The following is a 57,671-nucleotide window of genomic DNA, read 5'->3' on the forward strand; positions in this document are numbered from 1 at the left end:
TACTATAACAATCAGAGAATCACTGAAAAATTAAAAGGATTAACTCCTGTAGAATACAGAAATCAATCCTTAATTACCGTTTAGATAGTATACTTATTTTAATGTCCAAGAAATTGGGTTCACTTCATCTTACATATAATATTTTAAATAAAAAAGTCATTTTTTTCTCAGTTATTATTTACGTACAAATATAGTAAATGAACACTTACTTGTGAATTCGTTTCACAAGTATTATGAGTTATACTATTTCTATGAAAAAATATATATGTATCTTATTATTACTACTCTGTTCCTGTTCTAAAAATACTTCTTTTATTGGTAAACACTATATAAGATATACAGATTATGGAATTGAAAACATCTGTTTTTTAGAAAATGGACAATTCTCTTATTATGATGATGCAGGAGAACCTGTTGATGATTCTGATTTAATTAATTCTTATACCTATGATTCAGATACACAATGTATTACTTTATCAGATAAAACTGTTATTAAAGTAATTAAATCGAATCGAAATGAATTAATATTAGATTTTAATGGAGAAAAAAGATTATTTAAATTAAAATAAAACTATGATTACAGAAATAAAAAATGCATGGATTATTCCAAATGAAAAAGAAAAATTTTACGGTTCCCTATTTATTAAAGATGAAAAAATATTAGGATATCAATATTCTGGTAAAGTGGATAAAACAATTGACGGGAAAGGAAATATAGTTATACCTGGACTTATTGATATTCATTTTCATGGAAGTCATGGATATGATTTTATATCTAATCCAAAAGAATCAGTCTGTGAAATTTCAAAACAATTGGTTTATGAAGGAACCACTTCCTTTATGGCTTCTTTAACAGTTATTTCTCATGAAGATATGATTTCTTTATTAGATGAATATAAAGATGTAAAAGATCCTGGTTCTCATTTTCTTGGTATACATAGTGAAGGACCTTATTTATCAAAAGACTATAAAGCTGTAATGGACGATCGTTTTTTAAGAAATCCATCTATAGATGAATTAAATGAAATGATGGAACATTCCAATCAGATTAAAGTTATGACAGTCGCCTGTGAATTAGAAGGAATGGATACATTTATTCCCTATGCTTCTAAATTTATTACTTGTATGATTGGACATACCAATTCTACAGCTCAACAAGCTTTACATGGATTAAAATTAGGAGCCAAAGGATTTACTCATTTGTACAATGCGATGTCTCAACATTCTCATAGAAACCCAGGATGTGTTACCGCTGCTTTTTTAAGTGATGCTTACAGTGAATTGATCTGTGATGGATTCCATGTTCATCCGGACATTATAAAAGCCACCTATAAAATATTAGGACCTCAACACATTGTATTAATTACCGATGCTTCTTTATGTAAAGGATTACCAGATGGAGAATATATATTTTCCAATCTTCCATGTATTAAAAAAGGAAATACAGTAAGAGTTAAAGAAACAGGTCGTATTGCCGGCAGTGCCATTTCTATGTTAGATGCGATCCAGAATATGAAAAAGTTTTGTAATTGTTCCATCAATGAACTGGTACAGATGGCCTGTATCAATCCAGCAGATTGCTGTAATATTAAAAATAAAGGAAAACTGGAAAAAGGATACGATGCAGATCTTATATTTTTAGATGAGGCTTTAAATTGGAAAGGAACAATGATTTCTGGTAAACTTCTAGCGGAGGAACTATGAAATTTTTAAAACTGTTTTTAAGTTTATGTTTAACTTTCACTTGTTCTGGATGTATAAAGAAAGAAAGTGATGCGATGAAATTTAAAAAAGAATATGAAAGTTTAAATGGAACGATAAGAGAAAAAGACAAACAGACTATACGTACTTTATCAATTGATGAAGACAATCCAATGGTCTATTCTTCCTGTCAGGATATTATAGATCGAATTGAAAATAAAGAAACTTTTATTATTTATTTTGGATTTTCTGATTGTCCATGGTGCCGATCTTCTATTGAAACCTTTATAGAAAGTACAAAAGAAAACAATATATCTACTGTATATTATGTAGATATTAAAGAAGATCGAGATGAAATTGAAATCATTGATTCTCAAATATCTAAATCAAAAGAAGGATCTACAGCGTATTATAAATTATTAGATTTATTAGAACCTGTACTTGATGAATACATTGTAGATGAAATTAATACCAATGAAAAAAGAATATATGCACCAAATTATATTTCTATCTTAAATGGAAAACCTCAATTAAAAGTTGATGGTATCAGTTCTTTACAAACCAATGGATACCAGGAAATCAATGAAGATATAAAACAGGATATGAAAGATCAGTTTCAGTCTTTATTTGATTCTATTCAAACAAAAGCTTGTTCAACGGTAGAGAAAAAATGTTAAATCCGGACTTAAAGTCTGGATTTCTTTTTTTATGTGGTATATTAGATATATAGATATAACATATACAGAAAGGAGATCTATGACTAACTTATTTACGGAACTTAAAATTGGTTCCATGACATTAAAAAATCGTACTTTTATGGCCCCTATGTCTTTGGGATATGGAAACCCAAGTGGAATTCCAGATGCTTCTCAACAAGAATACTGGCTGGCTCGTGCTAAAGGTGGTGTAGGATGTATCATAACCGATGCGACAAGTGTCGATCCAAATACCCCTTATTTAGGTAACACTTTATGTTTTAGAAGCGATGAAAGCATTGTTGCCTATAAACAATTTACAGATAGAATTCATGAATATGGATGTAAGATCATTCCTCAAATCACTCATCCAGGACCTGAATCTATTTCTTCTTTCTTTGGAGTGACTCCAATATCCAGCAGTGGATATTTAAACTCTATGTGGCAACCTACCCGTGCTCTTACTTTAGAAGAAATACCAGGTATTATACAGATGTATGCGAAAGCATCCTATCAGGCAAAACAAGCTGGATTTGATGGAATTGAGCTTCATTGTGCACATGGGTATATGTTATTAGGATCTTTCTTAAGTCCATTAAAGAATAAACGTACCGATGAATATGGTGGCTCATTAGAAAATAGAGCTCGTCTATTAATAGAAGTCATCGATGCAATCAAAGAAAAATGTGGTAAAGAATTCCCTATTATTTTAAGAATGTCCGGTTCTGAAAAAATTGAAGGAGGAAATACCATTGAAGATACCAAACAATTAATTCCTATTCTTATTGAACACGGTATCGATGCCTTTGAAGTATCCGGTGGTTCTCAATACGATGCTCCAAATAAAATCATCCCATCTCATGGAGAACCATGTGCTGTTAATTTAAATGAAGCCTTAGAAATACGTAAAATCAGTAGCGTTCCTGTCATTTTAGTTGGAAAAATCAATTCCAGTGAACTGGCAAAATCTTTAATCGATGAAAATAAAGTCGATGGTGTTGTATTAGGAAGAGCATTACTGGCAGAACCAGAATTTGTGAATAAAATCAAACAGAATAAAGAAAACGAAATTGCTCCATGTGCAAGCTGTTTAGTTGGTTGTGTACTGGAGCAAAATAAAAAACACAAAGGAGCTTGTGTCATTAATCCATTTGCAGGAAAAGAAGCCATTTTAAAATTAACACCAGCCACTACAAAGAAAAAAATTATGATTGTAGGTGGAGGAATGGGTGGCTTAAACGCCAGCCGTTACGCTGCTTTAAGAGGATTTGAAGTCTCTTTATTTGAAAAAACAGATACATTAGGCGGACAGATCAATTTAGCAAATAAAATTGAAGGAAAAGAAGAAATGGGTAAATGGGTACCATTCTTAATCAGTGAATGTAAACGATTAAATGTAGACATTCATTTAAATCATGAAGTAACCAAAGAAGAAATTGAAAACAGTGATTACGATACAATTTTAATTTCAACAGGTGCCTATCCAGTGACTCAAAACAATTATCCAAATGCCCATGATATTTTATCTGGTAAAACCATTATTGATAAAGGAAACGTATGTATCATTGGTGGAGGAATGGTTGCGGTAGAATGTGCAGAATACATTGATGCGCATAAGCAGGGGGATCTATCCATGACAATGATCGAAATGAAAAAACAGATCGATCAGGGAGAAGCTCCAGCAAACTATGCCAACACAATGCGACACATTGCCACAATTCCATTAAAACCATTAACGGAAACAAAATTAATTTCAATTGATAACGGAAATGTCATTGTTGAAAAAGAAGGTCAGCAACAAACATTATCTGGATTTGATCATATTGTATTTGCGGTAGGTTCTAGACCAGAAAATAAACTTTATGAACAAGTCAAAGACTGTGGTAAAGAAGTCTATATCTTTGGAGATGCAAAACAGGTCGGTACAGCCTTGGACGCTACTAGAGATGGAACCGCAATTGTCTTAGGTCTATAAGGTGCAAAAAAGCACCTTTTTTATTTATTCATTTACCTATAAGGTAAACTTTTTAATTTTGTTCTTATATAAAACATATTATAATAAATTTACCTTATAGGTAAATGAGGCGGTTCTTTGTTCGTTTGTTATAAATCAAAAAAGCTGGAAAGATTATGTACTATTTCATATGAAACACAAAAAAAATACGGTAAAGAAATGGCAGATAAGATTCATCAGAGAATCGACGAAATCAAAGCATCTGAAAATGTTGAAATATTAGTACAATATCGTATTGGGCATTGTCATCCATTATATAACGAAAACAACAATCAAAGAAAAAAAACCAATCAGTATGCTATGGATTTAGTACATCCTTATAGACTTGTATTTGAAAAAATTGATAACCAGATACAAATCGCAAAGATTGTATCCATCGAAGACTATCATTAATACTATAAAGGAGGAATGGGTATGGTTAGAAGTAAAACGTACATCGCAATTCCACCCGGAGCTACAATAAAAGAACAGTTAGTAGAACGTGGAATGACCCAAAAAGAATTTTCTATAAGATTAAATATGAGCGAAAAACATATAAGTCAGTTAATAAACGGAGAAGTCCTTTTAACACCAGAAATGGCTTTTAAGCTGGAAATGGTTTTAGGAATCCCCGCAAATTTTTGGAATCAGCTGGAAGCTATTTACAGAGAAAAACAAATCCAAGCACAACAAGAAAATGAAATGGAACAAGATAAATCAATTGCCAGGAAATTCCCTTATTCTGAAATGGTTCATTTAGGCTGGATTGTCAAAACAGATAAAATAGAGGAACGTGTTATAAATCTAAGAAAATATTTTGAAGTCGTAAATTTAACTTTATTAAACAACTATCAAATTAATAAAATTGCCTGTAGAAGATTAAATTCCACTGAAAAAGCCGATTATGCTTTATTGGCATGGGCACAAAAAGCAAAATTAGAAGCCCGAAATAAAAATGTCAAAAAAATCAATATTAACTTATTAAAAAAGAAATTATCTAAAATACGGCCTATGACATTACAAAACCCTAATGAATTTTATGAACCCCTCAATCAACTTTTATCTGATTGCGGAATAGCCCTCATACTCATACCTCATTTAAATGGTTCTTATCTTCATGGAGTGACCTTTTTAGATAGAAATAAAATTGTCATTGGATTAACATCAAGAGGAAAAGACGCTGATAAATTCTGGTTCAGCTTATATCATGAACTGGCACATATTATTAAAGGACACATTAATCAAATAGAAGGTACAACTGAACAAGATGAATTGGAAGCCGATCAATTTGCTCGTGAAAGCTTAATATCTAAATTCGATTTTGACCAATTCATTTCAAATTATAAAATCAATTCAAAAAATATTACTACTTATTCCAGCCTGATAGGAATTGATCCTGGAATCCTGGTTGGACGACTCCAGAAAGAAAACTATATTCCTTATAATTCTTATAATCATCTAAAAAAGAAATATGAATTTTAAATTAGAGAAAATGTCTAATAAAACATTTTCTCTATTTCTCTTTTTCAAATTCTAATTCTTTTTAATATTTTGTTCTAGTGAAAAAATTAATAGTAACAAAACAGAAAATAATTTGATAAAATGAGATGAAATGTATGGCAAAATATATAAAAATTAAAGGAAAAACGCCGAACGGTGGAGATTATTCAGAAATATATTTCTTTGATGATAAAGGGAATCCGATAGATCAAAAAAATGCTTCTCGTTGCGTTATTAGAGAATGCAAAGAAAACGGAGAATTATTAAAAGAAACATTCGCAACTTGCGAATAGAAAGCACCGATTACGCACAATATGCATATTGTTTTGTTCTAGCGAAAAAATTAATGGTAACAAAACCGTATCCGTTATCGAACTTGAAAATGTAATGTTTTGTTCTAGCGAAAAAATTAATGGTAACAAAACTTATTAAGCCTTTTATAATCGTAAGTATAAGTTTTGTTCTAGCGAAAAAATTAATGGTAACAAAACCACTTGGTGTAGTTCTTAGTTCTGGTTCTTGTTTTGTTCTAGCGAAAAAATTAATGGTAACAAAACATGTATTGTCAATCAATTCAGTTGGGAATAGTTTTGTTCTAGCGAAAAAATTAATGGTAACAAAACTGAATAAAGTTGTATATGGAACAACAGTTTGTTTTGTTCTAGCGAAAAAATTAATGGTAACAAAACGGACAACAATTGTACTTGTCACACCAATAAGTTTTGTTCTAGCGAAAAAATTAATGGTAACAAAACCTATTCTAAGTGGTGTCATGGCTATTCTGCGTTTTGTTCTAGCGAAAAAATTAATGGTAACAAAACTCTTTCTGGATCTTCGTTATCAGGAACGAAGTTTTGTTCTAGCGAAAAAATTAATGGTAACAAAACTAGCAAATAATGATTTACCATTCTTCCTGGGTTTTGTTCTAGCGAAAAAATTAATGGTAACAAAACAGGGAATAGAAACTTCTGCGTGATTATTGAGTTTTGTTCTAGCGAAAAAATTAATGGTAACAAAACACGATTCTTCATCATAACTATAGTTATTACGTTTTGTTCTAGCGAAAAAATTAATGGTAACAAAACCTGTTTCATCGTCAAATGAGAATCCGTTTTGTTTTGTTCTAGCGAAAAAATTAATGGTAACAAAACCGTATCCGTTATCGAACTTGAAAATGTAATGTTTTGTTCTAGCGAAAAAATTAATGGTAACAAAACAGATATTTAGACAGAACATTCATTGCATGAGTTTTGTTCTAGCGAAAAAATTAATGGTAACAAAACCATGGGAAGATATTCTATATACAACTTATTGTTTTGTTCTAGCGAAAAAATTAATGGTAACAAAACGAGTGATGGTTGTATTTGTCCCTGGAAACCAGTTTTGTTCTAGCGAAAAAATTAATGGTAACAAAACAAGCGTTTGCAGATGTATACTGTAATGGTAGTTTTGTTCTAGCGAAAAAATTAATGGTAACAAAACCATTCACATCCTGATAATATACTTGTTTGTGTTTTGTTCTAGCGAAAAAATTAATGGTAACAAAACTGACGAGTCTTGGAAGATTAAGACGAAACAGTTTTGTTCTAGCGAAAAAATTAATGGTAACAAAACGCTCAATGTTTTCATGGCCTGTTGTGGATTGTTTCGTTCTAGCGAAAAAATTAATGGTAACAAAACAGAATCGGTTATAACTTCCGTCACATACACGTTTTGTTCTAGCGAAAAAATTAATGGTAACAAAACGGCTGCCTTTTTTACAAGTCCTGATGAGAAGTTTTGTTCTAGCGAAAAAATTAATGGTAACAAAACATACAAAAGCAGACTATTATCAAGATTCAAGTTTTGTTCTAGCGAAAAAATTAATGGTAACAAAACGATATATCACAGTCGGATACCAATTAATCGGTTTTGTTCTAGCGAAAAAATTAATGGTAACAAAACACTGTCTGAAAGATTCGATTTGAAATGTATATGAACCGCTCCCGGTTGCATACCATACGATATAACGTCATTTGTCAATGCTTGGATTGACTGTATAAAATTCTGTACAAGAATCGAAACGCTGGAACATACAATGTCGTAACCTATCGGCGCATATCCTGCATGACCATTGATTTCGATTTCTCGTTCTGTGATTGTGACTTGAATCATGTATATCACTCCATAAAAAAAAGCACCTAGCTAATTTGCGAAGTGCTTTCTAATACCACATAAGTACCTTTTCTTTTGGAAAATCATTATTTTCTACACATTCTTTTAAAGCTTTTATAGATTTTTTAAAGTATGACTTTAAATATGATTTCTCATCTAGTTCACAATATTTTTTTTCTATAACTTCTTTTTTTTCGATATTGTATACGATTTTTCCTATGTCTTTTTCATTTCCTTCCGGGAAATATTCGGCATATACTATATTATCTTTTTTTGTTACGTTTGTTAAGGTTACCATAGTACTCATCTGCCTCCTTTTGATAATTGTGCTTATGCGATCACAGTCGGATACCAATTAATCGGTTTTGTTCTAGCGAAAAAATTAATGGTAACAAAACTGACAGCTTCATCTGCTGCTGACGCCATTTGTTTTGTTCTAGCGAAAAAATTAATGGTAACAAAACATTTAATCATGTAAGTGTCTGTTGCGAACAGTTTTGTTCTAGCGAAAAAATTAATGGTAACAAAACTGGAAGAATGCAGTGAATTACAAAAGGCAAGTTTTGTTCTAGCGAAAAAATTAATGGTAACAAAACTAATATCAATGTGATAATTCTTAACACCATGTTTTGTTCTAGCGAAAAAATTAATGGTAACAAAACTTGATGTTTCTATTACGTCAACATAAGTCGGTTTTGTTCTAGCGAAAAAATTAATGGTAACAAAACTCAGTTTAGACACGCTTGATGTATTCTTATGTTTTGTTCTAGCGAAAAAATTAATGGTAACAAAACAATCATGGCAAAGGCTTATGCTTGGAAAAGGTTTTGTTCTAGCGAAAAAATTAATGGTAACAAAACGGACAACAATTATATTTGTCACACCAATAAGTTTTGTTCTAGCGAAAAAATTAATGGTAACAAAACGTAATGCTTATGGCAATTGTTACATTATTTGTTTTGTTCTAGCGAAAAAATTAATGGTAACAAAACACGCTTTAATCATGGTAATGTCCTCCTTTCGTTTTGTTCTAGCGAAAAAATTAATGGTAACAAAACAGACTTCGATATCGACCTTCTATTGCACATGTTTTGTTCTAGCGAAAAAATTAATGGTAACAAAACCGTTATTTGGCAGCATTGCGATGTCCACTTGTTTTGTTCTAGCGAAAAAATTAATGGTAACAAAACTCATAATCGGATGCAGTGAACACACTGTAAGTTTTGTTCTAGCGAAAAAATTAATGGTAACAAAACAGCAGTTAAAAAATAAATATAAAACATCAGGTTTTGTTCTAGCGAAAAAATTAATGGTAACAAAACCTCAAATTCATATTACCATAAATTTAAGATTTTATAAAATGTAGTTATTTATAGAGAATGTTTATTTATGTCATTGATCAAATCTATTTTGTTTCCTTTATAAAAATGCTTTATGTATTTCATAATCTTATTATTTACCTCCTTTAAAGTAAGCAATTCACCATTGTTTTCACCAAAATATCCATACATCAAATCAAAATCAGCACAATCCAGAATTGTATCTTCCATCAGAACAATATCTTTCAATTCATATTGTTCTTTCCAAATGGTATCGTTTATTAAAATAATAGAATTTTTTAAAGAATTTAATTCATTTATTATTTGTTTTGAAATTATTTTTGAATCTACATATATAAAATATTTTTCAATTGAATGATCTTTTTCTTGAATGTATTCAATTATTTTTATTTGTTGAATAATTAATTCTTCTAATGATAGATCGTATTCATCCATCTGTTCTTCTAATGCAAAGTATGGCTTTAATATTTTTAATAATATTTTTGATGAAAGAGAATCAAATTCCAATTTAAAAGAATCTTCTTCGTTCAATTCTTCAATTAAAGATTGAAATAAAATATCAATTGTATTAATTGTGTCAAAATAAGAATAATCTTCTAATTTTCTTTCAAAATATTTAAGTAAAATAGATTTTGAACCTAATTTACATTCTTCATTTAAAGAAAACTTATCTGAAATTTCTATATAGAACGTAGACTTATTATTTAGTTCTTTTCCATCTATTAATATTTTCGGTTTTAAATTATTTTCTATTCTATATTCACTTTTCACTGGATTAAAATACAATTTTATTAACTGTTTAATTTTGTGTTTTTCAATACTATTATTTCCTAACAAGCATTTCCATTTATCAATCAAAAAATTATACATGACATTTCCATCCGTTATTGTAACCTTATTCATATTTTAATAAATGACTCACTGCTCACAATTTCTTCCTGTTTTGATTTACCACCAAGAATTATTTCAATTTTTGAATATTGTTTTTCAGTAACAACCATTATACGAATTTGTCCTTTTGACGGAATATTCTTATGTAATATATTAATGTGCTTAATTGCAGCATCTCGATTCGCAAATATTTTACAATACACAGAATACTGCATCATTAAATATCCATTTTGAATCAGATATTTTCTGAATCTAGCATAATTTCTTCTATCTTCTTTTGTTTTAACGGGTAAATCAAAAAATAAAACTAAACGCATAAAATCATATGTCATTTGGAAATAATACAGGATCTGGAAATATCACAAATTCTTCCTCTTCATTTAAATATTTAAATATTGAATCTAAATAAATATTTATCGCATTCGCTATTGTCTGTTTTCGACCATCAATTTTAACTTTATAATTTGTAAGATTGATTAAATCTTCTCTATGTTGTTGTTTAAATAATATTTCATCCATTAGATGATTATAAACATAATTATCTACAATCGGTCTGAATACTTCAATTATGTCATCACTTAAATTAAACATATTCGTCTTTCCTTTATGAAAAATTCCTAAATTAGCAAGATATCCTTTTGCCACTATAATGGAAGTAATTAAAGATCGAAATATACTATATCCATAATTTAATCCTGCATTTATTACGTCTTCTTCAAAACGAATAAAATCATTGCCAAACAGTGCTCTAAAATACATCTTTGCAGCCAATCCTTCCCGATTGGTACAATCACCTAATTGAACTTCATCCACAAACTGATATAATTTCTGACATACTTCAAAACTTCTATTATTTTCTTTTAATATTTCAATTTGGTTTAATATTTTATGCTTAACAATCAGTGCATGTAATTCTTCTTTTTTGTATGGATTCCACTCTATTTGTTTTTCAATATTACCACTGGAAGAAAAATGTCCATTCATAGGTAATACATAACTTTTAGGAAGATGATCCACACCACATAAAATTGTACAAACATTATTTTCGGTTAGTTTATTAATTAAAGGAACACTTAAATGAGATTTATAATTATCAATGACTAAAATTTGAATATCTGCAATTGGAAATAATATTTCATTCTCTTTTATTTCAACTTTTAGATTATCTAAATACAATCGCAAATATTCACATCTCTCTACATAAATAACTCTATGACCCATAAATGATAAAAAGAAAAGACCCTTTCGGGCCGAGTTCGGGATAAACCCTTGTTTTGTTAGGTCATATAATTTTTTCGCTAGAATATAACCACTATTATTATAGCCTATTCAAATTCTAATTTCAATTTATTTTCTTTAACCTCATATACATTTCCAAGTACATCTGTGGAATATTTTTTAAATCCTAATTCCGTTCGAACAGCTATAGTACGACGTTTTTTATTTTTTTTATAGGTAGGACTAACTTCTATTGTAAATGACTTATCGTTATACATGCCAACAAACCTTAAAATTTCAAAATTAATTCCATCATGATACAAAACTACTCCATTATCGTCTGTAGAAGAATCATAGAAATATGGTTGTCCTTTCTTTCTCTTGACTCCAATAAGTTCGTCACTATGTAATGAAAACAAAAATTTCGAATCTGTTGATATTAGTCTCTTTTTTTTTCTGATTATCATACCATTTTCTATCAATAACATATTTTTTTGAACATTTTTCATAGTGAATATCGTTATATCTTATATTAATAAATCTATAAAATCCATCTGGACATAAATATAAATCTACTCTATAGCATTTTAACTGTTTTAAAGCGACTTTATGACATAAATCTGAGGCTGGGTACTTATGAGAAATATCAATATATTCATATACAGAATTACCATAGTATTTGAGTTCCTTTATTTCAGGGCCATTTCCTTTCTTTGAATATTTGTGGATCGTTCCAAATTCTTTTTTATAACGAGATAAGGGATTCTCCCCAACTAATTTGTATTTTGTAATACCTTTCTTTGTTTCTTTTTTATAATGCTCTTTGGAATCTTTAAACATTTCAAAATCATGCATGACAATGTCTTCTAAAATTTTATATGTTTGTGGATCGTTATCTTTCATTAATAATGTACTTTCATTATTGATAATACCTTCAATCATTACAGAAACTTTATTCCCTGTTGTATCTTTAGGAGCATATATATCATATTTTCCAATTAATTTATCTTCATCTCCCTTTTTTCTTATACTATAAATAGTTTCATCCGCAATTTGTCTGTTTGGTTTTGTATCCACCTTATGAGAAATCTTAATTGGAGGATAATATAGACTGTCTCTTGAAATCTGACCTTTATAGTATCGGTTGCTGTCTAAATAGATATTTTTTAATTGTGCAATAAATGCAATATAAAGAGGATCCATGTAGGCTTTATCATCTGGTATCGTTTTTATTTCTCCTGTTAATTCATCATAAAAATTATCAAATGTATATTTACTCAAATACCCATTTAATAAATTCATTTTCTTAACCGAAGCAACAATCAAGCCATCAATCGCATGATGTAAAAAATCCTCATCACGTTCTTTTTCTAGTTGAATCTGTGTTCTAAATTTATCTGTGATCTTTCCATTTAAAGTATGGACTTTAGTATCAATTTCATTGTCTTTAAAATAATCTGATAATGTATTTAATACCGTCCTACATGCATAGCTTGTATCAATCAGATTTCGATTAATAAATTCCTGAATGTTATCAAATTTTGTAATGTCTTTATCATATAGCAAATTTACTTTTTTCTTATAATTTAATTTTTTATTGCTTCCTACGATTATTCTATATTGGTTCCAGGAACATCCCATTCCATCAAATTTTCCTGATTGATAAGCCATAAATGGTGTCAGATTTCCCTTTAACTGATTTTCCATTCTTGTGATCAATACTTTGTTAGACTGTGAATCATCCAGTGAAATCGAAATAGGAATGATATGATCAATTTCAGTATAATCTCTATCTTTAATTAATAAGTCTAAATCAATTGTCTGGAAAGTGTATGCGCTTTTTCCATCTTGTTCCAAATACAATCGGATCTTCGCTTTTGTCTTTCCATTGATTTTATCTGGATCCAAGCCTCGATCTTTTAATAACTGATCCACTTCTTTATTTCGATTTTCAAAATATTTCTGACGATTATTGATTCTTTTTTTACGTTCTGCACTATTTTTATCTCTTGTCATTTCTACGACAATTGAATCAAATTCACCATATTTCTTTCTTAACGCATTTACTACCTTAAATGTTTCATTCTGTGCTCTTTTGACAACTGGAGAAAGAATCGCTGTATCATCCGCAACAATGTTTTTCTTTCCTTTATGAGATATTCTTGCTTTATCAAATAATTTTAACTGGTGAAGAACCTGAATCTGATTTAATGAAGTCTTATACAATTCCTCGTTTAATAAACGAATAGCTTTTAAAGATAAAGAATGATATCCAGTAAATTTTGTATTGGTTACTAAATGATCGACAACTTTTTCATCCACTTCCAATGCCAGTAATTTATCTTTTCTTTCTTCCATTCCTTTATAGTTTGTTAAAACTTCAGATATAGAATCTAATAATTCATAGTCATTTAAAGAAATATCAATATTTTCTTTTTCAAATGCTTTTTTTAATTCTGTATATCCTTTAAATTCGGTTAATAGATGCTTCTTATTTTTATCAATGCGGAAACCAGAAATTTTATCTTCATCTGCTCCAACAATTTTTGATAATTGTTTAGGAGTAATTTTTTTATTTTTACTGACATAAGAAAAAATTTCCTGTTTTTGAGATACATCTAATTTTTCATCATCAATTGACAAATTATTTAAATCGTTCAATAAATTGAATATTTCCGCACTCACTGACATTTTAGGAGCTCTAAATTCATTTGGAAAAACACTGCATTTTCCTCTCATTCGTTCAATTAAATCTTCATAAACAATTTGTCCATTTTCATCATAAAACCATCTTCCATATGGTGTAGGAGACTTTTCACTTCCAGGCCCTTCATAATAAGCTCTTTTTCGTGAAATAATTTCAATGATTTTATCACAAACATCTTCATCCAATTCCTGATTTGATAAAATCTGTCTGGCTTCTTTTATATAATCTTCTGTTCTAAAATTATTCGCATGTCCTCTTATTTTATTATTGTCATTTAAACGATCCAGTTGAATTTCACAGATGTATTTTCCTTCTTTTAATAATTTTGCATTCTCACTTAATATTTCTTTTGTACTTAAACTATCAGGTGATGTATCTTCCATTTCATCCACCGTTTCAATTGAGCTTCCTCTATGCTTTGTAAGATGCAGGATCACAGATACCAATTCATCATTCGTTAATGGATTTGTTAAACCTTTCACTCGTAATTCATAAACATCTGATTGTGGCTGGTAATTATCACTCATCAATCCATTTTCTTTTAATAATTTCTGCATATCGCCAATTCGATTTGCTTTACGACGAGTCAGTCTTCGTCTGCCTCTGGCATTTCTTCGTTTTTCATTATCTGCAGCTGTACCTTCTTTAAACAGACGAACTCCATAATCTACAAATTCATTGTTCTCTACATCAATGATTCCATATCCTACTGATGTGATTCCAATATCTAATCCTAATACTAGCTTTGCCATTTTCATATTCCTTTCTTTAAAATTATTATTATCCTCTTTCATGACACTATTTTTGTCAGAATTATATATTTAACATTATACATCATAAAAATTAAAAAATAATTATAGTGAAACAAATACCTTCTTTTATGTTAAAAAAAGAATGGCTTTACTCGATGTTTAAATTTCTTTTATGTTTTCCTTTGAAAATATTTGATTAACATTTTAAGAATTGAAGCAACTTAAATTTATCTTTAATAACTTTTTTCTAATACTAAAAAAACATCGATATTACTCGATGTTCATATTGGATTCTTCTTTTGATTTTTTAAATAGGAAAGCCATCATAGAGGCACTCATTGAACAGATCAAAGCCCATAATCCTGTATTGTTTTGAGTGGCTGTATTGACATATACAGTTGGTGATTCCATTACATAACCTGCTTTAATGGCCTGGGCTTCCTGTAATAGATTCTGATATGTTTTTCCAACTGAATTTCTTAAAATGGTATTTACCTGATTTCTTTCACTGGCCGATAATTTATTCCATGCCGATAAACCATTTAAAATATTGTTGTAGTTTACCGAATTGGCTTTGGTATAAATGGCTCCCATTGAACTAGTAAGATATGTATCCACAAAAGATTGTGCCCCGGAAGATTTTGTTTCCTGTTTTGCTTCTGTCTGAACCAGTTTCTGTTCCTGTAAAACGACAGGCTGAACTTCTGGTTGAACTTCTTTGTGAATCACTGGCTGAACAACAGGATCTAAAAGAGACTGTGAATCGTTTTTCAATGTAAAAGCAGCTACTGGAAGAACTTCTGTTTCTTCTTGAACAATCGGTTTTTCTTCCTGTTCTTCTTCTACTTCTTCCTGTTTATCTTCTGTTTCTTCTTCTGCTTCTTTTTTATCTTCTGTTTCTTTCTGTTCTTCTTTTTCTTCTGTTTCTTCTACTTTTTCAGATTCTTCCTGATCAATCTGTTCATTGATTTCAATGGCTTTTTGAACCATTCCTTCAAAATCAATAGGTTCTTCTTCATTTTTAAATAAAGCATCAATTTCTTCTTTTAAAGCTTTGGACTGATCTTTTGTTTCAATAGAAACATCTAAAGACAATTGTTCATAGAACAGTTTTCCCGCTAAAATCTGTTCATAATTGGTATCATCTATTGTTTCAATCAACTGATAAGAAATTTCTTCTTTCCCATCTTTGATTTCAATTTTCTTTAAACAAAGAAATTGTTCTTTAAAGTCTTTTGCGGTTTTAATTTCTACAGGCTCTTGTTCCACTATATTCATTTCCTGAGCATACAATGGTAAAGTCTGCAATCCTAAAGAAGATACGGCTAAAACAGAAGCAATTGTATATTCTAATTTATGTTTCATCTTATCACTCCAATCTTTAAAAAGAACTTGTCTATATATCATACTCCTAAATCAAGAAAGTTTCTAGTCCCAAAGTTGTTTCACAAACTCTCTGGCCGCTAAATCCGATTGTTCCAGCTGTTCATAAGTTGGATTCTGTATATATTCTAAAGATTCAATGGCTTTTAGAATGGATTCTTCAATCTGTAAAAAAGAAATTTTATGATCTAAGAAATATTCAACAGCCTGTTCATCCGCTCCATTAAAAATAGCCCCCAGATTTCCTTCTTTTCTACCTACTTCATAAGCACATTTCAACATTGGATATCTTTCAAAATCCATTTTCTTAAAATGAAGATCAAAAGTATCACTGGCATCCAGTGGATGTTCTTCTTTTAATGGAATGCGATCTGGATAATGAATCGCATATTGAATTGGCAATCGCATATCCGCACTTCCCATTTGAGCTATAATGGCATGGTCTTCATATTCAACCATAGAATGAATAATGCTTTCTTTATGAAGCACTGTATCTATTTTATCATAATCCAGGTCAAACAAGAAATGTGCTTCAATGACTTCAAATCCTTTATTGACCATAGTGGCACTATCCACTGTAATTCGTTTTCCCATCGACCAGTTTGGATGTTTTAAAGTCTGTTCTACCGTCACTTCTTTTAACTGTTCTCTTGTTTTATCTCGAAAGGAACCACCAGAAGCGGTTATGATCAGTCGTTTTACCTGTCGGATATCATTTCCCTGCAGACACTGGAAAATGGCAGAATGTTCCGAATCAATCGGATAGAGCTTTGTGTTGGTTTCTTTTAATGTTTGTCTAACCAGCATGCCACCTGCCACTAAACTTTCTTTATTGGCTAAGGCCACATCTTTTCCTTTTTTTAAGGATTCCAGAGTGGGTTTGAGTCCTCTAAAACCAACCACTGCATTCACCAATAAGTCATATTCACAATTCTGAATGCATTGAACCATTGCTTCTTTTCCCGCATAAACTTTATTATGATGAATTTCATCTTTCTTTTCTTCATTTCCAATTCCAACAACCTGAATGGATCTATGTTTTTCTAAAATCTGATTTAAAATTTCGGTCTGATTTCCAGCCGCAATCCCCACTAATTTAAATCGATCGGGATGCTGCTCAATGACATCTATAGTCTGAAGTCCAATGGAGCCAGTTGCTCCTAATAATAATATTTTTTTCATAAAAAATCTCCCTTTTCCATTATAACAAAAAAAATAGAGAGTGAGGTCTCTATTTCAATTCATTTGTATGATGGGCTTTTTCTACTTTACGCCAGTCATCCTGGTATCCGCTTAACGCATCCACAAATCGTTTGGCTACATAATGAGGACGGGTAATAGCACTTCCCACCACAACACTGTGGCATCCTAAAAACATACATTTAATGGCATCTTCTGGTGTATATAAATGCCCTTCCATAATCACCGCAGCTCTATTTCCTACTTCTCTACACAACTGTCCGATCATACGATAATCGGCACCTTCGATATGCTGAGTGGCTTGTGTATATCCATATAATGTCGGTGCAACAATTTCCGCTCCATTTTCAATGGCTCTATTGGCTTCTTCGATTGTTGAACAATCCGCAAAAATTAAATGATCCGGATATTTTTTACGCACTTCTTTGATCAGATCCCAGGCCTGTGTTCCTTCATGTGTTCTTTCACTGGTACAATCCAGGGCAATAATATCCGCTCCAGCTTCTACAATGGCATCCACTTCTTTCATTGTTGGAGTAATGAATACATAGGTATCATCGTGCCATACTTTATATAAACCGATAATTGGTAAACCTAAATTGGCTTCTTTTACCTGACGAATCTGTTCCGGTGAATTGATACGAAGTCCAACCGCTCCTGCCCATTTTGCACATTCTGCCATCTTCACTGTCATATCTGATGTATAGATAGGTTCATCTTTCTGTGTTTGACAGGATACAATTAATCCTCCCTTTAACTGATCTAAAATTGCCTGTTTTTTTGGATCGTTTACTTTCATAATTCCCTCCTATTGACAAACGACTACATTTTTCGGTTTTCTTTTTAATGTACTGGTGCCATCAACCAGTATGGACTGAAACTGAATGGGATTGGCCCATACACACAATCCAGATTTTTCAAATTTTGACTGGTCCACCAGCAACATCGAACATTTTGATTGTTTTAATGCTTCTTTTTTTAAAGCTGCATAGCCAAAATGATACGAATAGACTTCTCCATTTTCAAAACTGATTCCATTTGCGGTTAAAAACGCATAATCAAATTTAAAATTCTTCATCATTTCAACAGTTAATGAACCGGTACATATTTCCGATTTCTTTTTAAATTCTCCTCCCAGTACATATACTTTTCCTTTAAAATCATCTGGAATTCTAGATAGAATATATGTATTCGGACTGACAATATCCACTTCTTTATCCATAATATAATCAATGATATAAATCCCTGTTGTTCCTGAATCAATATAGATACAATCTCCATTGTTTAAATAAGAAGCAGCTTTTTTACATATTTTTCGTTTCTGATTCTCATTGGTATGTTCTTTTTCAATAACTCCAGGTTCATTGTATCTGGATAAAAGAGAATCGGCAGAGATTAAAGAAGCTCCTCCTCTTTCTCGAAAGATCATTCCTTCTTTTTCCAGTTCATCCAGATCTCTCATAACCGAAGACCTTGATATATTTAATATAGACATCAATTGTTTAATCGAGACAAATCCATCTCTTTTCAACAATTCCATAATGTATACTTTTCTTTCTTTTGTTAACAAGCTAACCACCTATCTTTACGCATATATTCAATTCTTTACCCAATTCAGTATACGAAGATAAATGGGATTTATCCATCATTTTTTCATTTTCATACACATAATCTTTTTTCAGATTGTGCCATTTGTTTTTTCCTAAAGAATGATAAGGCAATAAATTTACTTCTTTAAATCCTTTTTCTTTTGCATACAGTATAATGTCTTTTACTATCTCTTCATTAAATCCAGGAATGACAGGAGTACGAATAATGACTTTCTCTTTACATGTCTTTGATAAATAATCTAAATTATTAAAGATAATTTCTTTACTGGCTCCTGTAATGGATTCTAGTTTTTCTTTATTCAGATGTTTGATATCATGTAAAAACAGATCTATATAAGGTTCTACTTTTTTTAAAACGTTCAGATTATACATTCCAGTTATTTCAATAGCGATATGATATCCTTTTTCTTTTAAGATCTGAATCAGTTTAAATACTTCCTCAAACTGAAATAAAGGTTCTCCTCCTGATAAAGTGATACCTCCATTTGAATTTTTATAATAGGCATCGTCTTTTGATATTTCTTCCAGAATTTCATCAATTGTCATCTCTTTTCCTGAAAATGAAATGGCTTCTGGTATACATACATCCATACATTTCTGACACCCATCACAAAGATTTCGATTGATTTTAAAATCTGGATCAAAATCGATTGCCATTTTTTCACATACTTTCTGGCAACAATGACATCTTACACATTTCTTTTCATCGTGCATCAGAATCGTATCCAGTGTCCATGTTTCTGGATTGGCACACCATGGACAATGAAGCGGACAGCCCTTTAAGAATATGGTCGTTCGAATTCCCGGTCCATCGTGTGTCGCAAAGCGCTCAATGTTTGATACTTTAATCATATAAAGCCCTGCTCAACAGTTCTGCCTGAATATCTGGCGATAAATTTACGAAAACAGCGCTGTATCCCGCTACACGAACGATCAGATCTGGATAGTTTTCTGGATGTTTCTGCGCATCTTCCAATACCCCATGGTCTACAACCGTAACCATCAGCTGGCATCCTCCATTATCAAAATATGTCTGAAATAGCGCTTTGACTTTCTCTTTGTCTTCATGCATCATACGAGGGGTAAATTTCATATTCTGCACACTTCCCCCATGGTATTTCGCATCAAATTTACATAATGAATTCAATACCGCTGTTGGTCCACTTTTTGCCTGTCCACCCTGTGGATTATTGGCTGGATTCATATAAACTGTTCGATTTCTTCCATCTAAAGACGCATCAGTCTGTTTTCCCCAGTCGGTATTTGTCTGGTTGTTGGAAATAACGATCAGATAATATCCCATACCTTCTTTTATTCCACGATCACGGATTCCTTTGGCAACGTATTCATATAAATCATTGGCCAGTTCATCACATTCTTTATGATCGTTTCCATATTTCGGTACATTTAAAATATCTTTCTGAATTTTTTCATATCCTTTATAATTCTTTAAACAAGCTTCGTTCAACTGTCTTAACGTATATTTTTTCTGATCGTATACCAATGTCTTGATCGCATATAACGCATCACTGGAGTTGATATTTCCATACGTTTCATTGGTTCCACCAAGAATTTGTACCCCTCCATCCAGTAAAGCTTTTTCTCTGGAAATACAATCATCCATCAATATTGAACAGAATAAAAAGGATACTTCCTGATTCATAATTTTATAGCTGTAAGCCTGATCATGAACACTCAGGTCCATATAATAATCCAGTAATTCTTTATACTGATCATAGAACGATTCAAATGTATCAAAAGAATCAATGTTTTTAACTTGTACAGGACCGGCTTTATAGATTCCATCCATTGGATCGATTCCTTCATTTAAAGCCAGCTGCTGAATTTTCAGTAAGTTTAATAAAGTATTTGGTGTTCCTACACTTTTTCCCTGAATCACAAATTCTCCACAGCCAAATGGTAAATATTGCTGAGCTGTAATACGATCCAAATTCATAGAATACATGGTTGCCGGTACATTAACATCATCATTATATAAAGTGGGATACGTAGCTCCAGAAGCAATGCATTCATAAGCCATATCCATAATTTCTGGATCGGTCGTTGAATCAAAACGAAGCGTAAACTGTGGCTCTACATAACGTGTATCTTTACATACACGCAAACAGATTTTTGCGAACAGATCACAAGCCTCTACATCTTCTCTTCCCTGTCCACCTACAATGATTCGACCATTTACTGTTGTACGACGATTTTCGATCATCCACCATAAAGATTTCAGATAACGATACGCTTCCTGTTCATCAATTCGACCATTATCTATATCTTTCTTTAAGAATGGTCCTAAGACAATATCCATTCTTCCATAATTGATACATCCGGCACACAAGGCATACAGCCAGAACAATTGTAAAGCCTGATGGAAAGTCTCTGGTTTATTTTCACGAATGAAAATTAAATCTTCTTTCATCAATTCTAAATCGTTTCTTCTTTGTTCACTGATTTCTTTCTTTAATTGAACATTTACCAGTGTAACCTGATAATCAATAACTGTTTTAAATAAATGTAAAGCTTCAATGGAAGCTAAAATGAAATCATTTGGATTCTGTTTTTTCAGTAAATCAATTAATCCGTTGACTCCATATTTCATTAATTTATTGTAGTCTAACATCATTCCTGAAAGACGGGCGGTTGCCATATATGGATATTTACAGTCAATAAAACGACCCGTTGTGGTATCATTTAAAACATCCTGACAATATATAGCTTTTACATCATGATCCTGCCAGTAATCATAGAGCACATCCACTCTTTTTTTATCTTTTTCATCTTCCAGCTGATCTTTAAAAGCACGTAATTTATGAAATACACAATAATGTCCCACTCCACCAATGCTTGTAACCGAACCAAATCCAATTGGCAAAAAATCCAGACGACCGGCAATTAAATCGCTGTCATCAATGGTACGAAATAAAGTGGGAAATAATACTTTTAAACAATTTACTTCACGAAAGGCTTTATTTAATTTTGAACTTTCTGAATGAACACGCGTGTATTCTTCCATGATCTCCAGTTGTTCCAGTAAAGGTTTTTCACATGGTATTTTTTTAGACACTTCTGCATTCTGTACACCATCAATATTAATCTTTGCCATAATGTACCTCCTTGCATGAATATGTTAATTTAAATTAAATCATAAGTCAATTATTAATTATTCATATTTGTTCATATTTGTTCAAATTTATTCAAAAGAAAAACCGATTTTTCAATCGGTCTATTCATCTTCTTTCCATACAATTTCGTTTTCTACGAATCCCTTTTTCTTTCTGATATTTACCGCTATCTTAATAAAGATTCCACTGATAAATACTAAAGCGGAAACGATCCATCCGGCTGCAATTTCAGCCCACAATGCATATCCATAATGACCACCTTTCACAAAGAATAAGTCATACATGTTCCAGATAAACAATAAAGTCAAGGAAACAGGCGCTATAAATTTTACTGCCAGTCCAAACCACCAGTATGGTACTTTATAATTTTTTGTATTTCGATTCAATTGTTTTAAGACTTTCTTCAAATCAAAACACCATCCAATGGCAATGCACTCCATAACTCCAATCACAATCAGATTGATCTGGTTTGTCCATGCATCCACAATGTCCAGCCAGGCAAGTCCAGCTCTTGTTGTATAGAGTAAGGAAATAACCGCTGCAATCATGCAGATTCTTTGCGTTGTCTTTTTTGGATTCAGCTTAAATTTATCTGAAATAGAAGCCGATACCCCTTCTACAATAGAGAAAGCCGAATCGATAGCCAAAGTGACAAGCATCAAATAGAAGATCGCTCCAAATATCGCATTGAAGATTCCACTGTTTGTCAGATTCACAATTGCCTGTGGATAAATAATAAAAGCCGTTGCCACTCCACTTGCGGAAATCGAATCCAGCATGCCAACTCCACCCATAGTAGAAAACATTACGATTCCGGATAACAGACTGACGGCTGCATCGCATAAAGCGATCAAAGTCGCATCGGTTGCGATATTGGAATCTTCACTTAAATAAGATCCATACGCAAACATAATAGACATCATAATAGATAAGCTATAGAACACCTGCCCAATGGCATCGACCCATAACGACGGATCTTGAAAAGCGCTCATATCCGGAATAAACAATTTCTGTATTCCTTCTATAGCCCCTGGCATCATACATCCTTTGATTGCCATGATCAGTAAAAGAATAACGGGCATCATTACCGTATACTTTACAACTTTTCCAACACTGCTGGCTCCATTACGAATGCAGTAATAAATTAAGATCCAGGCAAGCGCTGCACTAACCAGTACAGGAATGGGAATGGTATATCCAGTGACATCCCATGTTGTCTGGGTAATGTTGGCAAACAAATTGCTGGCCGCTAAAGAATCTCCTGTCATATTGATAAACTTATAGGAAAAGAAAAACATCATCAATACCCATGCGAATACAATCGCATAATATGTCACAATGACAAAGGCATTGGCTGTTGCAGCCCATCCTACAAATTCACATTTCTTATTGATTCCTCTTAACGATTCTCCAGCTCCTTTATGAAATTTTCTGGCAACCGATAACTCCATCATCAGTAAGGGAATTCCAATCGCAAACATCGCAACTAAATAAACAAGTAAAAAGGCACCTCCACCATGTTTTGCTACCAGACCTGGAAAGCGCCAGGCATTTCCTAATCCTACAGCTGAACCAACGGCTGCAAGAATAAAAGTAGCTCTAGAGGCCCACATCGAACGTGATTTCTCCATATCTTCATCCTTTCTTTTCAACTATTTGAGATTATATCATAAGAATAAAAAAATAGTACATAATTATGAAAAAATTTTCATATAATGAAAAAAGCTCCTGATATTTCAGAAGCTATTTTATATCTCGTATCACTTCATTGACACTTCTAACTTTTTTCAGATTGGCTATGATCATTTTTAAATGACTGGCATCTTTAATGGACAACAGTAATTTTGTGGTTGCCGTTAAATTGTCATCATTGACATAGCTGTCTACATGTCTTAAATACGCTCCACATTGTTGAAGTGTTGTCATAATATCACTTAATAAATAATTACGATCTGTACTTAAAACGGTAAGTGGAACATCGTATATTTTTTCCTGAATGTTTTCATCCCATTCCACTGGAATCAGTCGTTTTTTCTCATTGATGATATTTGGACAGTCACAACGATGCACTTTGACTCCCTGTCCCTTTGAAATATATCCTAGAATATCATCTCCTGGAATCGGTGAACAACAGTTTGCCAAAGAAACCGAAATGGAATCAATTCCTGGAACAATGACCCCACAACCAGATACCTTTCTGATTTTGGTGCTGTCTTTATTGACCTGTTTAATGATTTCTTCATCTTCCAGTACCACCTGTCGATTCTTTACCAGTCGATTGACGATGGCTTCCAGCGATACACGCTTATTGGCCAGACCAACAAACAGATCGTCAACGGTTTTAAACGATAAACTGTTCAGTATACTTTCCAATCGTTTTTCCGTAATAATAGAAGGATCCAGTTTCTGTTTTTTGAATTCTTCTTCCAGCATCTGCTGTCCCATTTTAATGGATTCTTTTCGATCCATTTCTTCCTGTTTCTGCAGGAAAGAACGAATTTTATTTCGAGCATGTCCGCTCTTGACAATCTTGATCCAGTCTTCACTTGGTCCTTTTGAATTCTTATTGGTCAGAATGTCAACAACATCCCCTGTTTTTAATATCGTATTCAAAGGCACAATGGCCCCATTCACCTTGGCTCCAACGGTTTTATGCCCAACTTCTGTATGTATGCGATACGCAAAATCGATTGGACACGATCCCTGTGGTAAAGCAATTACTTTTCCTCTAGGTGACAGACAATAGACATTGGCTTCAAAAATGTCTTTCTGAAGTACATTCATATATTCCAATGGATCAGAACTGTCTTCATCGGTCATCATAGAGAAATCTCTAAACCAGGAAAGTTTATCTTCAATCTGTTTCTGTTCCTGAGCATGAGAGAAATTCGGATGCTCCTTATACAGCCAGTGTGCCGCAACCCCTCGTTCGGCTACCGCATCCATCTGTTCGGTACGGATCTGAATCTCAAAAATATTTCCATGCTGTGGTTCGACCACAGTTGTATGCAAAGACTGGTACATATTTGCCTTTGGCATCGCAATATAATCTTTAAAGCGCCCAGGAATCGGTCTATAGGTCGCATGAATGTATCCTAAAATCTCATAACACCGGGTTTCGGTATCGGTCACGATTCGAATTGCCAGCAGATCCAGTATTTCTTCAAATCGTTTATTTTTAGTTACCATCTTTTTATAAATGGAATAGAAATGTTTAGATCTTCCAAAAATACGATATGGAATATGATATGTATCCATGATGATCTTGATATCGGTAATCATCATATCCACCTGCTGGTTTCTTTCACTTTCTCTTTGTGCCACCAGATTCTTTATTTCATTGTATTTTTCATTATATAAATATTTAAAAGACAGATCTTCCAGTTCATTTTTAATTTCACTGATCCCTAAACGATGCGCAATCGGCGCATATACCGATAAAGTCTCATTGGCAATTTTTTTCTGCTTTTCCGGCTTCATATATTCCAGCGTACGCATGTTGTGAAGACGGTCTGCCAGTTTAACCAGAATGACACGAATGTCTTTGGCCATGGCAATAAATAATTTACGATGATTGCTGGCCAGATATTCTCTTTCATCCTGAAATTTGATATTTCCAATTTTTGTAACCGCATCTACGATCTGGCTGATTTCTTCGCCAAACATTTCCTGAATCGTTTCATTGGTTACTCCCTGACAGTCTTCCACTGTATCGTGCAAAAAACCAGCCGCTATGGTTTTGGGAGATGTATGAAGCAAAGCCAGTGTATTGGCCACTTCAATCACATGAACCACATAAGGTTCTCCACTTTTGCGAAACTGTCCTTCATGACATTTATTTGCGAACTGGTATGCTTTTTCAATCATTTCCAGATTTTCAGGGCGCTTAATATAAGTTTGAATATTGCCCATACATTCCTGATACGTAACCGATTTTCGACTGCTCATATTAACCACCCCTTTCTACTTTTATTCTCCTTCAAAATGAACTAAAGAACAGACTGGAATTCCTTCAAATTTTGATTTTCCTTTTAAATCATCCAATTCAATCACAAAACCAATTCCAGCCACCTTTGCCTGCTGTTTTTCAACTAATTTCACGATGGCTTCTACCGTTCCACCTGTTGCCAGTAAATCATCAATGATTACGACACGATTTTCTGGTTTCAAAGAATCGGCATGCATACATAAAGTATCGGTACCATATTCCAGTTCATAAGTTTCCGAAATTGTTTTACGTGGCAATTTTCCTGGTTTACGAACAGGAACAAATGGAAGTTTTAATTCATTAGCAACCGGAATTCCAAAAAAGAAACCTCTTGCCTCTGGACCAATGATCACATCTGCCTGAACGTCTCTGGCAAACTGTGATAACTGTTTTGTCACTTCTTCAAATGCCTCAGGGCATTCTAAAATAGGTGTAACATCTCTAAATATAATTCCTTCTTTTGGGAATCCTGGAATGCTTCCAATATGATCTTTAATATTCATAATATGTCCTCTCTTTATTCTCTTATAATAGCACAGTTTTTCTTTTTATTTATATTTTATTGAATCGATTGTAAAATTTACGGATTCTTTATGATTGTAGTTTGAAATCGAAATGGATCCAATCAGACTGTCAATGGCTTTATTTTTATTTCTTAGATGTTCAATGGACTGATTAAAATCCATACATTGCAAACCTTGTTCCAATATATATTTTCGATGTTTTCCATTCTGAAAATCAAATATATTTTTTATTAATGGATTTTCAATTTCAAAAGAAGGAAGTTCAAATCCATTTCCAAATGGTCTTAATACATCTAAACTTTTTACCTGTGATAAAGTTAATTCTTCAGGTGAAATATATAATGTTTTTTTCAATTCTTTTTTCCATTGATATACCTGAATTTTTGTATCAATATACTGTCGAAATTCTTTTAAATTCTCATCTAAAAAAGTAAAACCTGCAGCCTGTTTATGTCCACCGGCTGTTTCAAATAAAGGAAAATCCTTTAAAAATTCCATACAGTTAAATCCTTCTGGTGCTCTCATAGAACACCGGACAAGTCCATCACTTAAAGTGGATACAATGACGGGTTTTTCAAACTGGGCATTCAGCTGCCCAGAAACCAGGCCTACAATTCCTTCATGATAATTTTCATTATATATAAATAAAATGTCTTTTTCTTCATCACATCGACTCAAAGCATCCATTGCCATTTTACTGGACAGATCTTTTCGTTTTTCATTAATGGCCTCTACCTGGTGAACAAAAGAAAGATCCACTTTATCATTTAAGAAATACCGAACCACATTATTCACATTGGCCAGATTAGATAAACGTCCGATCGCATTTAATTTTGGAACAATCTGAAAGGCAATGTCTTTTTCATTTAAATGGTTATCTTTTGTAAAAGAAAAGAAATGAGGTTCATGGCTTTGATTCAGATATCGAATTCCATTCTGGATGATCCAGCGAGTCTGTCTGGTCACTGGCATCATATCCCCGATGCTGGCTACACAGGCACACATTAAATGATAAGGTGTATCCACATGTAGAGCTCGTATACATTCATAGCTGACTCCTGCTCCACATAAAGTGGAAAAATCTTCTTCCAGTTCATCTGGATGAATCAAAAGATCACAAGGGACATAATCTTCCAGTGTATGATGATCGGTCACTATGGTGGATATTCCCAGTTCCATCGCTCTTTCTAATGCCTCAATGGCTTTGATGCCATTATCTACAGTGATAATGATCTGGTATCCTTTTTTATAAGCCAGATTGACGATATGAGGATGAAGCCCATATCCTTCTTTCATTCGATTCGGAATATAAAATCCACATTCCAATCCAAATTTTCTCAATCCATCGACCATAATGGTAGTGGCCATAATGCCATCGCAATCATAATCCCCAGCTACCATGACTTTTAAATGATTTTCTTTTGCGTACTCCATCATTTCCACAAATTCATTCATACAGGATCGACTAGAAACCGGTACTAAAGGTTTATGTATCATCCACTGATTCCAATTCTGATGATCGGGTTCAATAAATTCCAGTACTTTCTGGCTCAACAATGATAAATTTTCCATGAACCTATTATAACCTAAAAAAAATGAATGACAAATAGTCATTCAAATAAGTCAACCTGATGCAGTATTTTTAAATGATCGTAGGCTTTCTGTGTCACAATTCGACCTCTTGGTGTTCGATTGATAAATCCAATCTGCAATAAATAAGGTTCATATACATCTTCTAAAGTGGTCGCTTCTTCTCCAATAGAAGCCGCAATGGCCTCTAAGCCAACTGGACCTCCTTTAAATCGTTCAATGATTCCCATTAAATATTTATGGTCCACCAGATCCAGCCCTAAGCTATCCACATGTAAACAATCCAGCGCATTCTGTGTCACTTTTAAATCAATGATGCCGTTGTTTAACACCTGCGCAAAATCCCGTACTCTTCGAAACAGACGATTGGCCACTCTTGGTGTCCCTCTGGAACGAAGGGCAATTTCACTGGCCGCCTGTGCATCAATATTGGTATTCATTACACGTGCTGTTCTTTGTATGATACATTTTAATTCTTCAATATCATAATATTGAAGCTGGGAAACGATTCCAAAACGATCTCGTAAAGGAGCACTCAGATCTCCAGCACGAGTGGTTGCTCCCACTAAGGTAAAAGGTGGCAAAGCCAGACGAAGAGAATGGGCATTCCCTGATTCTTTACCCACCATGATATCAATGCAGAAATCTTCCATTGCCGAATACAGGATTTCTTCGACCTGCTTGGATAGACGATGAATTTCATCAATGAACAAAACATCTCCTGGCTCTAAAGTTGTTAAGATGGCAGCTAAATCTCCTCCTTTTTCAATGGAAGGACCCGATGTCGTTTTCAGATTTCCTTTCATTTCATTGGATAAGATATAAGCCAGCGTTGTCTTCCCTAACCCAGGAGGACCATAAAACAAAGCGTGATCCAGCGTTTCCTCTCTTTGTCTGGCCGCTTCTATAAATATTTTTAAATTGGATTTCAATTCTTTCTGTCCAATGTATTCATCCAGACTTGCTGGACGAAGTGTCTTTTCAAAGGAATCATTTTCCTGAAGATTTCCATCTACTTCTCTTTCCATTTTATACTCCATTTCTTTTGGCAATCATGCTCAAAGCCAGACGAAGCATTTCATCGGCTTTCAGATCTTTACGGGCAGATAATTCTTTTTTGATTGCATTCAATGCGACTGGTTTATAGCCTAAGGCAATCAGTGCTTCCTGGCATTCTTGCCATACTGGATTGGAAATGGCATCTTCTTTCGATGGCGTCGATACAAATTTTCCTTTCAGATCCAGTACGATCTGTGAAGCCGTTTTAGCTCCAATTCCAGGCAATGCTTTTAAACGTTTTATATCGTCATTTTCAATGGCTTCCACCATTTCTTTTGCCGGACAGGCAACCAGTAAATTCAATGCGGTTTTTGGACCAATGCCTTTAACATTGATTAGTCGCATAAAAACATCATAATCCTGTTCTTCTATAAAACCGAACAATAGAATGGCATCTTCCCGCACATGCTGATAAGTATATAAAAAGACTTCCTGATTCAATGAAAACTGAAATGTATTTCCTGTATAAACTTCATATCCAATTCCCTGAACATCAATCACAATGGTTTCTTTTCGAATCAATTTTACTTTTCCTGATACAAAGGCAATCATAAAACTCTCCTTTAGAGTTTCATTATATCAAAGATTTCTGATTTATACACATTCTTCAAATTGAGAATTGTATAAATTCGCATAGAATCCATTTTTCTTTAATAACGATTCATGATTTCCCTGTTCAACAATATCGCCATCTTTCATAACCAGGATACAGTCCGCATTTTTGATAGTCGATAAACGATGCGCTATGATAAAGCTGGTTTTTCCTTCCATCAGTACATCCATTGCTTCCTGAATCTGACTTTCGGTACGAGTATCCACCGAACTGGTTGCTTCATCCAGGATCAGCACCTTATTATTGGCAAGTATGGCTCTGGCAATGGTCAGCAGCTGTTTCTGTCCCTGGCTTATATTGGATGCATCTTCATTGATTTCCATACTGTATCCTTTTGGTAAAGTACGAATAAAATGATCCGCTTTGGCCTTTTTACTGGCTTCTATAACTTCTAAGTCACTGGCATCCAGATTTCCATATCGAATATTTTCCAAGATGCTTCCTTCAAACAGCCACGTATCCTGCAGTACCATCCCAAAATTTTCACGCAGATCACTTCGCTTAAAGTCTTTTATATTGACTCCATCCAGTAAGATAGCTCCCTGATTGACATCATAGAATCGCATCAGCAATTTCACAATGGTTGTTTTTCCAGCACCGGTTGGTCCTACAATGGCAATCTTTTGCCCAGGGGCAATATGACAGGAAAAATCTTTAATAACCGTTTTATCCTCATTGTACCCAAATCGAACATGGTCAAAGGTAACTTCTCCTTTAATTTCTCTAGAAACCCTCTTTTGAGTTTCTACTTCTTCTGGCTCATTCAGAAATTCAAAAACTCTTTCTCCTGCAGCAGCCATACTTTGAAACTGATTGAAAACCTGAGCCAGCTGCTGAATTGGTGAAGTAAAATTTTTTACATACTGAATAAAAGCCTGAATATCACCAATGGTGATCTTTCCCTGACAGGCATAGATTCCACCCATAATGGCAACCACTACATATCCGGCATTGGATACAAAATTCATCATTGGCATCATCAGTCCAGACAGAAATTGAGATTTCCATGCCGACTGATAGAGCTGTTCATTGGATTCTTTAAATTCTTTTAAAATCGTTTCCTGACGATTGTAGGCACAGATCACATTATGTCCAGAATACGTTTCTTCCACCTGACCATTGACCACACCTAACATTTTCTGCTGGGCTTTAAAATATTTCTGTGAATGTTTGACCACAGACATAACCAGAAAAATGGTAACCGGTAAAATTAATACGGCCACAAAGGTCATCATAGGACTGATGGACAGCATCATCACAAAGACTCCAATCAGCATCGTTACACTTGTCACCAGCTGAGAAATACTTTGATTCAGACTGTTGGATAAAGTATCTACGTCATTGGTAATACGAGATAAAATTTCTCCAATGGTTCTTTTTTCAAAATAAGATAAAGGAAGTCGATTGATCTTTTCACTGATGTCTTTTCGATAGGAATAACACATTTTCTGTGAAATGCCACTCATAAGCCAGTGCTGCACAAAAGAAAACAATCCCGATACAATATACAATCCCAAAAGAAAAAGTAAAACGTTTCCAATATAAACAAAATCTATACTTCCTGTATGTGTAATCTTAGCCATCCACCCTGTGGCAAGAGCCGTAGTTGCCTTTGCCAGGATCTTCGGTCCTAAAATATTGAATACAGTGGATAATATCGCAAAAACCAGAATAAGGATCAAAGAAAAACGATAAGGTTTTAAAGAAATCAGAATCGTTTTCATCGTTCCTTTAAAGTCTTTTGCCTTTTCTGTCGAACGCTTAGGATGTGGCATTATTCGATCCCTCCTAACTCACTCATCGATAATTGAGACCTTGCGATTTCCTGATACTCTTTGCAGGATTTCATCAGTTCCCTGTGATTTCCCATTCCCACAATTCTTCCTTCATCCAAAACAAGAATCTGATCGGCATGAAGAATGGTAGAAATTCTCTGCGCTACAATTAAAACCGTTTTGTCTTTCGTCTTTTTTGACAATTCTTTTCGTAAAGTCGCATCTGTTTTAAAATCCAAAGCCGAAAAACTGTCATCAAATAAATAAATCAGAGGATCTTTGGCAATCGCTCGAGCAATGGAAATTCTCTGTTTCTGACCACCTGATACATTGGTTCCGGACTGGGCAATGTGACTGTTATACTGTTCTGATTTTGACAGAATAAATTCTTCTGCCTGGGCAATCTGGCCAGCTTCTTTCATTTTTTCATCACTGATATCACTTCCAAATTTAATATTGGAGGCTATGCTTCCACTGAATAAAATCCCTTTCTGGCCAACATAGCCAATACAATCCCGCAGCTGATCTAAAGGAATGGATCGTATATCAACACCATCCAGTAAAATGCTTCCTTTGCTGACATCATAGAAACGACATATCAGATTCAGAATGGTGGATTTTCCACATCCAGTACTTCCAACAATTGCTGTAGTCTGGCCTGGTTTCATTGTGAAATTCAGATGGGTCAAAGCCTCATCCTGTCCATCTGGATAAGTAAAAGAAACATCTGAAAACTGTATTTCTCCTTTAAATTCTTTTTCAACAGGTTTATCTGCACTTTGAATGCTGAGTGGCTTGTTTAACACTTCTTCAATACGAGAAAAGGCAACACTGGCTCTAGGCAGCATAATGGAAACCATCGCAATCATCATAAAGGACATCACAATCTGCATTGTATACGTAATATAAGCAATTAAATCTCCTACCTGCATATTTCCCATATCCATAGACTTTGCACCAAACCATACAATCAGCAAGCTGCAGCCATTCATGATAATGGTCATAAATGGCATCATAAAGGCCATGGTACGAGTGGTAAACAGCTGGTTTTTCATTAATTCTGTATTGGCCTTGTCAAAGCGTTTTTCTTCATATTCTTCTCTTGAAAAAGCACGAATGGGCATCACACCGGTTAAAATCTCTCGAGAAACCTGATTGACATGGTCCACTAGAGTCTGTACTTTTTTAAATTTTGGCATAGCAATAACCATCAGTAAAGCAATGAGACCAAGTAACATTCCCACCGTTAATACAATGATCCAGGATAGATCACTTCCGGTATTCCATACTTTTACTATTCCTCCTATTCCCAGAATTGGAGCGTATAACACCATTCTCAACAACATGACATAAACCATTTGTACCTGCTGAATGTCATTGGTTGTACGAGTAATCAAAGAAGCCGTTGAAAACGATTCAATTTCTTCATTTGAAAAAGATAATACTTTTTCAAATACTTTCTCACGCAAATCTTTTCCAATAAAAGCCGAAACCCTGGAAGCCAGCAATCCTACCAGGATTGCACAAGCAACCAGTAGTAAAGTATATCCTAACATCTTGGATCCCACTTTAAATAAATAAGACAGCTGAACTTTCTGTTCGATTCCCTGCGCCCGATATTCCAGCTTCACAAAGGCTTTAGCCTGACTTTCCATTAAATCCAGAGTGCTTTCATCCATTTTTGATAATTGTGAATTCATTGTACTTTGTAAAACTTCTCTAATTTGTGAATCCTTCATTCCTGCAGGAAATGACTGTATAGACAACAATAAATTCTTACAGGCTTCATCTAAATCTTTTACCTGAACTTCTTCCTTATTGTTGGAAGCCATAGAAACCAGAACCATTTCCGGAATGGTAAAAGCCTGTTCCAGAGTCTTATTCTTTTCACAGACCAATGTATATATATCTTCTTTTAAAGAATAAGCATCCATCACCTTCTGTGCATCATCTTCTTCCATCAGCCACAGTAAAGCATCCAGAGAATCTTTTCGAATCGTATCGGGTACATTGCTGGTGATTCCAGACATCTGAATTCCTGTATCCACAATATCACTGGTCATGGAAGGAATGCTTAAATCACAATTGGCCTGAATCACCAGTAAAATAAAAATCACAATACAGGTAATCCAGTGTTTTGATAACTGTTTTAGAATTGAAATCATATTTATCTACCTTCCCGTTGACTGATTGACTGAAGCAATAGACTCATCTAATTTTTTTAGATCTTTTAACAATTGCTCCAGAGAATCAGTTCCATATACATTTTCAATCTTTACGACGTATTCTTTAAGAACCTGTTCACATTGTCTATGACATTCTTTTCCATATTCAGTTAACTGTACATAGACTTTGCGATGATCGTCTTTATCATTGGTTCTTACAATACAATTCTTTTTTTCCAGCTGCTTTAACATTCGAGATACCGATTGAGGAGGATGATTGATCTCTTTTAACAGATCCGATATATAAATCCCATCACAATTTCCATATTCCTGAATCATAATATATAATTTATGCAGCGACCAGAAATGACAATCCGGCAAATCTTTTAATACCGCATTTACTCCAGTACTTAAATGATTTTTCATAGAATGAAATAAAATCATAAAATCACAATGTTCCATCTTCTCACCTCTTTAACTTACGTTAATTATTCACATGGGTTTAATTATTGTCAAATAAAAAGTCCTGAATATTTTATTCAAGACTAAATTTCTATATCCAATTCAACTGGGCAATGATCTGAACCATAAATATCAGTCAATATTTTAGAATCCTTTACTTTATCCATCAGTTCATCGGAAACCAGCCAGTAATCAATTCTCCACCCGGCATTTTTTTCTCTGGCTTTAAAACGATAGCTCCACCAGGAATATTCCACTTTATCTGGATATAAAGTACGATAGGAATCTTTTAAATGAATTAAGATATTTTTCTTAAAGCTGTCTCTTTCTTCATCCGTAAAACCTGCATTTCTTCGATTGGTTTTTGGATTTTTAATATCTATTTCTTCATTGGCAACATTTAGATCCCCACAAAGAAGAATGGGTTTATCAAACGAATCCAGATACTGACTGAAAGCCTGATCCCATTCCATACGGTAATCCAGTCGTTTTAATCCATCCCCACTATTAGGAGTATAAACCGTAATGACATAAAAGGACTCAAATTCCAGAGCAATAACTCTTCCTTCAGTATCATGAACTTCATTGTGAATTCCATATTTTATAGACAATGGTTTTTCTTTACAAAGAATCATAGTACCAGAATATCCTTTTCTTTGTGCACTGTATTTATACTGATAAGGATACAATTCACAATCGATTTCAATCTGATCTTCCTGTGCTTTTGTCTCCTGGATACAGAAAATATCCGCATCCAGGGCATATAAAATTTCAATAAAATCTTTTTTTAATACTGCTCGAATTCCATTCACATTCCAAGAAATACACTTCATAAAAACCTCTAATTCTCAATAAATTCAAATTCAAATCCACACAGCTGTACCGTATCTCCATCCTGACAACCCGCTTCTCTTAGCGCGTTATCGATTCCCAGATAGCGTAAACGGTTCGCAAACAAATAGAAATCTTCTTCGGTATTTAATTTCTTAATATCAAAAATTCTTTCCAGTCTAGGACCATCCACTTTCCATAGACCTTCCTGTAAATGTTCAATTGTGAAATCTTTTTTCTTTTCTTCAAACGTATACGTAACCCCAGTATCCATTGTTTCTTCTTCCATAATTGGAAATGGTGGCGTCTTTTCTAAAAGGTTAGCCGCCTTTGTCAGAATCGGATCCAGTCCTTCATGAATAATGGTTGTCGTTTCAAATACTTCTAAATCTGGATAGGCTTCTTTAAACGCTTTTAAATTGTTTTCTGCTTCATCCAGATCCATTTTGTTGGCCACAACAATTTGTGGACGATCCAATAAACGCAAATTATATGACTTTAATTCTTCATTGATAATGCGATAGTCTTCAATTGGATTTCTTCCTTCTTCTCCACCCATATCCACAAGATGAACAATGACTCTACATCTCTCAATGTGTTTTAAGAACTGATGTCCCAATCCTTTTCCATCGCTGGCTCCTTCAATCAGTCCAGGAAGATCGGCCATCACAAAGCTTCTTCCATCTTTAACCTGCACCACTCCAACATTAGGAGCAATGGTTGTGAATGGATAATCTCCAATTTCCGGTTTTGCTCGACTGACTGCATCCAGGAATGTGGATTTTCCTACACTAGGAAATCCTACCAGTCCCACATCAGCCAGCGTTCTTAATTCAACGATAACATCGTATTCCTGCCCAGGGAATCCGTCTTCTGCATATTTGGGAGCGGTATTACGTGCCGATTTAAAGTGGCAGTTTCCTCTTCCTCCTCTCCCTCCTTTGGCAACGATCTGCTGCTGAAAAGGCTGTGTCAGATCGGCAAGGATCTGTCCTGTTTCAATGTTCTTTACAACCGTTCCCAATGGGACTTTTACAATTTTATCGTCACCATTGGCTCCATGCATTCGTTTATTTTTTCCATTTTCCCCTGGAGTCGCCTGAATTTTACGATGATAACGTAAATCCAGCAAGGTTGTCATTCCCGGGTCGGCTTCAAAGATTACATCTCCACCTTTCCCACCATCTCCTCCAAAAGGACCTCCATAGGCAACGTATTTCTCATGACGGAAACTGACAATTCCATTTCCGCCTTTTCCAGCTTTTACATGGACTTTTACCTGATCAACAAACATATTCAGGCTCCTTTCTATCTAAAAAAATAGACCCCGTTACGGGATCTTTAAAATTCTGTACTAAGCCTGTGGATAAACAGAAACTTTCTTTTTATCCTTTCCAAGACGTTCAAACTTAACTACACCATCGACTAAAGCGAATAATGTATCATCGCCTCCGCGACCAACGTTTGTTCCTGGATGAATCTTAGTTCCACGTTGACGGTAAATGATACTACCAGCATGACAGAATTGTCCATCTGATAATTTTGCACCTAAACGTTTTGAATGAGAATCACGACCGTTCTTTGTGGAACCAACTCCCTTTTTAGATGCGAAAAATTGAATATCTAATGTGAAACGCATGATTTACACCTCTTTCCTTATTATCGTAATATTTTGCGGATAACTCTCTACCATTGTTTCATATTGTTTAACTAAAAACAAGAGAACCAGCTGTAAAGAATCTGAATTTTTTAATACTTTTATACGAATTCGATTTTCCCGAACTTCTAAATCTACATCCTGTTCGAAAAGTTCATCCAATGCGTTTAACGCACCGAATCCTATGGATGAAGCCCCTGCGCAAACCAGATCCTTTCCCCATTCATCAAAATGGGCATGTCCAGCCATACGAATGGACATGATCTGATCTTTATCACACAGTATTTCCACCTTAACCATAATTAAGCCTCAATAGCTGTAATTTTTACACGAGTATATGGTTGACGGTGTCCTTGTTTACGACGAGTAGAGCTTTTCTTAGGTTTGTATTTGATAATTGTAATTTTCTTACCTTTACCTTGTTTTTCAACAACACCAGTAACACTAGCTCCTTCAACATAAGGTTTTCCAATTTTACCGTTAGCGAATAACACTTTGTCGAATGTAATTGTTTCACCTTCGTTAACATCTAATTTTTCAACGTAGATGACAGCATCTTGTTCAACTTTAATTTGTTTTCCACCTGTTTCAATAATTGCGTACATTTTTTTATCTCCTTTCCTTTGATGACTCGCCATTAAGGTGTGCCATGCAACTTTAACCTTTTCTGTGCGGTTGCAAGAGCGGAGTCTGCAACAGTAGTATTATAAAGGAAGGAAAAATGAAATTCAAGTCTATTTTATATAAAATAAATCAGTCCAAACAAAATTCCCAGAATGTATCCTACAAGGACATCACTTACATAATGCAGTCCAGCAATAACTCGAATACAGGCTTCTAAAAAGCTCACAATCAAAAAGAAGATTCCCAGAGGTTTGTTCAAATACAGGATCGTCATTGAAATGATCACCGAAGAAAATACATGTCTGGAAGGCATCGATTGTCCTTTTGTATCTTTTTGAATCAATGGGCGTATGCTCCAGGCTTCATAAGGTCTTAATCGATTGATCTTGCTTCGTATGATAGTTACAATCACAAAAGAAACAGAAGGAACCAGAACCGCTTTCCATAAGAAAGCATTATCCCATAGAATCATTAATAAAAGTGGATATACAATATACATGAGCAGAGTAAAAATTTTGTTTAATAATCTTACAACATGTTTATATCTATGAAATCGTTTATATAAAAAAGAATAAAATCTGCCATAATTCATATTTTTATTGTACAAGAAGCCAAAAAGAAAAACCATCTTAAGATGGTTTTATTTTGGCAATTTAAAGGAACTCTTTAATGGTGTAATGCGATTGAAATACAATTCTGTATCCGTTGTATCTTTTGTATCAATGCAGAAATATCCATTACGTACAAACTGGAATGAATCTCCTGGTTTGAATTCCTTCACAAATGGTTCAACATAACCTTTTGTAACCGTTAATGAATTTGGATTTAAATTTACAGTTCCATCTTCATTATAAACACCTTTGGATTCATCCACTAAATTTTCATACAGACGAGCCGTTACTTCTACGGCACTGTTCTGTTCTACCCAATGGATCGTTCCTTTGACTTTACGACCTGTAAATCCAGATCCACTTCTGGTTTCTGGATCGTAAGTACAATGCACTTTTGTGATGTTTCCATTTTCATCTTTTTCAAATCCTGTACATTTCACAAAATAAGCATTCATCAGACGAACTTCATTACCCGGGAACAGTCTGAAATATTTTTTAACTGGTTCTTCCATGAAGTCCTCTCTTTCAATCCACAACTTTTTACCAAATGGAACCATATGTTTTCCCAGTTCTGGATTTTCTACATTTGTGGTAACTTCCATATATTCAATTTTATCTTCATCATAATTATCAATGATCAGTTCAACTGGATCCAGTACCCCCATAATACGAGGTGCTTTTGGTTTCAGATCTTCTCGAATACAATATTCCAGCATCGCATAGTCTACCGAAGAATTGGATTTGGAAACCGAACACAATTCCATAAACATCTTAATGGATTCTGGTGTAAATCCACGTCTTCTTAATGCAGCAATGGTTACCAGACGAGGATCGTCCCATCCATCAACCACTTTCTGTTCCACAAGACGTTTAATATAACGTTTTCCAGTCACTACATTAGTAACATACATTTTCGCAAATTCAATCTGTTTTGGGAATTCTTCTGGTTTATTTTTAAATCCACATTCAATCACAACCCAGTCATATAAAGGACGATGATCTTCAAATTCCAGTGTACAGATAGAATGTGTAATTCCTTCCAGTGCATCTTCAATTGGATGCGCAAAGTCATACATTGGATAAATGCACCAATCATCTTTTGTATTGTGATGATGAATACGAGCTACACGATATAAAATTGGATCTCTCATATTGATATTTGGACTAGCCATATCGATTTTAGCGCGCAATACTTTAGAACCATCTTCAAATTCTCCATTTTTCATTCCTTCAAACAAACGTAAATTTTCTTCTACTGAACGATTTCGATAAGGAGATTCTTTTCCTGGTTCTGTTAAAGTCCCATGATATTCACGAATCTGTTCTGGACTTAAATCACAAACATAAGCTTTTCCTTTTTTAATCAGTTTGACCGCATTTTCATACATATCCTGAAAATAATTGGATGCGAATTTAACATCTCCATCATATCTGGCATTTAACCATTTAACATCTTCTACAATTGAATTCACATATTCAATGTCTTCTTTTGTTGGATTGGTATCATCAAAACGCAAATTAAAAGCTCCATTGTATTTTTCAGCCAAACCATAATTCAATAATATAGATTTCGCATGTCCTATATGTAAATATCCATTTGGTTCAGGAGGAAAACGAGTAATTACCTTTGTACATCTTCCTTCTTCTATATCCTGATCAATAATTCTTTCAATAAAATTCTTGCTGACAACTTCTTTTTCCATAGGTCCCTCCTACATTGATATTATTCTATCATAGATAGTCAAGTAGTCCACTTATTTTTCCAAAATCCATTTAAAGCTTTTCGCAAGAATCGAATTGGGACGATCTTTTTTTCCATTCACATACACAAATCGATTCTTCTGGATATTCTCTTTTTCCAGTTTATATAAATCTGGCATAACCACAACATCCAGTCTTCCTTTTTCATCTTCAATAGTCATAAAACACATCCACTGTCCATTTTTCGTCTTATGAGTTCGAAATCCATTCACTTTTCCCAATACATTCACATATCCATTAATGGATAATACCTGCTGTATAGGAGTGCTTTTTGGAAATTGTTTTCGTAATTCTTTAATTGGATGCATCGTTAAATAAAAACCAAATACATCAAATTCTTTCTGAGCATCTGCCATTGGATTATCGCTATATCGCACAATGGAAGGTGGAGATACAATATCATAACATAATAAAGTTCCTTCACTGGTCTGGGTACACACTAAATGGGCATAATCCAGTACTTTCTGAAGATTGGCTCTCATTGTTTCCCGATTGTATTCAAAACAATCCAGAGCTCCTCCATCAATGAATATTTTTAATACAGAATCTTCAATTGAAATGGATTTGGTTCTTACCACAAATTCGATAAAATTCTGATATTCCTGTTTTTCTCTTTGTTCAATAATAAGTGGATAAACACTTTTCCCAATTCCTTTTAATACCTGTAATGGCATACGTAAACCTTTTTCTTCTATGGAATACGTTTCATAAGAATATAGAACACTTGGCTTTAAAATCTGAATATTTCTCTTCTGGCATTCATAAATATATTCCATTGTCTTCTTTTCTGAACCAATAACGCTATCCAGTAAACATTTATAGAAATAGAAAGGATAATTCGCTTTTAAATATGCCATCTGGTATACAATCAATCCATAAGCATAACTATGAGACTTGTTAAATCCATATTGTGCAAATCGTTCCATTGTCACAAATATTTCCAGAGCCACTTTCTGTGAAATGCCTTTCTGATACGCTCCCTGTAAAAATTGAACTTTAAACGATTCCATCATTTCCATATTCTTTTTGGACATCGCTTTACGTAAATTATCTGCCTGAGATAAACTGAATCCACCAATAACCTGTGCCGTTTTCATAATCTGTTCCTGGTAGATCATGATTCCATACGTATCTTTTAATACCGGTTCTAATAAAGGATGTAAATATGTTACCTTTGAAGGATCTTTTTTTCTTTCTATATATTCATCAATATTATGCATAGGACCTGGACGATACAAAGCCAGTATTGCACAAATATCTTCAAACTGATTGGGTTTCATCTTATATAAAAGCTGTTTAATTCCTTCCGATTCCAGCTGAAAAACACCCACTGTATCCGCATTTGACAAAAGCTGATACGTTTTGGCATCGTTTAATGGAATTTTTAATATATCCAGGGAAACATGTAAATACGATTCAATGGTTTTTAGAATCTGATCAATGGTTGAAAGATTCTTCAATCCTAAAAAATCCATTTTGATCAGACCTAATTCTTCTAAATATTCCATTGTGAACTGAGAAGCATAAGTATTTTCATCCACTTTCATCAAAGGACACACTTCAACAATGTCCTGCTGGCTTAAAATAATACCGGCTGCATGAATGGAAGCATGTCGGGGAAGACCTTCTAAAGGCAAAGCTCTTTTAAAGAGTTCCTGGTATTTGACATCCTGTTCGATCTTTTTTCTAAAATTTGTATTTTTATGATACGCTTCCAGTAATGTTTCCTTTTCTTCCAGTACACGAATCAGTTCATCCACTTTTCTTACCGGCATAGACATACATCGACTGACATCTCTTAATACCTGTTTGGTCTTCATTGTATTAAAGGTAACAATATGACTGGCTTTCTGATTTCCATATCGATTTATGACATACTGAATTACTTCTTCACGACGATTGTCTGGAAAATCCGTATCTATATCTGGCATTGAAATACGATCGGGATTTAAAAAACGTTCAAACAATAAATCATTTTCAATGGGATCAATGTGCGTAATTCCCAGACAGTAAGCCACTAAAGAACCAGCAACCGAACCTCTTCCAGGCCCAACCATAATCTCTTTACTTCTGGCATATCGGATAAAATCCCATACAATTAAAAAATAATCAGTAAAGCCCATCGATTGAATGACATGCAGTTCATATTGAAGACGTTTCACATAGTTCTCTTTCACATGTCCATTTAATCTTTTCTTTAACCCTGCTTTACATAAACTATTTAAAAATGTATTTGAATCGGCATTGTACTGATTTTTAAAAACAGGCAGTGTATTTCTCTTAAAAGCCATCTGTACATTACACATTTCACAGATTTCATCCGTAGCTTTCAGATCCTGTTCATCATACAATTCTTCCATTTCACCAATGGTACGAAAATAACGATTGTAGCTGACATCTAAGGTCGCATCGTTTAAAGTTGTCTGCCTGGCAATTGCTCTTAAAACTTTTAAATTTTCGACATCTTCTTTTTCTCCATAATAAATACGAGATAAAGCCACTGTTTTCACAAGATTCGAAATTAAATCTTTTAAATAACGATTTCTTTGACGATGAAAACTGGAATCATTCATCGCAATGGAAACATAAAAATCTTTCCAGGCTTCTTTACATAGATTCACAAAAGACAGTATTTCTTCATCTTTTTCTTTAATAATATAAGAAGCCAGTTCATCTTCATAATCCGATGCCGTTAAAACCACACAATTCTGAGTAGATAAAGACAGCTGCTCAAAAGATAAAGTCTCACTGGACATTTTTAAAGTGGAAATCTTATATAATTCTTTTAAACCTGTATCATTTTTAGCCAGTAAAATAAAATGAAATTCTTTTTCTTTTAATATAGCTTCCGTTTCTAAACCAATAATAGGATGCACACCTTTTTCTTTACAAAGATGCCAGAATTTCATCACGGAAAATAAACTATTATGTTCCGTTAAACAGGCATGATAAAACCCTTTTTGAAGACAGTGATCAATAATATCTTCCAGTTTAAAACCTGATTCTAATAATGAGTAACAGCTTCTAACATGTAAATGATTCATATTACATATTATATAATTTGAAACCATAAAAAAAAAGCAGTATCCACTGCTTATTCTAAACACTGTGAGCCAAAAGGATAGGGACACAGATCACAAATGCGATAAGTCACTGATTCTCCTGTATTTGAAAACCAAACAACTTCTTTATCCTTTTCAAACATTTCACTCATTACCTGACGACATACAAAACAGGAAGGCTGAATCTGTTGTGAATCACACAATACATATATTTTTTCAAAATCATAGGGTTTATATCCAGAAGCAATGGCAGAAAAGATTGCCACTCTTTCAGCACAGATAGTTGCCCCATAGGAAGCATTTTCAATATTAACTCCACTAAACTCTTTTCCATCTTTCATCACAACAATACTGGATACACGGAAATGAGAATATGGACTGTATGAATTTTCAAGCAATGCCATTAATTTTTCAAACATATTTCCTCACTAAAGTGGATTTCTTTGAACCACTTCTAAACAATTATGTGCAATCATCTCATCAATAATCTGATCTGGCAAATATAAAGAAGGATCTTTTTTTAAATCAAATCCCATTTCCTGTAAAGATTCCGCTACAAAACGGGAACAGAAATAAGAATTTTCAAAATGATGAGAAATATGAAACAGACATAAAAAGACACCAAAAGAAGAATATTTAAGATTTTTACCTTTTTTTTCACAACTTTCAATTTTATGTTTTAAAATATCATATTTTTCCTGAGATACCGTAAACTGAATTGAAAAACTTTTATTTTTTCTTCTCTGTTTATGACGTTTTGGATATTCTTTTCGAAATCCCTTTTTATTAAAACTATAATAATAATCTGTACCAGATTCTAAAGATACGGATACATGAGAATAGTTGTGACCAAATAAATACAATAACAAATAAGAAATTAAATTGTGATAAGTAGTAAATAACAAAGTAACTTTATTCGTATTCATTTTTTAATCTCTCTAAATATTATATTAACATAGAAAAAGCAGAAATACATCTGCTTTTTATTTTAAGGATTATTTTTTATATTTTTTTCTACAGATCAATCCAATTCCCATGGCTTCCAGACTTGTGAACATTAAAGAGATCCATAAACCAATATTAGAAATCAATCCCGTATTGGTTGTATTCTTATCCGATGAAGGTTTAATTACAGATGTTTTCTTATTCACTGTAAATTCAGTGGAAGCTTCTCCAGTTTCTGAAACAATACCAATTGTATGTTTTCCAGCCTTCAATGTAGATACAAAATCTTTATTCAGTGTAACAATCGTACTTCCTTCTTTGACTGTATAATTCTTTTCATCAAGGGTTTTTCCATCAAGCTCAACTCGAATAAAATCGCTGAACGCCGCATTGGATTTGAAAATAAGCTCTTTCTTTTCTCCTGCGGTTATGCTTTGTCCTTTACCCTCGATAATTTCAGGTGCTTTTCTGGATACAACAGTATCTTTTAATTCGATTTCATTTTCTCCATCTTTATCTGAAAAATATGTATCACAGACTGTACAATGCCAGTATTCAATATTTCCTTCTTTTGATGCCGTTGCATCCTTAGCTGAAATATGCTCAAGAATATGATTATCTAGAATTTCTACTGTTTTTGTGACTGTAAATTCAAATCCATCTGAAGTTTTCGCATATACAACAAATTTTAAACCATTTTCTTCTCCTGGATAACTTTCATGAGATACTTTTCCATTTAATCCATCCGAAGCATCTAGATCAATTTCACTGCCACTATGACTGAATTCATGATACAGTGTTGCATTTGTAAGACCTTCCGGTAAAGTTACAGATACTACCGTATCCTGCGTTCTACATACCTGATCCGGTGCATTGATTACAATAGTTGGAACCGTTTGTTCTTGTGTTTTTTCTTTACAAATACCACATTCACCCTGATATTTTCCATCCTTTTCGCTCCAGTTATAATAATGCGTATGGTTATTAATATTGGATAACAAATTTTCATCAGAGATGCCAACAACAGGATAACCACAGATTGCTGCAGGAAGATCAACAGAACTCTTTCCATATCCTAAATCGATGCTGGTAATGGTTACTTTACCACTATCTAGACTGTATCTAACTTTTGTTGCCCTGGAAATAATATGTACACTATCATAAACAACATTTAATCCTATAGGCAAGAATATACTTTGTAGTTTAGAACATTCCCTAAAAGCCGCATTTCCAATAGATGTAACATTATTTGGAATCGTTATACTTGTAAGATTCCAGCAACGAGAAAAAGCATCGCTACCAATCGATGTAACATTATTTGGTATTGTAATACTTGTAAATCCACAATGATCAAAAGCATGAGAACCGATAGATGTAACACCATTTGGAATCGTTATATTTTCAAGGTTATCGCGACCAGCGAAAGCATCTGTTCCAATAGATGTAACCGGGTTTCCATTAATTGTATCTGGAATACTAACTACAGTATCCGTTCCAGTATACTTTGTGATTGTGACTTCATTCGTTTCTTCCGATATACTATATTCAAAATCTTCATATGTATCGGCATATATTGCTGTAGGCAACAACATGAATATGGTACATATTGCACAGATCATGCTTAATAATTTCTTCTTCATTTATCTTCTCCATTTCCAAAATACTAATTATGTATTTTTAATAATTGAATATACATTTATATTTTACGAAATGTAATGGATTGCTTCAAGTATTTATTTAATGTTCTGTAATATATATCAATATTTATGCATCGTATCTATAAAAAAAGACCAATCTTATATAGATTGATCCATTTTCTTAATATCTTTTAATCTGATTAACAAGATCCTGATTCTTTGCGCTGTTCATATTGTCTACAACTTTGTTTCCAGCTCCTGTTTTTGTCAATTGTACATAAACCTGACCTTCCACTGGATGCGCATCATCGACAAGATATGTATAGGCTGCAATTTCAAGATCATACATTTTACCTTCTTCAGTATTGGTAAAATAAGTCGAAACGGGACAAATGGAATCCACAATGGAATAGGCTTTATCACAGATAGAAGCTGCTGTATCACTGGAAGCATCATCACTGATATCTAAAGAAATACGTAATGTAGCACTCTTTAAATTGGTTTCTACCGCTTCCACTCCTTCAATGTTCATCATTTCTCCATCGATCTGTTTTACCATTTCACTTGTGATTTCTGGATCCAGATCCCCTTTTCCAAATCGATTTCCGGCAACAGGTTTATTCTGTCCTCCTAAGCTTGTGATCAGAACATAACCGACTATAATACATGGAATCGCAATGACTATTATCGTAAACCAGACAAGCTTATGACCTTGTTTTGGCTTTTTTTCTTTGATTGTTGTTTGAATCTTTTGTGGTTTTTTAACCTTTTTCATCTGTTTTGCCATTCTATTTCCTCCGCTGTTATTATAACATAAGTCTATTTATAAAGTCGAAATAACCGTACAATCCGTTTCATTCTCTTTTCTTTGAATAATAATATATGTCTCATTATTATTCTTGATCGTAACCGTATATCGACAACCCATCCGGGAAAACATTGACATATTTTCTTTGGCAACCTGACCAATGGCTAAAATTTCACCAGTTGATTTGGCATGCGCTTCAATGGTAATCAATATTTTTTTCGGTTCCTTGTCTTCATATTTCGCTTTTGCGCTCACAAAAGTATAATCGGTCAAAATATTTGTAAGTGAATTTTTATAAGAATCAAATTCACTGGCCATTGTCGTATCCAGATTATTCATTTGTGAACTGGGTATCATTACCCATTCTTCACTTACAGAATCAAACGAACCCTGTCCTCGATTAAAGAATCCCAGTCTGGTATATCCACCATAGGATTGAGAATCATCATCCAGTACAAATCCACAAACCAGAATAGGTACATTGGCCGTAATTTCATTGAATCTTTCTCTCATATAGGAAACCAGTTTATTGGAAGTCACATCAAAATAATTATTTAACTGTTCCTTTTCAATTTCAACTTCACTTCCAGAATCCAGATATAAACTTCCATTCAATACAAATGAGATGGAAATTCCTTTTAAATTCTCATTGGAATACCAGTCCAGTTCATATATATCCACCAGCACTACAGGACCTGTTGAAATCCCATTTCCTGTATCAAATTCTTCATCTTTACTTGGATTCAATCCTATAGGATTATCATCTCTTAATGTCCCTAACAATCCTCTGGAACCATCTGTGGCATCCAGTTCATCATAATCCAGAAATGTATGTGTCTTAAAAGTAACATTGGCAGGGTCAAAATAAGACTTTGACAGGTCCATCAATCCACTTTCAATCTGCACACGACAGTCCAGATCTGAAATCAGACTGGCATGTTTAACTCTTGTATCACTATCCTTAAAAGGTAAAGAAGCTGCATAATCTCCACTGTATAAAGCCGATGATGTTTTTGAAAACATCGAACATCCACTTAATACAATAACCATGAAAATACTTAAAATCCAATTCTTTTTCATAAATACTCCTGTTTGTATTATAACTTTTTTAAGGAAGGATGCAATGCATTTAACTTCTTGACGCCAAAGTTTTGCTGGAAAGCAATGGTTGCGATATTTCCTTCAATCGATATCACCACTCCTTTTCCATACACTTTATGATCCACCAGATCTCCTTTTCGATATTTTGTTTTGGATTTAGAACTCATCTGTGGTTTACTTTCCACTTTCTTTTCTTCTTTTTCTTCAATAAATCTTTCCGGAATTTCTGCCACAAATCGACTTGGTGTCTTATAAGTTTCCAGTAAATAACTGTAACCGGAATTCCATGAAATGCACAAACGATTTTTCGCACGTGTCATAGCCACATAACACAGTCTTCTTTCTTCTTCTAAAGACTTGTTTCCTCCTTCATCAATAGCTCTTGAAGAAGGAAAAACACCTTCATTAAAATTGACAATAAATACATTTTCAAATTCCAGTCCCTTTGCGGCATGAACGGTCATCAAAGTTACCGAATTTAATTTTTCTTCCTGTGATTTATCTGTAAACAAGGCAACATCCTGTAAATATTCTTCCAGACTCAGATCTGGATTTTCATTCACACTGGAGGCAATATCCTGTTTCAGTTCTTTTAAGTTTTCAATACGATCTTCTTCGTTATTTTCTTCCAGCATCTTTAAATACCCTGTTGTTTCCAGAACATACTGAAAGAAATCTTCTAAAGAATAATCCTGACGATGACTTCTTAAATCTTCGATCACATCCACAAAAGCTTTACATTTTAAAGCGGAAGCTTTTGATAATTCTTTTGTGTTTTTCATCACTTCATATATATTTTCATCCACTGCCAGCTGTTGTAAATTTTCTATGGTTTTAGCTCCAATTCCTCTTCGAGGCTGATTGATAATACGCAACAAAGCCAAATCCATAGACATCTGTTTAGGATCGTTTTCATCTGGTAAAGTACACATTTTCAGATAACTTAACAGATCTTTAATTTCCTGACGTTCATAGAAACGAATGCCTCCATAAATTGTATAAGGAATCCCTACTTTACGTAATACTCTTTCAAATGAACGAGATGAAAAGTTGGATCGATATAAGATCGCAATGTCTTTAAATTCCACTCCTTTTTTTCTCAGTTCAATAATCTGCCGGGATACAAATAAAGGCTCATCGTTGTCATCGATACAATTCTGCATCTTAATTTTCTGATTGCCCGCTATTGTAGAAAACAGATCTTTCTGAATTCGATTCTGATTGTTTCGAATCAGTGCATTGCTGGCATCCAGAATGGGTTGAATGGAACGATAATTCTGATCCAGAATAACCGTTTTACAGTCTGGAAAATCCAAATCAAAACGCATAATGATATCCACACTGGCTCCTCGCCATGTATAAATGGTCTGATCGGGATCTCCTACTACACATAGACGACATGTTTTAGATGTCAACAGTCGAATGATGTCATACTGAATGGGATCGACATCCTGAAATTCATCCACATGAATATAATCTAAGCGATTCTGCCACTTTGTACGAACTCTTTCACATCTTTTAAGCAGTTTATGTGCTTCCAGCAGCAGATCATCAAAATCCAGAGCTTTCATCTCTTTTCGTTTTGTTTCATACTGTTTATAAATCTGACTGATGGTTTCCATTTCGTCATTGCAAGCCATATCAAATGCCTGATTGGGATTGATATTTTCCGTCTTATAACCCGATATATAATTTAATACTTTTCCAAAAGGTAAAGCTTTTACCTGAATGTCCATCTTTTTATAAATTGGTCTTAAAATAGCTTTCTGATCGTCACTGTCCAAAATGGTAAAAGAAGATGGATATCCAATTTCTAAAGCATCTTCTCTTAAGATACGAACGCATAGAGCATGTATTGTTGAAATACGAACCTGCTGGGCCTGTGTATCCAATTGAGCAAACAGTCTTTCTTTCATTTCATTGGTTGCTTTATTAGTAAAAGTAATGGCTAATATACGATTGGGCCATACGCCACATTCTTTGATCAGATAAACAATACGAGCCATTAAAACTCTAGTTTTTCCACTTCCGGCTCCTGCAATGATACGAACATGCGAATCAATTGTCATGGCTGCCTGTTTCTGATTTTGATTTAAAGTACTTAAAATTTCCATATTACTGATCCATTTCTAATTGAAATTCACTTTCCTTAATGCATTGTGTAAGATAAGGAATATATTTTTCTTCCTGACACACACAATGAAAATATAAAGTGGATTTTTCTTTTATAATTGCTTCTATTTCATAATGATTTTCTTCTTTTAAGGTCTGTATCTGTATCTGTTTATTCCGATATAAGATAGATTGCCCCTGTTCAAGCTGTGATTGTTTTGTACAGATATAAGGATATAAACTAGCCTGAATCATATAATGCCACTCTGTATCTTTCTGATAAGGAGCCATTAAAACCAGAGCTTTACTGACTGGATCATAGCTTCTTTCAGCCCATCCATGACATACCACTTTAACATTCGAAAATAAGTGATACACTTCTTTTAATCGATACTGATAGATTTCCTGTTCCATCTGAACTCCATTTTCACATTTATTCAAACGCTCCAGCTGCTGGCACAGATATTTATATTCTTTTAAAGGCAATGAAATGGAAGCATCCATCTGATAAGCACATTCAATATAATCGCAGATCTGATTGGCATGTTTAAGAGTCGATTCATTCATCAATGTATATTTTCCAGCTCCATAATTACATAATTCATATAAAGCTGCATTTTTATAGAATTGTGCATCTTTATCCCATTCATTCCATATATAAAAATAAGGAAGCAAAGATTTTTCATCCATCTGTTTAAACTCTTCTTTATCGATTTTTCCAATGGGAGTCAATATGGAATGACTATCATTTAATGGTAAGAAATAAGTCTGTTCATACATATAATTTTGTGTCTGCATGTCGGAATTTTTTAATAATAGATCCTTTAAATAGACAATTTCATCTTCATAAATGGAACACAGTGCATCAAAATCTCCATCATAGTTTAAATCATCTTTAAATTCATAGTTTCCTTCAATTTCTTCCTGCAAATCGAAAAAGAATTCCACCACAAAGGCATGAAACCCTGGTCCCGCAAAACGTGTGGTTGCACTTAAAAAGACATCTTTTCCTTTTTCTGTTACCTGAATTTTTCCTTGAGGACAAACCAGAATCTCTACACAATCCAAACGTTCTTCAATTTGAATCTGTTCTCTTTTACAAAGCAACCCCAAAACCTGATAGATTTCATTTTTTTCCTGTTCGTTTCGATTCGGACAAATTAATTGTACAAACATAGTCATTCCTCCAATCAAGTTTTATTATTATATCATACTCGCTAATTTTCCTACAATGAGATATAATCTTATTATGAATCAAATAAGCAATCAATGGAAAGACTATGAAGTCATAGACACAGGAAATAAAGAAAAATTAGAAAGATGGAATCATACAATTTTAAGAAGACCCGATCCTGTCTGTATCTGGCCAATTGAAGATGAAAGGGAATGGAATAAGGCCGATGCGATCTATCATCGTTCAAAATCAGGTGGAGGTCAATGGGAATACAAAAAGCCACTGAAAGAATTCTGGACTATTGGATATAAAGATCTTCGTTTTAAGATCAGTCCAACTGGTTTTAAACACACTGGATTATTTCCAGAGCAGGCAGCCAACTGGGATTTCATGTCTGAAAAAATCAGACAGTCTTCCTTAGAAGAAATTCGTATTCTGAATTTATTTGCCTATACAGGAGGTGCCACTATGGCCTGTTCAAAAGCAGGAGCCAGCGAAGTGGTTCATGTGGATGCTTCAAAAGGAATGGTGCAATGGGCAAAAGAAAATATGGTCCTTTCTTCTTTACAGGATCATAAGATCCGCTTTATTGTAGAAGACTGCCTTAAATTCGTGAAAAGAGAACAAAGAAGAGGAAGAAAATATCATGGTATTGTGATGGATCCTCCTAGTTATGGAAGAGGCCCCAATGGAGAATTATGGAAACTGGAAGATCAGCTTTTTGACCTGATTCAGAATTGTATGCAGATTTTAGATCCAGATGCTTTATTCTTTATCGTAAACTGTTACACAACCGGATTTTCCTGTTCCACTTTAGAACAGACTTTAAAACATTCCATTCAGAAAGAATTTAATGGAAAAATTGAAGTAGGAGAAAATTTACTCCCTGTTTCTTCTTCTAATGATGTACTTCCTTGTGGAATTTTTGGCCGATGGACAAAGGAGTAAATATGTTTTTAAAGAAACCCATTATTTATACCGTTCATGGTTTTGGAAAAAAATTGTCCCATGAATTTGATCCTTTATGTTCTTATTTAAAGAAAAAACGCTATGAGGTCATACAATTAGATCTGTATGATTTAAACAACGAAGAAGACATTCATTATGCAGACTGGATAAAAAAAGCTGAAACAGGTCTACAGGAAGTCTTAAAAAGAAAAAGACCAGTTATTATACTAGGATTCAGTATGGGAGGAGTCATTGCTTCTTATCTGGCTTCTATCTATCCCGTTCAGTCTTTAATTTTATGTGCCCCTGCTTTTCAATATTTAGATCTTCCAAAAATAGGTGCACAGGGTGTTAAATTTATTAAAAATCTTTCTAAAGGAAATGAATCTCATTCAATAAGCTCAAAGCGTACAAAAGCTTTTACAGAAGTTGTTTCCAATTATAAAAATTCAATTGAACATGTAAACTGTCCTGTATTATTCTTACATGGAAGTGATGATGAAGTGATTCCTGTGGATAGTTCAAGAAATGCCTATCAGCTGGTTTCTTCAAAAAAAAGAATGATTTTACTGGAAGGAGCTCATCATCGTTTTCTATATGATGGTCAAATGGAAAAAACAGCTTTTGTGATCATTGAACAGATGATCAAAGGAAATCTGATATAAAAAAAGCTTCAGGTTATTTATATTCCTGAAGCATTTTTAATTTAAGATCAATTAATTTTTCACTCAGATCCACATAATATTCTTGTGGATAAGTAAAACGCTTGATTTCTTCCCATAAAGTATCCATTTCTCTTTGAGAATAATCACGAATTCCTTTTAAAGTTGGTAAATCGTATACCAGTTGCCCATTTCTAAAGATAGGAACCAGTAAATTACGGATTTCATATGTACCACCTGGAATGGTTTTGTTTTTCCATTTTGACATCGCATGATAAATTGTCAGATCCTGTTCTGGATCAATTACTTCTTCTTCCAAAGTCATTAAATCGGCTAAAGATTTTCCTGTTTCTTTATCCATAATACGATACAGATTTTTAATTCCCGGATTCGTAACTTTTTCTACATTGTCACTGATTTTAATTTTTGGAACCATTTCGCCATTTTCTTGAGCCGCTACCATTTTATAAACTCCCCCAAATACCGGAGAATTCTTTGAACAGATCAAATTTTCACCGACTCCAAAAGAATCAATTTTAGCTCCCTGTTCATGAATTAAAGAAGTAATGACATATTCATCCAGTGAATTGGAAATCACAATTCCACAATCCTGCATACCATTGGCATCCAGTTCTTTACGACATTTTTTAGATAAATAGGCAATGTCTCCACTATCGATACGTACACCTTTTAATCGATATCCATTAGGCTCTAGGTATTCTTTTGCGACTTTGATTGCATTTTTGATTCCGGATTTTAAAGTACTGTATGTATCAATCAGTAAAGTACAATTGTTTGGATAGGTTTTCGCATAATATAAGAACGCATCGTATTCATTGGCAAAACTCTGTACAAAAGAATGAGCCATCGTACCTAAAGCTGGCATTCCATATTCTTTTCCTGCATAAGTGGTTGCCGTTCCTGCACAACCGGCGATATATGCTGCTCTGGCTCCATAAATGGCTGCATCAAAATTGTGCGCTCTACGTGCACCAAATTCCATGACCGCTCTACCTTCACTGGCCTGTACAATTCGTCTGGCTTTTGTAGCAATCAGAGTCTGATGATTCAATGTCAGCAACAATGCCGTTTCTACCAGCTGAGCTTCAATAATAGGCGCTTTTACACGAACCAGTGGTTCATATGGAAATACAGGTGTTCCTTCTGGAATCGCATCAATATCTCCTGTAAAACGAACCGTTGATAAATATTGTAGAAAATCTTCTGAAAAAGATTTCGTTGAACGAAGATATTCAATATCTCCCTGACTGAAATGAAGATTTTTTACATAATCAATAGCCTGTTCCAATCCTGCAAATACACAGAATCCACCATCATCCGGATTCTTTCTATAAAATAAGTCAAATGCGACCATCTTATCTTTACCCTGATTAAAGTAACATTGACTCATTGTTAGTTCATAAAAATCCATTACAAGGGTTAAATTTCTTTTCTCACTCATAATTCTTTCTCCTCATTAGTTTCATTATACTCTTTATTTAATTAAAAAAAAGAATTTTTACATAAAACATGTCACCTGTCTTGTCATACAAGATAAAAAATAAGAATCCTTATGGATTCCTATTCTTCTATATTGATTTCCCCGTTATTATTTACATATTCACGATATTTTGATTCCAGTTCCGATTGAAAATCTGGATTGGATTTAATATACAGTTTAGCTGCTTCTCTACCTTGTCCAATTTTATCTCCATTGTAACTGAACCAGGCTCCTGCTTTTTTAACGATTCCGGCATTGACACAAAGTTCTAATAATTCAGAAATATAAGAAATTCCTTCTCCATACATAATTTCCAGTGTAGCCTGTTTAAATGGAGGAGCCACCTTATTCTTCACAATTTTAACTTTAACTTTATTTCCTACAATATCGGAACCATTTTTAATGACATCAGCCTTACGAATATCCACACGAACTGAAGCATAGAATTTTAAGGCACGTCCTCCTGGAGTGGTTTCTGGATTTCCATAAAATACCCCTACTTTTTCACGCAGCTGGTTAATGAAAATGGCTGTACATTCCTGATGATTCATAGCCCCTGCCAGTTTTCGCATGGCCTTTGACATCATACGAGCCTGTGCACCTACCTGCAGATCTCCCATTTCTCCATCCAGTTCCACCTGTGGAACCAGAGCCGCTACAGAATCCACTACGATCAGATCAATGGCTCCTGAACGAATCAGCATTTCACAGATATTTAAAGCCTGTTCCCCACTATCTGGCTGAGAAAGGATCAGTTCATCAATGTCTACACCCAGTTTTTTTGCATATACAGGATCGATCGCGTTTTCTGCATCAATAAAAGCAGCACGTCCCCCTTTTTTCTGAATTTCGGCAATGGCATGCAAAGCCAGTGTTGTTTTTCCACTGGATTCTGGACCATAGATTTCAATAATTCTTCCTTTTGGATATCCTCCAACACCTAAGGCCTGATCCAGCAATAAACTTCCAGAAGGAATGGGTTCAACATCTACATTGGGACGATCCCCTAATTTCATAATGGAACCTTTTCCATATTCTTTTTCAATATCTTTTAATACATCCGCTAATAATTTATCTTTATTCTCTTCCATCTTTACTCCATTTCTAATAAAGCAATCACTCGTTCGATCATAAGATCTACAATCGTTTCCCTTAACTGGTTTCTTTCCATCTTTAACTGAAATTCAAATACATCCACGCGATCTTTATAAGCCAGAGCACAATATACAAGCCCTGCTGGTTTATTTTCCATAGCAGAAGGACCAGCATTTCCTGTAAAAGACAGGGCAATATCAGATTGCGTTAATTCTTTAGTATGAAGGGCCATATCATGTGCACATTCTTTTGAAACCACTCCATACTGTTCAATAATCTTTTTATCAACATGAACCAGATCTTCTTTCATCTGGGTCTGATAAGTCACAAATCCACCTTTTAAAACCTGACTGGCTCCTGGTACCGATGCAAGAGTGGCCATACATAGTCCAGCACTCAAAGATTCACAGCAGGAAATTGTAAGTTTTCTTTCAATTAAAGTTTTAACGAGTTTTTCTTTCATTTTACATACTTTCTAATACATATTTTCTTAATTTATAAAAATAGATCCAACCACTATATAAAGATACAATGGTTGCACACCATAATAATATAGATCCCAATGGAAGATTCCAGAACACAAATGGCCAGTTTTTCAATAATAAAACCGCTATGGCAAACATCTGCAATACTGTCTTTACTTTTCCTGGCATTCCCGCACTTACCACTTTTCCATTTTGAGAAGCAATCATTCGTAATCCATCTACGATCAGGTCACGACAGATCATTAAAACGACTGCAATTACATTTGCCTGGTGTGTATAGACCATTAAAATCAATAAAGTATTCACAAGCATTTTATCCGCAATGGGATCTGCAAATTTTCCAAAAGAAGTAATTAAGTTCTGCCGTCGTGCAATCTGTCCATCTAACAAATCAGTAATGGATGCTGCCACAAAAACAAGAAATGCCAGTACATCCCGCAAAGCCAGATTTGCACTTTCAGACAAAATACAAAAATCAGGACTTATGCATAAATAAATGATCACAACAAGTGGAACCAGAGCAATTCTTAAACATGTTAATTTATTTGGCAAATTCATAATGTTCCTCCTACTCTTCTTCAACTTCAGCTTCCTGGGAATTATCTTCTTCCTGGTCTGTCTGTTTACTTTGATTATATTCTACATTAAATGTATAATCCGCTGGTGTATCAAGATACCAGTTATCTTCATTAAATTCAATTTCATTTCCTTCAACCGTTACTTTATTTTCACTGTATGTTCCAATTTCAAGAACAATGACACAATCCGAAGTCACAGTTATCGTATCAGAATATTTATCTTTATACACTTCCGTTTCAGATCCCGAAACAAGCTGATCGTCCATATAAATAGCAACTGTACTTTCTTCTGGTAAAGTAATGGTAAATGTAATATCTTTTGTTTCACTTAAATTATAAATACGCCATATATTTTCTGAAGCATCTTCCACTTCCAGCTTCATTGCTTTTTTCTCTTTTTCCTGCTGGAACTGTTTGGCAAGCTGTGTAGTTTCCTTTTCTTTTTCCGCCAGTTCTTTTTCTGTCTGTGCCTGATATGCTGCCTGCTGACGGGAAGCCATCATATCCGAAACTCCATTAAATACCACTAAAATCACTAATGCGAAAACACCAATGGCAATAATCCGACTAAACCGGTATGATCCTGAAATTTTATACGACAACCACTTAAAAATCGATTTGTTTTTTGTTCTCTTTTTTTTACTGGAACTGGCTGGATGCATAGAAGAAGCAATTTTCTTCTGTGCCTGCGTTAAAGCCTGATTTTTTGATCGGGCAAAATTATGAATATCCTGGTCAACTTCTGGCTGAATCACCACCCAGTTAACTCCAATGGCATCACAATAAGCATGTATGAAATATCGAACAAATGAATAATCATTTGAAAAAACATCTAAATTATGTTCTTCGATGGCTCGAATGAAATTTGGATCTAAGCGAGTTTGAGAGGAAACATCTTCGATTGTAAGATTTAGACTTATACGTCTTTGACGTAACAACTGATAATAAGTCACCTGAATACCCCCTTAGCGTGTTTATTATAACAAGAATCCATAAAAAAAAATAGAACAATGTTCTATTCTTTTTGTTTCGAAAATCCTAAAATACAATATCCTGCCGGATATAAAAAGATAAGCAATAAATATACAAAAATATTCATTTTAAACCATTTACATAGATAAAAATGCAGTGCCATCCATTCAAAAAATAGAGTACATAAACAGACTATAAACAGAATAGCTCCATATAAATCATAATGTAAAAAGAAATACTGAATGAAAATCAAACCTGCACAAAAGGCATAAATCCAGAAAGAATATGAATTCCATACCTTTTTAAAAACAAAGTAAGAACCATAAAATGGAATCAGACTTTTCCAGGCAGGTATATTTAATTTCTGAAATACTTTCATTCGAAAAATATATAATATCAAAACCAATCCTATAAATATCATAATAAACCTCTATAAGATTATATCACAAAATATTATTCCATTATATGATTTAATCCCTGTCCTATAATATTATATACATGATCATCAGCTAAAGAATAATAAACGGTTTTTCCATCTCTTCTTGATTTTACCAGTTTACTTTGTTTCAATATTTTTAACTGATGAGAAATTGCTGATTGGGTCATATTTAACGTATTCGCAATGTCACATACACACACTTCCGCTTCAAATA

General features: G+C 33.8%; 53 protein-coding genes, 1 pseudogene, 2 CRISPR repeat arrays and 1 other annotated feature (1 of these 57 running past the window's edge). Of the genes and pseudogenes, 10 read left to right on the forward strand and 44 right to left on the reverse strand.

Features of this window, described 5'->3' with window-relative positions; translation table 11 throughout:
• From FYJ50_RS10900 to FYJ50_RS04430, 8 genes are all read left to right on the forward strand, one after another.
• Positions 1-84 (forward strand): IS3 family transposase (locus FYJ50_RS10900; RefSeq protein ID WP_154459219.1); only part of this gene is annotated, 84 nt, incomplete at its 5' end.
• Between the two features lie 167 nt (positions 85-251).
• The gene (locus FYJ50_RS04400) at positions 252-569 is read left to right on the forward strand and encodes a hypothetical protein (protein WP_154459843.1); all 318 of its coding nucleotides are present in this window, start codon (positions 252-254) and stop codon (positions 567-569) included.
• A 4-nt stretch (positions 570-573) separates the two neighbouring features.
• Positions 574-1,704 carry an N-acetylglucosamine-6-phosphate deacetylase gene (gene nagA / locus FYJ50_RS04405; RefSeq protein WP_154459844.1) on the forward strand — a complete coding sequence of 377 codons (1,131 nt, stop codon included), beginning with the start codon at positions 574-576 and terminating at the stop codon, positions 1,702-1,704.
• Complete coding sequence (locus FYJ50_RS04410) at positions 1,701-2,378, forward strand: hypothetical protein (RefSeq protein WP_154459846.1); 678 nt, start codon at positions 1,701-1,703, stop codon at positions 2,376-2,378. The genes nagA and FYJ50_RS04410 overlap by 4 nt, the downstream gene beginning before the upstream one ends.
• Before the next feature lie 79 nt (positions 2,379-2,457).
• Positions 2,458-4,371, forward strand: coding sequence for an oxidoreductase (locus FYJ50_RS04415; RefSeq protein WP_154459848.1), 1,914 nt, complete (start codon positions 2,458-2,460; stop codon positions 4,369-4,371).
• A gap of 198 nt (positions 4,372-4,569) precedes the next feature.
• A complete protein-coding gene (locus tag FYJ50_RS04420) occupies positions 4,570-4,803 on the forward strand; it encodes a plasmid maintenance system killer protein (protein WP_235900923.1) in 234 nt (77 codons plus the stop codon).
• Positions 4,804-4,824: 21 nt separating this feature from the next.
• Positions 4,825-5,871: a helix-turn-helix domain-containing protein gene (locus tag FYJ50_RS04425; protein WP_154459851.1), complete on the forward strand. Its 1,047-nt coding sequence runs from the start codon at positions 4,825-4,827 to the stop codon at positions 5,869-5,871.
• 134 nt (positions 5,872-6,005) lie between these two features.
• Entirely contained in the window at positions 6,006-6,182 is a 177-nt protein-coding gene (locus FYJ50_RS04430) for a hypothetical protein (RefSeq protein WP_154459852.1), read from the forward strand.
• Between the two features lie 30 nt (positions 6,183-6,212).
• A CRISPR array of direct repeats spans positions 6,213-7,834; the repeat unit is 36 nt; unit sequence GTTTTGTTCTAGCGAAAAAATTAATGGTAACAAAAC.
• A gap of 38 nt (positions 7,835-7,872) precedes the next feature.
• Here the strand turns inward: FYJ50_RS04430 and FYJ50_RS10905 are convergent.
• The 37 genes and pseudogenes from FYJ50_RS10905 to FYJ50_RS04615 form a co-directional block, all read right to left on the reverse strand.
• Positions 7,873-8,043, reverse strand: a pseudogene (locus FYJ50_RS10905) (ribosomal-processing cysteine protease Prp); the annotation flags it as partial.
• Between the two features lie 49 nt (positions 8,044-8,092).
• Positions 8,093-8,341, reverse strand: coding sequence for a hypothetical protein (locus FYJ50_RS04440; RefSeq protein ID WP_154459854.1), 249 nt, complete (start codon positions 8,339-8,341; stop codon positions 8,093-8,095).
• A 64-nt stretch (positions 8,342-8,405) separates the two neighbouring features.
• Positions 8,406-9,365: a CRISPR direct-repeat array (repeat unit 36 nt; unit sequence GTTTTGTTCTAGCGAAAAAATTAATGGTAACAAAAC).
• Between the two features lie 48 nt (positions 9,366-9,413).
• Entirely contained in the window at positions 9,414-10,286 is an 873-nt protein-coding gene (locus tag FYJ50_RS04445) for a P-loop NTPase family protein (protein ID WP_154459856.1), read from the reverse strand.
• The gene (gene cas2, locus FYJ50_RS04450) at positions 10,283-10,606 is read right to left on the reverse strand and encodes a CRISPR-associated endonuclease Cas2 (RefSeq protein ID WP_154459857.1); all 324 of its coding nucleotides are present in this window, start codon (positions 10,604-10,606) and stop codon (positions 10,283-10,285) included. The genes FYJ50_RS04445 and cas2 overlap by 4 nt, the downstream gene beginning before the upstream one ends.
• Positions 10,596-11,495, reverse strand: coding sequence for a type II CRISPR-associated endonuclease Cas1 (gene cas1, locus FYJ50_RS04455; RefSeq protein ID WP_154459859.1), 900 nt, complete (start codon positions 11,493-11,495; stop codon positions 10,596-10,598). The genes cas2 and cas1 overlap by 11 nt, the downstream gene beginning before the upstream one ends.
• A 104-nt stretch (positions 11,496-11,599) precedes the next feature.
• Entirely contained in the window at positions 11,600-11,815 is a 216-nt protein-coding gene (locus FYJ50_RS10525; RefSeq protein WP_205946419.1) for a hypothetical protein, read from the reverse strand.
• 79 nt (positions 11,816-11,894) lie between these two features.
• Positions 11,895-14,951 (reverse strand): type II CRISPR RNA-guided endonuclease Cas9, encoded by a 3,057-nt coding sequence (gene cas9 / locus FYJ50_RS04465; protein ID WP_205946420.1) that lies wholly within the window; start codon positions 14,949-14,951, stop codon positions 11,895-11,897.
• Positions 14,952-15,221: 270 nt separating this feature from the next.
• Positions 15,222-16,316 (reverse strand): hypothetical protein, encoded by a 1,095-nt coding sequence (locus FYJ50_RS04470; RefSeq protein WP_154459864.1) that lies wholly within the window; start codon positions 16,314-16,316, stop codon positions 15,222-15,224.
• 63 nt (positions 16,317-16,379) lie between these two features.
• The gene (gene dxr / locus FYJ50_RS04475; RefSeq protein ID WP_154459866.1) at positions 16,380-17,516 is read right to left on the reverse strand and encodes a 1-deoxy-D-xylulose-5-phosphate reductoisomerase; all 1,137 of its coding nucleotides are present in this window, start codon (positions 17,514-17,516) and stop codon (positions 16,380-16,382) included.
• A gap of 49 nt (positions 17,517-17,565) precedes the next feature.
• Positions 17,566-18,333: an N-acetylmannosamine-6-phosphate 2-epimerase gene (locus tag FYJ50_RS04480; protein ID WP_154459867.1), complete on the reverse strand. Its 768-nt coding sequence runs from the start codon at positions 18,331-18,333 to the stop codon at positions 17,566-17,568.
• A gap of 9 nt (positions 18,334-18,342) precedes the next feature.
• Positions 18,343-19,104 carry a DeoR/GlpR family DNA-binding transcription regulator gene (locus tag FYJ50_RS04485; RefSeq protein ID WP_154459869.1) on the reverse strand — a complete coding sequence of 254 codons (762 nt, stop codon included), beginning with the start codon at positions 19,102-19,104 and terminating at the stop codon, positions 18,343-18,345.
• Between the two features lies 1 nt (position 19,105).
• A complete protein-coding gene (locus FYJ50_RS04490; protein ID WP_154459871.1) occupies positions 19,106-19,996 on the reverse strand; it encodes a glycyl-radical enzyme activating protein in 891 nt (296 codons plus the stop codon).
• Positions 19,989-22,259: a pyruvate formate lyase family protein gene (locus tag FYJ50_RS04495; RefSeq protein WP_154459872.1), complete on the reverse strand. Its 2,271-nt coding sequence runs from the start codon at positions 22,257-22,259 to the stop codon at positions 19,989-19,991. The genes FYJ50_RS04490 and FYJ50_RS04495 overlap by 8 nt, the downstream gene beginning before the upstream one ends.
• Positions 22,260-22,379: 120 nt before the next feature.
• On the reverse strand, positions 22,380-23,909 hold the full coding sequence (locus tag FYJ50_RS04500) for an SLC5/6 family protein (protein ID WP_154459874.1): 1,530 nt from the start codon (positions 23,907-23,909) through the stop codon (positions 22,380-22,382).
• 112 nt (positions 23,910-24,021) lie between these two features.
• Positions 24,022-26,226: a RelA/SpoT family protein gene (locus FYJ50_RS04505; protein ID WP_154459876.1), complete on the reverse strand. Its 2,205-nt coding sequence runs from the start codon at positions 26,224-26,226 to the stop codon at positions 24,022-24,024.
• Positions 26,227-26,247: 21 nt separating this feature from the next.
• Positions 26,248-26,769: an adenine phosphoribosyltransferase gene (locus FYJ50_RS04510; protein WP_154459878.1), complete on the reverse strand. Its 522-nt coding sequence runs from the start codon at positions 26,767-26,769 to the stop codon at positions 26,248-26,250.
• 45 nt (positions 26,770-26,814) lie between these two features.
• A complete protein-coding gene (locus FYJ50_RS04515; RefSeq protein WP_205946421.1) occupies positions 26,815-28,362 on the reverse strand; it encodes a single-stranded-DNA-specific exonuclease RecJ in 1,548 nt (515 codons plus the stop codon).
• Positions 28,363-28,400: 38 nt separating this feature from the next.
• Complete coding sequence (gene ruvB, locus FYJ50_RS04520) at positions 28,401-29,408, reverse strand: Holliday junction branch migration DNA helicase RuvB (protein WP_154459882.1); 1,008 nt, start codon at positions 29,406-29,408, stop codon at positions 28,401-28,403.
• Position 29,409: 1 nt separating this feature from the next.
• Positions 29,410-29,991 (reverse strand): Holliday junction branch migration protein RuvA, encoded by a 582-nt coding sequence (ruvA, locus tag FYJ50_RS04525; protein ID WP_154459883.1) that lies wholly within the window; start codon positions 29,989-29,991, stop codon positions 29,410-29,412.
• A gap of 42 nt (positions 29,992-30,033) precedes the next feature.
• Entirely contained in the window at positions 30,034-31,827 is a 1,794-nt protein-coding gene (locus FYJ50_RS04530) for an ABC transporter ATP-binding protein (protein WP_154459885.1), read from the reverse strand.
• A complete protein-coding gene (locus FYJ50_RS04535) occupies positions 31,827-33,992 on the reverse strand; it encodes an ABC transporter ATP-binding protein (protein WP_154459887.1) in 2,166 nt (721 codons plus the stop codon). Before FYJ50_RS04535 ends, FYJ50_RS04530 begins: the two co-directional genes overlap by 1 nt.
• Positions 33,993-33,998: 6 nt before the next feature.
• On the reverse strand, positions 33,999-34,454 hold the full coding sequence (locus tag FYJ50_RS04540; protein WP_154459888.1) for a MarR family winged helix-turn-helix transcriptional regulator: 456 nt from the start codon (positions 34,452-34,454) through the stop codon (positions 33,999-34,001).
• A gap of 83 nt (positions 34,455-34,537) precedes the next feature.
• The gene (locus FYJ50_RS04545; RefSeq protein WP_154459890.1) at positions 34,538-35,287 is read right to left on the reverse strand and encodes an exodeoxyribonuclease III; all 750 of its coding nucleotides are present in this window, start codon (positions 35,285-35,287) and stop codon (positions 34,538-34,540) included.
• Between the two features lie 8 nt (positions 35,288-35,295).
• Entirely contained in the window at positions 35,296-36,579 is a 1,284-nt protein-coding gene (obgE, locus tag FYJ50_RS04550) for a GTPase ObgE (RefSeq protein ID WP_154459892.1), read from the reverse strand.
• A gap of 60 nt (positions 36,580-36,639) precedes the next feature.
• Entirely contained in the window at positions 36,640-36,924 is a 285-nt protein-coding gene (gene rpmA, locus FYJ50_RS04555) for a 50S ribosomal protein L27 (protein WP_154459894.1), read from the reverse strand.
• Between the two features lie 3 nt (positions 36,925-36,927).
• Complete coding sequence (locus FYJ50_RS04560; protein ID WP_154459896.1) at positions 36,928-37,242, reverse strand: ribosomal-processing cysteine protease Prp; 315 nt, start codon at positions 37,240-37,242, stop codon at positions 36,928-36,930.
• Positions 37,243-37,244: 2 nt separating this feature from the next.
• Positions 37,245-37,547 carry a 50S ribosomal protein L21 gene (gene rplU / locus FYJ50_RS04565; protein ID WP_154459898.1) on the reverse strand — a complete coding sequence of 101 codons (303 nt, stop codon included), beginning with the start codon at positions 37,545-37,547 and terminating at the stop codon, positions 37,245-37,247.
• 12 nt (positions 37,548-37,559) lie between these two features.
• Positions 37,560-37,629 (reverse strand) — a sequence feature (ribosomal protein L21 leader region).
• A 52-nt stretch (positions 37,630-37,681) separates the two neighbouring features.
• On the reverse strand, positions 37,682-38,065 hold the full coding sequence (locus FYJ50_RS04570) for a phosphatase PAP2 family protein (protein WP_235900924.1): 384 nt from the start codon (positions 38,063-38,065) through the stop codon (positions 37,682-37,684).
• A 141-nt stretch (positions 38,066-38,206) separates the two neighbouring features.
• On the reverse strand, positions 38,207-39,880 hold the full coding sequence (locus FYJ50_RS04575; protein ID WP_154459902.1) for a glutamine--tRNA ligase/YqeY domain fusion protein: 1,674 nt from the start codon (positions 39,878-39,880) through the stop codon (positions 38,207-38,209).
• 51 nt (positions 39,881-39,931) lie between these two features.
• Positions 39,932-42,982 carry a DNA polymerase III subunit alpha gene (locus FYJ50_RS04580; protein ID WP_205946423.1) on the reverse strand — a complete coding sequence of 1,017 codons (3,051 nt, stop codon included), beginning with the start codon at positions 42,980-42,982 and terminating at the stop codon, positions 39,932-39,934.
• Between the two features lie 50 nt (positions 42,983-43,032).
• Complete coding sequence (gene cdd, locus FYJ50_RS04585) at positions 43,033-43,419, reverse strand: cytidine deaminase (protein WP_154459905.1); 387 nt, start codon at positions 43,417-43,419, stop codon at positions 43,033-43,035.
• A 9-nt stretch (positions 43,420-43,428) separates the two neighbouring features.
• Entirely contained in the window at positions 43,429-43,926 is a 498-nt protein-coding gene (locus FYJ50_RS04590; protein WP_154459906.1) for a hypothetical protein, read from the reverse strand.
• 69 nt (positions 43,927-43,995) lie between these two features.
• Positions 43,996-45,585: a leucine-rich repeat domain-containing protein gene (locus FYJ50_RS04595; RefSeq protein WP_154459908.1), complete on the reverse strand. Its 1,590-nt coding sequence runs from the start codon at positions 45,583-45,585 to the stop codon at positions 43,996-43,998.
• 178 nt (positions 45,586-45,763) lie between these two features.
• Positions 45,764-46,369, reverse strand: coding sequence for a hypothetical protein (locus tag FYJ50_RS04600; protein WP_235900925.1), 606 nt, complete (start codon positions 46,367-46,369; stop codon positions 45,764-45,766).
• 36 nt (positions 46,370-46,405) lie between these two features.
• Complete coding sequence (locus tag FYJ50_RS04605; protein WP_154459910.1) at positions 46,406-47,470, reverse strand: CamS family sex pheromone protein; 1,065 nt, start codon at positions 47,468-47,470, stop codon at positions 46,406-46,408.
• A gap of 17 nt (positions 47,471-47,487) precedes the next feature.
• Positions 47,488-49,605 carry an ATP-dependent helicase gene (locus tag FYJ50_RS04610; protein WP_154459911.1) on the reverse strand — a complete coding sequence of 706 codons (2,118 nt, stop codon included), beginning with the start codon at positions 49,603-49,605 and terminating at the stop codon, positions 47,488-47,490.
• 1 nt (position 49,606) lies between these two features.
• Positions 49,607-50,779: a hypothetical protein gene (locus tag FYJ50_RS04615; RefSeq protein WP_154459913.1), complete on the reverse strand. Its 1,173-nt coding sequence runs from the start codon at positions 50,777-50,779 to the stop codon at positions 49,607-49,609.
• Between the two features lie 73 nt (positions 50,780-50,852).
• On the opposite strand from FYJ50_RS04615, the gene FYJ50_RS04620 reads away from it, so the two are divergent.
• Both FYJ50_RS04620 and FYJ50_RS04625 read left to right on the forward strand, forming a co-directional pair.
• Positions 50,853-51,725 carry a class I SAM-dependent methyltransferase gene (locus tag FYJ50_RS04620; RefSeq protein WP_154459915.1) on the forward strand — a complete coding sequence of 291 codons (873 nt, stop codon included), beginning with the start codon at positions 50,853-50,855 and terminating at the stop codon, positions 51,723-51,725.
• Positions 51,726-51,727: 2 nt separating this feature from the next.
• Positions 51,728-52,390 carry an alpha/beta hydrolase gene (locus FYJ50_RS04625; protein WP_235900926.1) on the forward strand — a complete coding sequence of 221 codons (663 nt, stop codon included), beginning with the start codon at positions 51,728-51,730 and terminating at the stop codon, positions 52,388-52,390.
• A 13-nt stretch (positions 52,391-52,403) separates the two neighbouring features.
• Here the strand turns inward: FYJ50_RS04625 and FYJ50_RS04630 are convergent, their stop codons facing one another.
• From FYJ50_RS04630 to FYJ50_RS04660, 7 genes are all read right to left on the reverse strand, one after another.
• Positions 52,404-53,849 carry a nicotinate phosphoribosyltransferase gene (locus FYJ50_RS04630; protein ID WP_154459919.1) on the reverse strand — a complete coding sequence of 482 codons (1,446 nt, stop codon included), beginning with the start codon at positions 53,847-53,849 and terminating at the stop codon, positions 52,404-52,406.
• Between the two features lie 119 nt (positions 53,850-53,968).
• Entirely contained in the window at positions 53,969-54,979 is a 1,011-nt protein-coding gene (gene recA, locus FYJ50_RS04635) for a recombinase RecA (RefSeq protein ID WP_154459921.1), read from the reverse strand.
• A 2-nt stretch (positions 54,980-54,981) separates the two neighbouring features.
• On the reverse strand, positions 54,982-55,446 hold the full coding sequence (locus FYJ50_RS04640; RefSeq protein WP_154459923.1) for a CinA family protein: 465 nt from the start codon (positions 55,444-55,446) through the stop codon (positions 54,982-54,984).
• A gap of 1 nt (position 55,447) precedes the next feature.
• Entirely contained in the window at positions 55,448-56,026 is a 579-nt protein-coding gene (gene pgsA, locus FYJ50_RS04645) for a CDP-diacylglycerol--glycerol-3-phosphate 3-phosphatidyltransferase (RefSeq protein WP_154459925.1), read from the reverse strand.
• A 10-nt stretch (positions 56,027-56,036) separates the two neighbouring features.
• Positions 56,037-56,999: a helix-turn-helix domain-containing protein gene (locus FYJ50_RS04650; RefSeq protein WP_154459927.1), complete on the reverse strand. Its 963-nt coding sequence runs from the start codon at positions 56,997-56,999 to the stop codon at positions 56,037-56,039.
• A 62-nt stretch (positions 57,000-57,061) separates the two neighbouring features.
• Entirely contained in the window at positions 57,062-57,397 is a 336-nt protein-coding gene (locus tag FYJ50_RS04655; RefSeq protein WP_154459928.1) for a hypothetical protein, read from the reverse strand.
• Positions 57,398-57,471: 74 nt separating this feature from the next.
• Positions 57,472-57,671, reverse strand: the 3' portion of a protein-coding gene (locus tag FYJ50_RS04660; RefSeq protein ID WP_154459930.1) for an ArsR/SmtB family transcription factor. It continues 160 nt past the right edge of the window; 200 of the gene's 360 nt are visible here — the last part of the coding sequence; the start codon falls outside the window, past its right edge; the stop codon is at positions 57,472-57,474.

Origin of the sequence: Floccifex porci, from assembly GCF_009696175.1 — a bacterium.
GTDB lineage: Bacteria > Bacillota_I > Bacilli_A > Erysipelotrichales > Erysipelotrichaceae > Floccifex > Floccifex porci.

Excerpts from the sequence above, each read along its gene's own strand:
- FYJ50_RS04580 (WP_205946423.1), bottom strand. The coding sequence starts at position 42,982 with ATGAATCATTTACATGTTAGAAGCTGTTACTCATTATTAGAATCAGGT.
- FYJ50_RS04480 (WP_154459867.1), bottom strand. The coding sequence starts at position 18,333 with ATGAAAGTAAACGATCCAAAAAAACAGGCAATTTTAGATCAGTTAAAG.
- FYJ50_RS04610 (WP_154459911.1), bottom strand. The coding sequence starts at position 49,605 with ATGGAAATTTTAAGTACTTTAAATCAAAATCAGAAACAGGCAGCCATG.
- FYJ50_RS04470 (WP_154459864.1), bottom strand. The coding sequence starts at position 16,316 with ATGAAACATAAATTAGAATATACAATTGCTTCTGTTTTAGCCGTATCT.
- FYJ50_RS04430 (WP_154459852.1), top strand. The coding sequence starts at position 6,006 with ATGGCAAAATATATAAAAATTAAAGGAAAAACGCCGAACGGTGGAGAT.
- FYJ50_RS04560 (WP_154459896.1), bottom strand. The coding sequence starts at position 37,242 with ATGGTTAAGGTGGAAATACTGTGTGATAAAGATCAGATCATGTCCATT.
- FYJ50_RS04505 (WP_154459876.1), bottom strand. The coding sequence starts at position 26,226 with ATGAGCAGTCGAAAATCGGTTACGTATCAGGAATGTATGGGCAATATT.
- FYJ50_RS04515 (WP_205946421.1), bottom strand. The coding sequence starts at position 28,362 with ATGGAAAATTTATCATTGTTGAGCCAGAAAGTACTGGAATTTATTGAA.
- FYJ50_RS04490 (WP_154459871.1), bottom strand. The coding sequence starts at position 19,996 with ATGATTAAAGTATCAAACATTGAGCGCTTTGCGACACACGATGGACCG.
- cas1 (WP_154459859.1), bottom strand. The coding sequence starts at position 11,495 with ATGGGTCATAGAGTTATTTATGTAGAGAGATGTGAATATTTGCGATTG.
- FYJ50_RS04535 (WP_154459887.1), bottom strand. The coding sequence starts at position 33,992 with ATGATTTCAATTCTAAAACAGTTATCAAAACACTGGATTACCTGTATT.
- obgE (WP_154459892.1), bottom strand. The coding sequence starts at position 36,579 with ATGTTTGTTGATCAGGTAAAAGTCCATGTAAAAGCTGGAAAAGGCGGA.
- FYJ50_RS04425 (WP_154459851.1), top strand. The coding sequence starts at position 4,825 with ATGGTTAGAAGTAAAACGTACATCGCAATTCCACCCGGAGCTACAATA.
- cas2 (WP_154459857.1), bottom strand. The coding sequence starts at position 10,606 with ATGACATATGATTTTATGCGTTTAGTTTTATTTTTTGATTTACCCGTT.
- ruvB (WP_154459882.1), bottom strand. The coding sequence starts at position 29,408 with ATGGAAAGAGAAGTAGATGGAAATCTTCAGGAAAATGATTCCTTTGAA.
- FYJ50_RS04530 (WP_154459885.1), bottom strand. The coding sequence starts at position 31,827 with ATGCCACATCCTAAGCGTTCGACAGAAAAGGCAAAAGACTTTAAAGGA.
- FYJ50_RS04420 (WP_235900923.1), top strand. The coding sequence starts at position 4,570 with ATGGCAGATAAGATTCATCAGAGAATCGACGAAATCAAAGCATCTGAA.
- dxr (WP_154459866.1), bottom strand. The coding sequence starts at position 17,516 with ATGAAAAAAATATTATTATTAGGAGCAACTGGCTCCATTGGACTTCAG.
- FYJ50_RS04640 (WP_154459923.1), bottom strand. The coding sequence starts at position 55,446 with ATGAAAGAAAAACTCGTTAAAACTTTAATTGAAAGAAAACTTACAATT.
- FYJ50_RS04620 (WP_154459915.1), top strand. The coding sequence starts at position 50,853 with ATGAATCAAATAAGCAATCAATGGAAAGACTATGAAGTCATAGACACA.
- FYJ50_RS04445 (WP_154459856.1), bottom strand. The coding sequence starts at position 10,286 with ATGAATAAGGTTACAATAACGGATGGAAATGTCATGTATAATTTTTTG.
- cas9 (WP_205946420.1), bottom strand. The coding sequence starts at position 14,951 with ATGGCAAAGCTAGTATTAGGATTAGATATTGGAATCACATCAGTAGGA.
- rplU (WP_154459898.1), bottom strand. The coding sequence starts at position 37,547 with ATGTACGCAATTATTGAAACAGGTGGAAAACAAATTAAAGTTGAACAA.
- FYJ50_RS04655 (WP_154459928.1), bottom strand. The coding sequence starts at position 57,397 with ATGAAAGTATTTCAGAAATTAAATATACCTGCCTGGAAAAGTCTGATT.
- ruvA (WP_154459883.1), bottom strand. The coding sequence starts at position 29,991 with ATGATTGCCTTTGTATCAGGAAAAGTAAAATTGATTCGAAAAGAAACC.
- rpmA (WP_154459894.1), bottom strand. The coding sequence starts at position 36,924 with ATGCGTTTCACATTAGATATTCAATTTTTCGCATCTAAAAAGGGAGTT.
- FYJ50_RS04500 (WP_154459874.1), bottom strand. The coding sequence starts at position 23,909 with ATGGAGAAATCACGTTCGATGTGGGCCTCTAGAGCTACTTTTATTCTT.
- FYJ50_RS04625 (WP_235900926.1), top strand. The coding sequence starts at position 51,728 with ATGTTTTTAAAGAAACCCATTATTTATACCGTTCATGGTTTTGGAAAA.
- nagA (WP_154459844.1), top strand. The coding sequence starts at position 574 with ATGATTACAGAAATAAAAAATGCATGGATTATTCCAAATGAAAAAGAA.
- FYJ50_RS04590 (WP_154459906.1), bottom strand. The coding sequence starts at position 43,926 with ATGAATACGAATAAAGTTACTTTGTTATTTACTACTTATCACAATTTA.
- FYJ50_RS04570 (WP_235900924.1), bottom strand. The coding sequence starts at position 38,065 with ATGTATATTGTATATCCACTTTTATTAATGATTCTATGGGATAATGCT.
- FYJ50_RS04510 (WP_154459878.1), bottom strand. The coding sequence starts at position 26,769 with ATGAATATTAAAGATCATATTGGAAGCATTCCAGGATTCCCAAAAGAA.
- cdd (WP_154459905.1), bottom strand. The coding sequence starts at position 43,419 with ATGTTTGAAAAATTAATGGCATTGCTTGAAAATTCATACAGTCCATAT.
- FYJ50_RS04615 (WP_154459913.1), bottom strand. The coding sequence starts at position 50,779 with ATGTTTGTACAATTAATTTGTCCGAATCGAAACGAACAGGAAAAAAAT.
- FYJ50_RS04495 (WP_154459872.1), bottom strand. The coding sequence starts at position 22,259 with ATGGCAAAGATTAATATTGATGGTGTACAGAATGCAGAAGTGTCTAAA.
- FYJ50_RS04545 (WP_154459890.1), bottom strand. The coding sequence starts at position 35,287 with ATGAAGTGTATTTCTTGGAATGTGAATGGAATTCGAGCAGTATTAAAA.
- FYJ50_RS04605 (WP_154459910.1), bottom strand. The coding sequence starts at position 47,470 with ATGAAAAAGAATTGGATTTTAAGTATTTTCATGGTTATTGTATTAAGT.
- FYJ50_RS04575 (WP_154459902.1), bottom strand. The coding sequence starts at position 39,880 with ATGGAAAAAGAAGTTGTCAGCAAGAATTTTATTGAAAGAATTATTGAT.
- FYJ50_RS04540 (WP_154459888.1), bottom strand. The coding sequence starts at position 34,454 with ATGGAACATTGTGATTTTATGATTTTATTTCATTCTATGAAAAATCAT.
- FYJ50_RS04410 (WP_154459846.1), top strand. The coding sequence starts at position 1,701 with ATGAAATTTTTAAAACTGTTTTTAAGTTTATGTTTAACTTTCACTTGT.
- FYJ50_RS04400 (WP_154459843.1), top strand. The coding sequence starts at position 252 with ATGAAAAAATATATATGTATCTTATTATTACTACTCTGTTCCTGTTCT.
- pgsA (WP_154459925.1), bottom strand. The coding sequence starts at position 56,026 with ATGAATTTGCCAAATAAATTAACATGTTTAAGAATTGCTCTGGTTCCA.
- FYJ50_RS04595 (WP_154459908.1), bottom strand. The coding sequence starts at position 45,585 with ATGAAGAAGAAATTATTAAGCATGATCTGTGCAATATGTACCATATTC.
- recA (WP_154459921.1), bottom strand. The coding sequence starts at position 54,979 with ATGGAAGAGAATAAAGATAAATTATTAGCGGATGTATTAAAAGATATT.
- FYJ50_RS04630 (WP_154459919.1), bottom strand. The coding sequence starts at position 53,849 with ATGAGTGAGAAAAGAAATTTAACCCTTGTAATGGATTTTTATGAACTA.
- FYJ50_RS04600 (WP_235900925.1), bottom strand. The coding sequence starts at position 46,369 with ATGGCAAAACAGATGAAAAAGGTTAAAAAACCACAAAAGATTCAAACA.
- FYJ50_RS04415 (WP_154459848.1), top strand. The coding sequence starts at position 2,458 with ATGACTAACTTATTTACGGAACTTAAAATTGGTTCCATGACATTAAAA.
- FYJ50_RS04440 (WP_154459854.1), bottom strand. The coding sequence starts at position 8,341 with ATGGTAACCTTAACAAACGTAACAAAAAAAGATAATATAGTATATGCC.